At 67.7% G+C, this 56,367-nt stretch carries 52 protein-coding genes (2 of these 52 only partly in view); 18 read left to right on the forward strand and 34 right to left on the reverse strand.

Annotation, left to right across the window (positions count from 1 at the left end):
- Positions 1-994, reverse strand: partial view of an HD domain-containing phosphohydrolase gene (locus EA796_RS17070; RefSeq protein ID WP_122109472.1) — the 5' portion only. The gene continues 437 nt to the left of window position 1, outside the view; only the first 994 of its 1,431 coding nucleotides appear in the window; its start codon is at positions 992-994; its stop codon lies beyond the left edge, outside the window.
- Between the two features lie 116 nt (positions 995-1,110).
- Between EA796_RS17070 and EA796_RS17075 the strand changes: the two genes are divergently transcribed.
- Entirely contained in the window at positions 1,111-1,887 is a 777-nt protein-coding gene (locus tag EA796_RS17075) for an alpha/beta fold hydrolase (RefSeq protein WP_122109473.1), read from the forward strand.
- A gap of 93 nt (positions 1,888-1,980) precedes the next feature.
- On the opposite strand, the gene EA796_RS17080 is transcribed toward EA796_RS17075, so the two are convergent.
- From EA796_RS17080 to glcC, 3 genes are all read right to left on the reverse strand, one after another.
- A complete protein-coding gene (locus EA796_RS17080; protein WP_122109474.1) occupies positions 1,981-2,586 on the reverse strand; it encodes a glutathione S-transferase in 606 nt (201 codons plus the stop codon).
- Between the two features lie 44 nt (positions 2,587-2,630).
- Positions 2,631-3,605 carry a sensor domain-containing diguanylate cyclase gene (locus EA796_RS17085; protein ID WP_122109475.1) on the reverse strand — a complete coding sequence of 325 codons (975 nt, stop codon included), beginning with the start codon at positions 3,603-3,605 and terminating at the stop codon, positions 2,631-2,633.
- Between the two features lie 109 nt (positions 3,606-3,714).
- The gene (gene glcC / locus EA796_RS17090) at positions 3,715-4,488 is read right to left on the reverse strand and encodes a transcriptional regulator GlcC (protein WP_021443330.1); all 774 of its coding nucleotides are present in this window, start codon (positions 4,486-4,488) and stop codon (positions 3,715-3,717) included.
- 240 nt (positions 4,489-4,728) lie between these two features.
- Between glcC and glcD the strand changes: the two genes are divergently transcribed.
- From glcD to EA796_RS17125, 7 genes are all read left to right on the forward strand, one after another.
- Positions 4,729-6,228, forward strand: coding sequence for a glycolate oxidase subunit GlcD (glcD, locus tag EA796_RS17095; protein ID WP_122109476.1), 1,500 nt, complete (start codon positions 4,729-4,731; stop codon positions 6,226-6,228).
- Positions 6,228-7,283: a glycolate oxidase subunit GlcE gene (glcE, locus tag EA796_RS17100; RefSeq protein ID WP_122109477.1), complete on the forward strand. Its 1,056-nt coding sequence runs from the start codon at positions 6,228-6,230 to the stop codon at positions 7,281-7,283. Before glcD ends, glcE begins: the two co-directional genes overlap by 1 nt.
- Before the next feature lie 3 nt (positions 7,284-7,286).
- The gene (gene glcF, locus EA796_RS17105) at positions 7,287-8,504 is read left to right on the forward strand and encodes a glycolate oxidase subunit GlcF (RefSeq protein WP_122109478.1); all 1,218 of its coding nucleotides are present in this window, start codon (positions 7,287-7,289) and stop codon (positions 8,502-8,504) included.
- 89 nt (positions 8,505-8,593) lie between these two features.
- Entirely contained in the window at positions 8,594-8,992 is a 399-nt protein-coding gene (locus tag EA796_RS17110; RefSeq protein WP_122109479.1) for a heme-binding protein, read from the forward strand.
- 78 nt (positions 8,993-9,070) lie between these two features.
- A complete protein-coding gene (locus EA796_RS17115) occupies positions 9,071-11,248 on the forward strand; it encodes a malate synthase G (RefSeq protein WP_122109480.1) in 2,178 nt (725 codons plus the stop codon).
- Positions 11,249-11,553: 305 nt separating this feature from the next.
- The gene (locus EA796_RS17120) at positions 11,554-13,254 is read left to right on the forward strand and encodes an L-lactate permease (protein ID WP_122109481.1); all 1,701 of its coding nucleotides are present in this window, start codon (positions 11,554-11,556) and stop codon (positions 13,252-13,254) included.
- A 111-nt stretch (positions 13,255-13,365) separates the two neighbouring features.
- On the forward strand, positions 13,366-13,533 hold the full coding sequence (locus EA796_RS17125) for a rubredoxin (protein ID WP_021442321.1): 168 nt from the start codon (positions 13,366-13,368) through the stop codon (positions 13,531-13,533).
- A 59-nt stretch (positions 13,534-13,592) separates the two neighbouring features.
- Here the strand turns inward: EA796_RS17125 and EA796_RS17130 are convergent, their stop codons facing one another.
- From EA796_RS17130 to EA796_RS17170, 9 genes are all read right to left on the reverse strand, one after another.
- The gene (locus EA796_RS17130; protein WP_122109482.1) at positions 13,593-14,489 is read right to left on the reverse strand and encodes a peptidoglycan DD-metalloendopeptidase family protein; all 897 of its coding nucleotides are present in this window, start codon (positions 14,487-14,489) and stop codon (positions 13,593-13,595) included.
- A 186-nt stretch (positions 14,490-14,675) separates the two neighbouring features.
- Positions 14,676-15,578: a response regulator gene (locus tag EA796_RS17135; RefSeq protein WP_122109483.1), complete on the reverse strand. Its 903-nt coding sequence runs from the start codon at positions 15,576-15,578 to the stop codon at positions 14,676-14,678.
- Positions 15,579-15,704: 126 nt separating this feature from the next.
- Positions 15,705-16,433 carry a phosphate signaling complex protein PhoU gene (gene phoU, locus EA796_RS17140; RefSeq protein WP_021443569.1) on the reverse strand — a complete coding sequence of 243 codons (729 nt, stop codon included), beginning with the start codon at positions 16,431-16,433 and terminating at the stop codon, positions 15,705-15,707.
- A gap of 169 nt (positions 16,434-16,602) precedes the next feature.
- Entirely contained in the window at positions 16,603-17,436 is an 834-nt protein-coding gene (pstB, locus tag EA796_RS17145) for a phosphate ABC transporter ATP-binding protein PstB (protein ID WP_021443568.1), read from the reverse strand.
- Between the two features lie 89 nt (positions 17,437-17,525).
- A complete protein-coding gene (pstA, locus tag EA796_RS17150; protein WP_178082573.1) occupies positions 17,526-19,202 on the reverse strand; it encodes a phosphate ABC transporter permease PstA in 1,677 nt (558 codons plus the stop codon).
- Between the two features lie 15 nt (positions 19,203-19,217).
- Positions 19,218-21,518, reverse strand: a complete 2,301-nt coding sequence (locus EA796_RS17155) for an ABC transporter permease subunit (RefSeq protein WP_122109484.1) — start codon at positions 21,516-21,518, stop codon at positions 19,218-19,220.
- 166 nt (positions 21,519-21,684) lie between these two features.
- The gene (locus tag EA796_RS17160; protein WP_021444184.1) at positions 21,685-22,653 is read right to left on the reverse strand and encodes a PstS family phosphate ABC transporter substrate-binding protein; all 969 of its coding nucleotides are present in this window, start codon (positions 22,651-22,653) and stop codon (positions 21,685-21,687) included.
- Positions 22,654-22,828: 175 nt separating this feature from the next.
- Positions 22,829-23,263 (reverse strand): PA2169 family four-helix-bundle protein, encoded by a 435-nt coding sequence (locus EA796_RS17165; RefSeq protein ID WP_021444183.1) that lies wholly within the window; start codon positions 23,261-23,263, stop codon positions 22,829-22,831.
- Positions 23,264-23,309: 46 nt separating this feature from the next.
- Positions 23,310-24,140 carry a BON domain-containing protein gene (locus EA796_RS17170; RefSeq protein WP_122109485.1) on the reverse strand — a complete coding sequence of 277 codons (831 nt, stop codon included), beginning with the start codon at positions 24,138-24,140 and terminating at the stop codon, positions 23,310-23,312.
- Between the two features lie 213 nt (positions 24,141-24,353).
- Here EA796_RS17170 and algB point away from each other — a divergent pair, with 213 nt between their 5' ends.
- Both algB and EA796_RS17180 read left to right on the forward strand, forming a co-directional pair.
- Entirely contained in the window at positions 24,354-25,697 is a 1,344-nt protein-coding gene (gene algB / locus EA796_RS17175) for a sigma-54-dependent response regulator transcription factor AlgB (protein WP_122109486.1), read from the forward strand.
- Entirely contained in the window at positions 25,694-27,469 is a 1,776-nt protein-coding gene (locus EA796_RS17180) for an ATP-binding protein (protein ID WP_122109487.1), read from the forward strand. Before algB ends, EA796_RS17180 begins: the two co-directional genes overlap by 4 nt.
- A gap of 55 nt (positions 27,470-27,524) precedes the next feature.
- On the opposite strand, the gene EA796_RS17185 is transcribed toward EA796_RS17180, so the two are convergent.
- Both EA796_RS17185 and EA796_RS17190 read right to left on the reverse strand, forming a co-directional pair.
- Positions 27,525-28,307 (reverse strand): N-acetylmuramoyl-L-alanine amidase, encoded by a 783-nt coding sequence (locus tag EA796_RS17185; RefSeq protein ID WP_122109488.1) that lies wholly within the window; start codon positions 28,305-28,307, stop codon positions 27,525-27,527.
- Positions 28,304-28,894 carry a MarC family protein gene (locus EA796_RS17190; RefSeq protein WP_122109489.1) on the reverse strand — a complete coding sequence of 197 codons (591 nt, stop codon included), beginning with the start codon at positions 28,892-28,894 and terminating at the stop codon, positions 28,304-28,306. Before EA796_RS17190 ends, EA796_RS17185 begins: the two co-directional genes overlap by 4 nt.
- 229 nt (positions 28,895-29,123) lie before the next feature.
- On the opposite strand from EA796_RS17190, the gene EA796_RS17195 reads away from it, so the two are divergent.
- The gene (locus EA796_RS17195) at positions 29,124-30,650 is read left to right on the forward strand and encodes a nucleobase:cation symporter-2 family protein (protein WP_122109490.1); all 1,527 of its coding nucleotides are present in this window, start codon (positions 29,124-29,126) and stop codon (positions 30,648-30,650) included.
- Between the two features lie 13 nt (positions 30,651-30,663).
- Here EA796_RS17195 and EA796_RS17200 read toward each other — a convergent pair whose 3' ends face one another.
- The 5 genes from EA796_RS17200 to EA796_RS17220 form a co-directional block, all read right to left on the reverse strand.
- On the reverse strand, positions 30,664-32,409 hold the full coding sequence (locus tag EA796_RS17200; RefSeq protein WP_122109491.1) for a GGDEF domain-containing protein: 1,746 nt from the start codon (positions 32,407-32,409) through the stop codon (positions 30,664-30,666).
- 9 nt (positions 32,410-32,418) lie between these two features.
- Positions 32,419-33,291, reverse strand: coding sequence for an endonuclease/exonuclease/phosphatase family protein (locus tag EA796_RS17205; RefSeq protein ID WP_021443643.1), 873 nt, complete (start codon positions 33,289-33,291; stop codon positions 32,419-32,421).
- Between the two features lie 19 nt (positions 33,292-33,310).
- Positions 33,311-33,937 (reverse strand): thiol:disulfide interchange protein DsbA/DsbL, encoded by a 627-nt coding sequence (locus tag EA796_RS17210; RefSeq protein ID WP_122109492.1) that lies wholly within the window; start codon positions 33,935-33,937, stop codon positions 33,311-33,313.
- 151 nt (positions 33,938-34,088) lie between these two features.
- Positions 34,089-34,694 (reverse strand): cytochrome c, encoded by a 606-nt coding sequence (locus EA796_RS17215; protein ID WP_021443641.1) that lies wholly within the window; start codon positions 34,692-34,694, stop codon positions 34,089-34,091.
- Between the two features lie 51 nt (positions 34,695-34,745).
- On the reverse strand, positions 34,746-35,036 hold the full coding sequence (locus tag EA796_RS17220) for a cytochrome c5 family protein (RefSeq protein WP_021443640.1): 291 nt from the start codon (positions 35,034-35,036) through the stop codon (positions 34,746-34,748).
- Positions 35,037-35,281: 245 nt separating this feature from the next.
- Between EA796_RS17220 and yihA the strand changes: the two genes are divergently transcribed.
- The gene (gene yihA / locus EA796_RS17225; protein WP_021443639.1) at positions 35,282-35,932 is read left to right on the forward strand and encodes a ribosome biogenesis GTP-binding protein YihA/YsxC; all 651 of its coding nucleotides are present in this window, start codon (positions 35,282-35,284) and stop codon (positions 35,930-35,932) included.
- Between the two features lie 459 nt (positions 35,933-36,391).
- Here yihA and polA read toward each other — a convergent pair whose 3' ends face one another.
- The gene (gene polA / locus EA796_RS17230; RefSeq protein WP_122109493.1) at positions 36,392-39,187 is read right to left on the reverse strand and encodes a DNA polymerase I; all 2,796 of its coding nucleotides are present in this window, start codon (positions 39,185-39,187) and stop codon (positions 36,392-36,394) included.
- Positions 39,188-39,260: 73 nt separating this feature from the next.
- On the opposite strand from polA, the gene EA796_RS17235 reads away from it, so the two are divergent.
- Together EA796_RS17235 and EA796_RS17240 are read left to right on the forward strand one after the other, a co-directional pair.
- Positions 39,261-39,545: a DUF2782 domain-containing protein gene (locus EA796_RS17235; protein ID WP_122109494.1), complete on the forward strand. Its 285-nt coding sequence runs from the start codon at positions 39,261-39,263 to the stop codon at positions 39,543-39,545.
- Positions 39,546-39,562: 17 nt separating this feature from the next.
- Positions 39,563-40,513 carry a homoserine kinase gene (locus EA796_RS17240; protein ID WP_122109495.1) on the forward strand — a complete coding sequence of 317 codons (951 nt, stop codon included), beginning with the start codon at positions 39,563-39,565 and terminating at the stop codon, positions 40,511-40,513.
- A 111-nt stretch (positions 40,514-40,624) separates the two neighbouring features.
- On the opposite strand, the gene EA796_RS17245 is transcribed toward EA796_RS17240, so the two are convergent.
- The 5 genes from EA796_RS17245 to EA796_RS17265 are packed head-to-tail and all read right to left on the reverse strand — an operon-like array spanning position 40,625 to position 44,563.
- Positions 40,625-41,257 (reverse strand): SCO family protein, encoded by a 633-nt coding sequence (locus EA796_RS17245; protein ID WP_122109496.1) that lies wholly within the window; start codon positions 41,255-41,257, stop codon positions 40,625-40,627.
- A gap of 8 nt (positions 41,258-41,265) precedes the next feature.
- On the reverse strand, positions 41,266-42,165 hold the full coding sequence (gene cyoE / locus EA796_RS17250) for a heme o synthase (RefSeq protein ID WP_122109497.1): 900 nt from the start codon (positions 42,163-42,165) through the stop codon (positions 41,266-41,268).
- 20 nt (positions 42,166-42,185) lie between these two features.
- Complete coding sequence (locus tag EA796_RS17255; RefSeq protein ID WP_122109498.1) at positions 42,186-43,241, reverse strand: heme A synthase; 1,056 nt, start codon at positions 43,239-43,241, stop codon at positions 42,186-42,188.
- Between the two features lie 37 nt (positions 43,242-43,278).
- On the reverse strand, positions 43,279-43,857 hold the full coding sequence (locus tag EA796_RS17260; RefSeq protein WP_122109499.1) for a hypothetical protein: 579 nt from the start codon (positions 43,855-43,857) through the stop codon (positions 43,279-43,281).
- Positions 43,832-44,563, reverse strand: a complete 732-nt coding sequence (locus EA796_RS17265; protein ID WP_122109500.1) for an SURF1 family protein — start codon at positions 44,561-44,563, stop codon at positions 43,832-43,834. Before EA796_RS17265 ends, EA796_RS17260 begins: the two co-directional genes overlap by 26 nt.
- 70 nt (positions 44,564-44,633) lie before the next feature.
- Between EA796_RS17265 and EA796_RS17270 the strand changes: the two genes are divergently transcribed.
- Positions 44,634-44,837, forward strand: coding sequence for a twin transmembrane helix small protein (locus EA796_RS17270; protein WP_021443181.1), 204 nt, complete (start codon positions 44,634-44,636; stop codon positions 44,835-44,837).
- Positions 44,838-44,882: 45 nt separating this feature from the next.
- On the opposite strand, the gene EA796_RS17275 is transcribed toward EA796_RS17270, so the two are convergent.
- From EA796_RS17275 to coxB, 4 genes are read right to left on the reverse strand one after another with little or no spacing between them, the layout of a single operon-like run.
- A complete protein-coding gene (locus EA796_RS17275; protein WP_021443182.1) occupies positions 44,883-45,779 on the reverse strand; it encodes a cytochrome c oxidase subunit 3 in 897 nt (298 codons plus the stop codon).
- 11 nt (positions 45,780-45,790) lie between these two features.
- Positions 45,791-46,339, reverse strand: coding sequence for a cytochrome c oxidase assembly protein (locus EA796_RS17280; protein ID WP_122109501.1), 549 nt, complete (start codon positions 46,337-46,339; stop codon positions 45,791-45,793).
- A gap of 10 nt (positions 46,340-46,349) precedes the next feature.
- Positions 46,350-47,942 carry a cytochrome c oxidase subunit I gene (ctaD, locus tag EA796_RS17285; protein WP_021443184.1) on the reverse strand — a complete coding sequence of 531 codons (1,593 nt, stop codon included), beginning with the start codon at positions 47,940-47,942 and terminating at the stop codon, positions 46,350-46,352.
- 4 nt (positions 47,943-47,946) lie between these two features.
- On the reverse strand, positions 47,947-49,071 hold the full coding sequence (gene coxB / locus EA796_RS17290) for a cytochrome c oxidase subunit II (protein ID WP_031302908.1): 1,125 nt from the start codon (positions 49,069-49,071) through the stop codon (positions 47,947-47,949).
- Between the two features lie 408 nt (positions 49,072-49,479).
- Here coxB and EA796_RS17295 point away from each other — a divergent pair, with 408 nt between their 5' ends.
- A complete protein-coding gene (locus tag EA796_RS17295; RefSeq protein ID WP_122109502.1) occupies positions 49,480-50,127 on the forward strand; it encodes a hypothetical protein in 648 nt (215 codons plus the stop codon).
- A gap of 79 nt (positions 50,128-50,206) precedes the next feature.
- Positions 50,207-51,115, forward strand: coding sequence for a glutaminase B (glsB, locus tag EA796_RS17300; protein ID WP_021443187.1), 909 nt, complete (start codon positions 50,207-50,209; stop codon positions 51,113-51,115).
- 66 nt (positions 51,116-51,181) lie between these two features.
- On the opposite strand, the gene EA796_RS17305 is transcribed toward glsB, so the two are convergent.
- From EA796_RS17305 to EA796_RS17315, 3 genes are all read right to left on the reverse strand, one after another.
- The gene (locus tag EA796_RS17305; RefSeq protein ID WP_021443188.1) at positions 51,182-51,625 is read right to left on the reverse strand and encodes a GNAT family N-acetyltransferase; all 444 of its coding nucleotides are present in this window, start codon (positions 51,623-51,625) and stop codon (positions 51,182-51,184) included.
- 27 nt (positions 51,626-51,652) lie between these two features.
- On the reverse strand, positions 51,653-52,642 hold the full coding sequence (locus tag EA796_RS17310) for an asparaginase (RefSeq protein WP_122109503.1): 990 nt from the start codon (positions 52,640-52,642) through the stop codon (positions 51,653-51,655).
- Positions 52,643-52,711: 69 nt separating this feature from the next.
- A complete protein-coding gene (locus EA796_RS17315; protein WP_122109504.1) occupies positions 52,712-54,160 on the reverse strand; it encodes a sodium:alanine symporter family protein in 1,449 nt (482 codons plus the stop codon).
- A gap of 161 nt (positions 54,161-54,321) precedes the next feature.
- Here EA796_RS17315 and EA796_RS17320 point away from each other — a divergent pair, with 161 nt between their 5' ends.
- Positions 54,322-55,140, forward strand: coding sequence for a helix-turn-helix transcriptional regulator (locus EA796_RS17320; protein ID WP_021442070.1), 819 nt, complete (start codon positions 54,322-54,324; stop codon positions 55,138-55,140).
- 163 nt (positions 55,141-55,303) lie between these two features.
- Here EA796_RS17320 and EA796_RS17325 read toward each other — a convergent pair whose 3' ends face one another.
- Positions 55,304-56,367, reverse strand: the 3' portion of a protein-coding gene (locus tag EA796_RS17325; protein WP_122109505.1) for a dicarboxylate/amino acid:cation symporter. The gene runs 190 nt beyond the window's last position; the window shows 1,064 of its 1,254 coding nt (coding positions 191-1,254); the start codon falls outside the window, past its right edge; the stop codon is at positions 55,304-55,306.

Below are 56,367 nucleotides of genomic sequence, written 5' to 3' on the forward strand. Positions count from 1 at the left end.
CATCGAGCCGCTCGTAGGCATGCGCGGCCAACTGGCCCGCTTCGCCCAGGCCGCCAGTCTGGGCGCAGGCGCGCTGGGTCCAGTAGGGCACCAGGCGTACCTGCTCCAGGTCACCGGCGAGCAGCGGCCCCGGCAGGTTCCAGATGCGGTTGGCCACCGAGGCGCGGCCGATGCCGTGGAGCAGCGCCGCCCGGCCCAGGCGCTCGACGCCCGCCTCCGCCAGCCCCCAGAGCCGCGCCGCCGCACGCGCCAGTTCGGCGGCCTGGCGCGAGTAGCCGGCCAGCCAGGGCAACTTGAGGTCGATCACGTCGCCCACCAGGGTCAGCGAGACCTGCGGCCCGCTGTCGGGCGCCACGGCCTCGGGCTCGCGCAGCGCCTCAAGCCAGTCCCGCGCATGACGCGTGAGTTCGCCGGCCAGCGCGGCCGGGTAGAGGCGATCACCCTGGCCGTCGATCCACTCAAGCGCGGCGTCCAGTCCGTGCACGCGGGAGAGGATCTCCAGGTCGCCGGCCAACACCACCTGATAGACCACCTCCGGCACCTCGGGATGGCGCAAGCCGGCGGGGCGGCCCTGGCCGTCGAACTGTTCGAACACGTGGCGCAGGCCCTGCTCCACGGCCGTGTCGAGGCCGAGGGTGCGGGCGATATCGCCGGCGACCTCGCAGTGCACCTGGGCCAGCGGCGTGGTGCGCAGCATGGCGCGTTGCCCCGCCGCATCCAGGGTTTGCGCGAGCATGGCGCGGCGCCCGCCAACGTCGTCGCCGAGCAAATGCATGAAGCCCTCGGCGTTGGCCGTGCAGCCCGACCAGCGCAGCAATGCCACCTGGCGGGCGGCATCCGCCTGCGCCCGATCGCCACCGCAGGCCTGCACCAGCCATTGCGCCAGGCGTGCGGTGCGGCGCGACTGGTCGATGGGCTGGCCCATGCTCAGATCGCCGACCATGGCCAGCGCCAGCATGGCGTCCTGCAGCGCGACGCCCTCAGTCTCCTGCATCTTGGTTCCCCACTCCCGCTCTGCTCATTTTCGCGCCGCCCTCGGATAAACGACCGATACCGGGGCCGACGAGCCCGCCCGACACTGGCGTCTCCCACTACTCAGGAGAATCCGCCATGCACCTACCCAAGCCCCTCGCCCTGGCCCTGGCCCTATCCGCCACGCTGCTGAGCGCCGCCAGCCAGGCCGCCACCGCCCAGCCCGCGGTGGTCATCGTCCACGGCGCCTTCGCCGACGGCTCCGACTGGGCCAAGGTCGTGCCGCTGCTGCAGAACCGGGGGATCGCCGTCACCGTGGTGCAGAACCCGCTGACCTCGCTGGCCGACGACGTCGCCGCCACCCAACGCGTGCTGAACAATCAGGACGGCGACGTGGTGCTGGTCGGCCACTCCTGGGGCGGCACGGTAATCAGCCAGGCCGGCACCGACGACAAGGTGCGCGGGCTGGTCTACGTCGCCGCCTTCGCACCCAATCCCGGCCAGTCCAGCGGAGAGCTCTATGGTGGCTATCCCACCGCGCCGGGTTCCAGCCAGATCGCCGCCGACAAGAACGGCTATCTGTACCTGACCGCGCAGGGCATGGCCAACGATTTCGCCCAGGATCTGCCACGCGAACAGACCGCGGTGATGAGCGCCACCCAGGGCCCGATCCGCGCCGCCGCCTTCGAGGAGCGCACCAGCGTCGCCGCCTGGCAGCAGAAGCCGTCCTGGTACATCGTCGCCAGCGACGACCGCATGATCGTGCCGCAGATGCAGCGCGACTTCGCCAAAAAGATCGGCGCTCAGACCACCGAGCTCGCCGCCAGCCACGTACCGCAGCAATCGCGCCCCGAGGACGTGGCCAAGGTGATACTCCAGGCGGTGCAGGAGAGCCAGGCGCGAGCCGGCAAGTAACACCTGCCGCAACGGGCAGGACGCGCGCCAGCGATGGCGCGCGCCTTGCCCATGCCTGGGGGCGACTAGCCTCCGCGCAGCGGCGTATCTCGATCAGGCCGGCGCGCTGGCCAGCATCGAGGGACGTTGGGCAAAGGCCTGCTGGAACCGGCTCAGCGCCGGATGCGCGGCGCGCCAGTCGAGATCGGCGAAACGGAAATCCAGATAGCCCAGGGCGCAGGCCACGCCGATCTGCGCCAGATCGACGGGGCCCTGCAGCCGGTCGGCCTGGCGCTCCAGCTCGGCCAGGGCGCGCTGCACCTTGCCCAGTTGCCCCTCCAGCCAGGCCTGCGACTGCTGCTCGGCTTGGCGCACGGCCTTTTCGTAACGCGCCAGCAGCGCGGCGTCCATCAGCCCGTCGGCCAGCGCCGCCAGGCGCAGCACTGGCCAGCGCGTATCGTCCTGCGGCAGCAGCCGGGCGCCGCCGTGCAGGGTGTCGAGGTACTCGCAGATCACCCGGCTGTCGTACAACGCCTCGCCGTCGTCGCTCAGCAGCACCGGGATCTTGCCCAGCGGGTTGAGCGCGTTGACCCGCTCGTTGAGGGTGGTCGGCAGCACGGCGGTGTCGAGCAGCTCGATGCGCGCCAGCAGCCCGGTCTCGAAGGCCAGCACGCGAACCTTGCGGGCGAAGGGGGAGGCGGCGGCATAGATCAGTTGCATGTTTCTACTCTCCTCATGGGACTCGGCACATCTGACGGCGAGCTCTAGCCGGAACCAGGCACCTGCTCGGGCAACGATTGGCCCTGCACCGGCGCCATTTCCAGGCGATCGCGGCCGCGCTGCTTGGCGCGGTAGAGCAGCTTGTCCACCGCGTTGAGGAAGTCCACCGCGCGGTCCTGGGCCTCGGGCACCGTGGTGCCGACGCCGAGGCTGATGGTCAGCAGCGGCGCCACCGTGGATTTCTCGTGGGGGATGCGCCGCTGGCGCACCAGCTGGCGGCAGCGTTCGGCGATATGACGGGCGGCGGCGGCGTCGGTTTCCGGCAGCACCAGGACGAATTCCTCGCCGCCGAAACGCCCGACGAAATCCCGCGGCCGGCTGGCGGCGCCGCTCAGCGCCTGGCCGACGCTCTTCAGGCAGTCGTCGCCCTGGATATGCCCGTAGTGGTCGTTGTACTGCTTGAAGTGGTCGATATCCAGCAGGATCAGCGACAGCGGCTGGCGGGTACGCTGGGCATTGGCCCATTCGCTGGCCAGCACCGAGTCGAACATGCGCCGGTTGGCCACGCCGGTCAGGCCGTCCTTGTAGGAGAGCTCTTCGAGCTGCTGCTGCAGGCTGAGCAGCTGCTGCTCGGTCTGCTTGCGCTCGCTGATGTCGAACATGAAGCCGATCAGCGAATCCACCTCGCCCTTGTCGTCGCGCACCACGTGCACCACGTCGCGGATCCACACGTAATCGCCTGCGGCGGTCAGCGCACGGTAGTCGGCCTCGTGGTCGACGCCGTTCTGCGACTGCGACACGCAGAAGGCCACCACCTGCTCGCGGTCCTCCGGGTGCATGCGCGCCGCCCAGTCCTCGGCGCTGACCCAGCTGGACTGCGCCCAGCCCAGCAGGCTTTCGATCTGCGGGCCGATGTAGGCGAAGGTCATGGTCTTCCAGTCGATCTTCCAGGGGATCGCCTTGGTCGATTCGAGCAGGGCCTTGTAGACCGCACTGTCGGTCTCGATGGCTTGGTTCACGGGCAATCCTCCAGCGGCGGATACGGCTGCCCGTTCCTTATACACCAGGCGACGTTACTCACGACAAGCGCCAGGGTCCAGCCGCTGCGCCAGGTCGCGCAGAACCGAGCTAGCCCCACCCCTCCAGGCGCATGGTGGCGCGCACCAGGCGCTGCTCTTCCTGCTCGATCTCCTGCAGGTTGTCGCGGATGCTGTGGATATGGTCGCGCGCGGCGCGCTGCGCCTGTTCCGGCAGGCGCTCGATCACCGCGTGATACAGCCGCGAGTGCTGGCGGTCGATCTGCCGTTTCTGCGCCGGGCGGTGGTAGAGGTTGTTCACCGAGGCGAACACCGTGCTGAGCATCAGGTCGGTCAACGACTGCAGGGTGTGCACCAGCACCGGGTTGTGCGAGGCCTCGCAGATGGCCAGGTGGAAGGCGTGGTCGAGGCGCGCGTGCTCGCGCGGATCGACCGGGCTGTCCTGGGTATGGGCGGCGAGCATTTCCTCGTAACGCCGGGTCAGCAACACGAAATCCGCCTCGGTGCCGCGCAGCGCCGCCAGGCGCGCCGACTCGCCCTCGAGCAGGCCGCGCACTTCCAGCAGATCGTAGAGGGTGCGCGGCTGCGAGTTGAACAGGTGCATCAGCGGGCTGGCGTCGCGCTCGCCGCTGAGCTTGGCCACCCGCGAGTCGCGGCCCTGGGCGGTGTCGATGATGCCGCGCCCGCGCAGCACCTTGAGCCCCTCGCGCAGCGCCGAACGGGAGATGCCCAGCTTCTCGCACAGGCGCCGCTCCGACGGCAGCGGCTGGCCCACCTTGAGCACGCCGTCGACGATCAGCCGCTCGATGCGCTCGGCCACCACGTCGCTGACCTGGCGCCGCGCCGCGCCCTGTTGCCCGTCCATTCGCCACCTCCACCACACTGGTCGTACCAATTTCTAAGGGCCACCTTAGATCGCGCGCCCGCCCAGAGGCAAGCCGCGATGGATAAGACCTTAGGCCAATCCAGGGCAAAGGCCTGGCGCAAGAAACTGGTCCTACCAGCGCCCAAGAAGATGGACGCAGGGACAAGGCCGACCTAAACATGCGGCCCATGGTCGCAGCCTGACCCTTGATAACAATTACGTTCCCGAATCGAGCCTGCCATGAGCATTCTGTACGACGAGCGCATCGACGGCGCGCTGCCCAAGGTCGACAAGGCCGCCCTGCTGGCGGAATTGCGCCAGCGCCTGCCCGACCTCGACATCCTGCACACCACCGAAGACCTCACGCCCTACGAGTGCGACGGCCTGTCCGCCTACCGCACCACGCCCATGCTGGTGGTGCTGCCCGAACGCATCGAGCAGGTGCAGCAGCTGCTGCAGCTCTGCCACGCCCGCGGCGTGCCGGTGGTGGCACGCGGCGCCGGCACCGGCCTGTCCGGCGGCGCGCTGCCGCTGGAGCAGGGCATCCTGCTGGTGATGGCGCGCTTCAACCAGATTCTCGAGATCAACCGCGAAGGCCGCTTCGCCCGCGTGCAGCCGGGCGTGCGTAACCTGGCGATCTCCCAGGCGGCGGCGCCCTTCGATCTGTACTACGCGCCGGACCCCTCGTCGCAGATCGCCTGCTCCATCGGCGGCAACGTCGCCGAGAACGCCGGCGGCGTGCACTGCCTGAAGTACGGCCTGACCGTGCACAACCTGCTCAAGGTCGAGATTCTCACCGTCGAGGGCGAGTTCATGACCCTCGGCAGCGACGCCCTGGACGCCCCCGGTTTCGACCTGCTGGCGCTGTTCACCGGCTCCGAGGGCATGCTCGGCATCGTCACCGAAGTCACCGTCAAGCTGCTGCCCAAGCCGCAGGTGGCCAAGGTGCTGCTGGCGGCCTTCGACTCGGTGGAAAAGGCCGGCCGCGCAGTGGGCGACATCATCGCCGCCGGCATCATTCCCGGCGGCCTGGAGATGATGGACAACCTGGCGATCCGCGCCGCGGAAGACTTTATCCACGCCGGCTACCCGGTGGAGGCCGAGGCCATCCTGCTGTGCGAGCTGGATGGCGTCGAAGCCGACGTGGCCGACGACTGCGAGCGGGTGCGCGCGGTGCTGACGAAGGCCGGCGCCACCGAAGTGCGCCAGGCCCGCGACGAGGCCGAGCGGGTGAAGTTCTGGGCCGGGCGCAAGAACGCCTTCCCCGCGGTCGGGCGCATCTCGCCGGACTACTACTGCATGGACGGCACCATCCCGCGCCGCGAGCTGCCCGGGGTGCTGCGCGGCATCGCCGAACTGTCCGAAGAGTACGGCCTGCGCGTGGCCAACGTGTTCCACGCCGGCGACGGCAACATGCACCCCCTGATCCTCTTCGATGCCAACGTGCCCGGCGAGCTGGAGCGGGCCGAGGCCATCGGCGGCAAGATCCTCGAACTCTGCGTCAAGGTCGGCGGCAGCATCACCGGTGAGCACGGTGTCGGCCGCGAGAAGATCAACCAGATGTGCGCGCAGTTCAACAGCGACGAAATCACCCTGTTCCATGCGGTGAAGGCGGCGTTCGACCCGGCCGGCCTGCTCAACCCGGGCAAGAACATTCCCACCCTGCACCGCTGCGCCGAGTTCGGCGCCATGCACGTGCACCACGGCCAACTGCCCTTCCCGGAACTGGAGCGTTTCTGATGTCGCATGATTTCGACGCCAGCGCCGCGCTGCTGGAACAGGTCAACCACGCGCTGAACAGCGCCACCGTGCTGCGCATCCAGGGCAGCGCCAGCAAGGCCCATCTCGGCCGCGCCACCGCCGGCGAGGTGCTGGATACCCGCAGCCATCGCGGCATCGTCAGCTACGACCCGACCGAGCTGGTGCTCACCGCCCGCGCCGGCACCCCGCTCGCCGAGATCGAGGCGGCGCTGGAGGCCAACAACCAGATGCTGCCGTGCGAACCGCCGCACCTGGGCGATGGCGCCACCCTGGGCGGCATGGTCGCCGCCGGGCTGTCCGGCCCGCGCCGGCCCTGGGCCGGTTCGGTGCGCGACCAGGTGCTCGGCACCCGGGTGATCACCGGTCAGGGCAAGCTGCTGCGCTTCGGCGGCGAGGTGATGAAGAACGTCGCCGGCTACGACCTGTCGCGCCTGCTGGCCGGCAGCTTCGGCTGCCTCGGCCTGCTCACCGAGGTGTCGCTCAAGGTGCTGCCCAAGCCGCGCCAGGCGCTCAGCCTGCGCCTGGAAGTGGACGCCCTGCACGCGCTGAACAAGCTCGCCGAATGGGGCCAGCAGCCGCTGCCGATCAGCGCCGCCAGCCACGACGGTGCGGCGCTGCACCTGCGCCTGGAAGGCGGCGAGGGCTCGGTGCAGGCTGCGCGCCAGCGCCTCGGCGGCGAGGAAATCGACAACGGCTACTGGCAGCAGCTGCGCGAACAGCGCCTGCCGTTCTTCGCCGGCGAAGGCACCCTGTGGCGCCTGTCGCTGCCGGCCAACAGCGGCCTGCTCGACCTGCCCGGGCGCCAGCTGATCGACTGGGGCGGCGCCCAGCGCTGGCTCAAGTCCGACGCCGATGGCGCGCTGATCCAGCGCGTGCTGGCCAAGCTCGGCGGCCACGCCACCTGCTTCGCCGCAGGAGCCGAACAACCCTTCCAGCCGCTGGCCGCGCCGCTGCTGCGCTACCAGCGTCAGCTCAAGCAACAGCTCGACCCCCAGGGCATCTTCAACCCTGGCCGCATGTACGCCGAGGTATAAGCCGTGCAGACCAACCTGAGTGAACAAGCCAAGCGTCTGCCGCGCGCCGAGGAAGCCGAGCGGGTGCTGCGCTCCTGCGTGCATTGCGGTTTCTGCAACGCCACCTGCCCGACCTACCAGCTGCTCGGCGACGAGCTGGACGGCCCGCGCGGGCGTATCTACCTGATCAAGCAGATGCTCGAAGGCGGCGAAGTGACCGCCAAGACCCAGCAGCATCTGGACCGCTGCCTGACCTGCCGCAACTGCGAAACCACCTGCCCGTCCGGCGTGCAGTACCACAACCTGCTGGATATCGGCCGCGAACTGGTCGAACAGGCGGTGCCGCGCCCGCTGAGCGAGCGCCTGCTGCGCCAGGGCCTGCGCGCCGTGGTGCCGCGCCCGACGCTGTTCAAGGCGCTGACCCAGACCGGCCTGGCCCTGCGCCCGCTGCTGCCGACCACGCTCAAGGCCAAGCTGCCACGCCAGATTCGCCCGGCCAAGCCACGGCCGACCGTGCAGCATGCGCGCCGCGTACTGATGCTCGAAGGCTGCGTGCAACCGGGGCTGTCGCCCAACACCAACGCCGCCACCGCGCGCGTGCTCGATCGCCTCGGCATCAGCGTCACGCCGATCCGCGAGGCCGGCTGCTGCGGCGCCGTGGACTACCACCTCAACGCCCAGGAGGCGGGCCTGCAGCGCGCGCGGCAGAACATCGACGCCTGGTGGCCGGCCATCGAAGCCGGCGCCGAAGCCATAGTACAGACCGCCAGCGGCTGCGGCGCCTTCGTCAAGGACTACGGCCATCTGCTCGCCGGCGATCCGGCCTATGCGACCAAGGCGGCGCGGGTCAGCGCCCTGGCCAAGGATCTGGTCGAGGTGCTGCAGGGCGAAGCACTGGAAAAGCTGCAGGTACGCGCGCAGCAGCGCCTGGCCTTCCACTGCCCCTGCACCCTGCAGCATGCGCAGAAGCTCGGCGGCGCCGTGGAAGGTGTGCTGAGCCGCCTCGGCTTCGGCCTCACCGCCGTGCCGGACGGCCACCTGTGCTGCGGCTCGGCCGGCACCTATTCGCTGACCCAGCCGGAGCTGTCGCGGCAGCTGCGCGACAACAAGCTCAACGCCCTGGAGAGCGGTCAGCCCGATGCCATCGTCACCGCCAATATAGGCTGCCAGACCCACCTGGACGGCGCCGGGCGCACGCCAGTGCGGCACTGGATCGAGCTGGTCGAAGAGGCCATGCACTGATCGCCGTAGCCCGGATGCAATCCGGGACAACGAACGCCGCAAATCCCGGATTGCCTCCGGGCTACGAAACCACGAATACGAGGTATGCCATGCAACACAAAGCCGTACTCAGCCAGAACGAAGTCGCCCTGATCATCCAGGCGGCCCGCAGCGAAGCGCAGCAACAGGGCTGGGCCGTGGCCATCGCCGTGGTCGACGACGGCGGCCACCCGCTGGCGCTGGAACGCCTCGACGGCTGCGCGCCGATCGGCGCCTACATCGCCACCGAAAAGGCGCGCAGCGCCGCCCTCGGCCGCCGCGAAACCAAGGGCTACGAGGACATGGTCAACGGCGGCCGCAGCGCCTTCCTCAGCGCACCGCTGATCACCTCGCTGGAAGGCGGCGTGCCGGTGCTGGTGGACGGCCAGGTAGTCGGCGCCGTCGGCGTGTCGGGGGTCAAGGCCGAACAGGACGCGCAGGTGGCCAAGGCGGGTATCGCGGCGCTGTAAGCCGCGCGCCGTTTCTTCCCGCCAGACGAATTTCACAGGCATCCCAGACAACCCGGATGCAGACAGGAGAACAGCAAAATGACCGAACGCGTGCAATGTCAGCGCCTGCAGGTGGCCGCCGAACTCAAGCAGTTCATCGAAAGCGAAGTGCTGCCCGGCAGCGGTATCGAAGCAGCGGCCTTCTGGAGCGGCTTCGACGCCCTGGTGCACGACCTGGCGCCGCGTAACCGCGCGCTGCTGGCCGAACGCGACCGCCTGCAGACCGAGCTGGATACCTGGCATCGCGCCAACCCCGGCCCGATCCGCGACATGGCCGCCTACCGCGCCTTCCTCGAGTCCATCGGCTACCTGCTGCCGCAGCCGGAGAAGGTCAAGGTCAGTACCGCCAAGGTCGACAGCGAGATCGCCAGCCAGGCCGGCCCGCAGCTGGTGGTGCCGGTGATGAACGCGCGCTACGCGCTGAATGCCGCCAACGCCCGCTGGGGCTCGCTGTACGACGCGCTGTACGGCACCGATGCGATCAGTGAAGCGGGTGGCGCCAGCAAGGGCCCGGGCTACAACGAAGTGCGCGGCGCCAAGGTGATCGCCTTCGCCCGCGCCTTCCTCGACCAGGCGGCGCCGCTGGCCAAGGGCTCGCACGCCGACGCCCGCGCCTATGCCGTGGTTGCCGGCCAGTTGCAGGTGACCCTCGGCAGCGGCGCGCAGAGCGCCCTGGCCCAGCCGGAGAAGTTCGTCGGCTACCAGGGCGAGGCGGCCACGCCGAGCGCCGTGCTGCTGAAGAATCACGGCCTGCATTTCGAGATCCAGATCGACGCCAGCAGCCCCATCGGCCGCAGCGACGCCGCCGGGGTCAAGGACGTGCTGATGGAAGCGGCGCTGTCGACCATCATGGACTGCGAGGACTCGGTGGCCGCCGTCGACGCCGCCGACAAGGTGCTGGTCTACCGCAACTGGCTGGGCCTGATGAAGGGCGACCTGGCCGAGGAGCTGGACAAGGGCGGCAAGCGCATCGTCCGTCGCCTCAACCCGGATCGGGTCTATACCGCCGCCGACGGCAGCGAGCTGTGCCTGCACGGCCGCTCGCTGCTGTTCGTGCGCAACGTCGGCCACCTGATGAGCAACCCGGCGATCCTCGATGGCGAAGGCCAGGAGATCCCCGAGGGCATTCTCGACGCGGTGGTCACCAGCCTGATCGCCCTGCACGACCTGCAGCGCCGCGGCAACTCGCGCAGCGGCAGCGTCTATATCGTCAAGCCGAAGATGCACGGCCCGTTCGAGGTGGCCTTCGCCAACGAGCTGTTCGGCCGCGTCGAGCAGTTGCTGGGCATGCCGGTCGATACCCTGAAGATGGGCATCATGGACGAGGAGCGGCGTACCAGCGTCAACCTCAAGGCCTGCATCGAAGCCGCCAGCGCACGGGTGGCCTTTATCAACACCGGCTTCCTCGACCGCACCGGCGACGAGATGCATACGGCGATGGAGGCCGGCGCCATGCTGCGCAAGGGCGACATGAAATCCAGCGCCTGGATCGCCGCCTACGAGCGCAACAACGTGCTGGTCGGCCTGGCCTGCGGGCTGCGCGGCAAGGCGCAGATCGGCAAGGGCATGTGGGCCATGCCGGACCTGATGGCGGCCATGCTCGAGCAGAAGATCGGCCACCCCAAGGCCGGCGCCAACACCGCCTGGGTGCCGTCGCCGACCGCCGCCGTGCTGCACGCCCTGCACTACCACCAGGTGGACGTGCAGGCGGTGCAACGCGAGCTGGAGCTGATCGACCTGGCCGAGCAGCGCGACGGCCTGCTGAACGACCTGCTCAGCGTGCCGGTCAGCGCCGAGCGGCCGTGGAGCGCCAGCGACATCCAGCAGGAACTGGACAACAACTGCCAGGGCATCCTCGGTTACGTGGTGCGCTGGGTCGAGCAGGGCGTCGGCTGCTCCAAGGTGCCGGATATCCACAACGTCGGCCTGATGGAAGACCGCGCCACCCTGCGCATCTCGGCTCAGCACATCGCCAACTGGCTACACCACGGCGTGGTCGGCGAAGCCCAGGTGCGCGAGGCGCTGCAGCGCATGGCCCAGGTGGTCGACGGGCAGAACGCCGGCGACGCCGCCTACCGGCCGATGGCGCCGAACTTCGACCGCTCCCACGCCTTCCGCGCCGCCTGCGACCTGGTGTTCAAGGGCCGCGAGCAGCCGTCCGGCTACACCGAGCCGCTGCTGCATGCCTGGCGCCTGCGCTTTAAAGAGGAGGTTTGAGCATCTCATCGATCATGTAGGAGCGGCGCCCCGCCGCGAAGCTGGAGAAAAGCTTCGCCCCCGGGGCGGGGCTCCTACACAAGCGGGTTAACAACCGTGGATGGCTCTTGACGCCTCCACGGAGCAGTAGCAAGCCCTGACGGCTCCTGGCCGTCGGGGCTTTCGAGCATGAGCGCGGCGGCGGGCGATCCCCCTCGCCGCAGCTCCCGGAAGGGTCGGTGCCGTGGCGCCCGGCCGTTCCAGATGCGTGGCGCCGGGTCATCCCCGGAAAACTGTGGTTCACAAGAAAAAGAAGGAACCAACCCATGAGTCAAACGCTGCTGTCCATCCTGGCATTCGTGCCGCTGGTGCTGGCGGGGGTACTGCTGATCGGCTTTCGCTGGCCGGCCAAGTACGCGATGCCGCTGGTGTTCGTCCTCACCGCCCTGATCGGCCTGACGGCCTGGGACATGTCCCTCAACCGGGTCGTCGCCTCCAGCCTGCAGGGGCTGATCCTCACCGCCTCGATCCTGTGGATCATCTTCGGCGCCATCCTGCTGCTCAACACCCTCAAGCATTCGGGGGGCATCAGCGCGATCCGCCGCGGCTTCTCCAACATCACCCCGGATCGCCGGGTGCAGGCGCTGATCGTCGCCTGGCTGTTCGGCTGCTTCATCGAGGGCGCCTCCGGCTTCGGCACCCCGGCCGCGGTGGCCGCGCCGCTGCTGGTGGCGCTGGGCTTCCCGGCGCTGGCCGCGGTGGTGCTGGGGATGATGGTGCAGTCCACCCCGGTGTCCTTCGGTGCAGTGGGTACGCCGATCCTGGTGGGCGTCGGCGCCGGCCTGGACAAGACCGGCATCAGCGCCCAGCTGGTGGCCAACGGCAGCGACTGGGAGACCTTCTTCCACCTGATCTACTCGCGGGTGGCGATCACCCACGGCCTGATCGGCCTGCTGATGCCGCTGGTCATGGTGATGATCATGACCCGCTTCTTCGGCAAGAATCAGAGCTGGAAGGAAGGCCTGGCGGTAGCGCCGTTCGCCATCTTCACCGCCTTCGCCTTCTCCCTGCCGTATATGGCCGCCGGGGTGTTCCTCGGCCCCGAGTTCCCGTCGATGATCGGCGCCCTGGTCGGCCTGGCCATTGTGGTGCCGGCGGCCAAGGCCGGCTTCCTGCTGCCCAAGGAGCAGTGGGACTTCGCCGACCCCAAGGACTGGCCGAGCGAGTGGATGGGCAAGATCGAGATGAAGCTGGACGACATCGCCGGCAAGACGCCGATCTCGGTGCCCATGGCCTGGGCGCCCTACCTGCTGCTGGCGGTGTTCCTGGTGATCTCGCGTACTTTCCCTGAAGTGAAGGCGGCCATGATGAGCCTGAGCTTCGGCTGGAAGGACATCCTCGGCGAGACCGGCGTGTCCGGCACCATCGAGCCGCTGTACCTGCCCGGCGGCATCCTGTGCATGGTGGTGCTGGCCACCTTCTTGCTCCATCGCATGCGTTTCGCCGAGCTCAGGGCGGCGGTGGGCGAATCGAGCAAGACCCTGCTCGGCGCCGGCTTCGTGCTGATCTTCACCATCCCCATGGTGCGCATCCTGATCAACTCGGGGGTCAATGGCAGCGACCTGATGTCGATGCCGGTGGCCATGGCGCAACTGGTGGCCGATAGCGTCGGCGGCGTCTATCCCTTCTTCGCCCCGGCCGTGGGCGCGCTGGGCGCCTTCATCGCCGGCTCCAACACGGTGTCGAACCTGATGCTGGCGCAGTTCCAGTTCAACACCGCTGGGCTGATCGGGGTATCCGGGGCGATGATGGTGGCGCTGCAGTCGGTGGGCGCGGCGGCCGGCAACATGATCGCCATCCACAACGTGGTGGCGGCCTCGGCCACCGTCGGCCTGCTCGGGCGCGAGGGCATCACCCTGCGCAAGACCATCCTGCCGACCCTCTACTACCTGCTGGCCGCCGGGTCCATCGCGCTGATCGCCATGTACCTCATGCTGATCAGCGACCCGCTGCATCTGGCCGGCTGAGACCCGACTTTGGTTGGCCCGCGCGGGGCGGCATTCGTCGCCCCGCCGCTTGGCGCCTGTCGGCAATTGCGGTAGCGTGCCTCGCGCAACTGAGATTCGCCTGAGGTTTATATGAAGAAGTGGCAATGCGTGGTCTGTGGACTGGTATACGACGAGAGCCAGGGCTGGCCTGACGAGGGCATCGCCGCCGGCACCCGCTGGGAAGACGTGCCGGAAGACTGGCTGTGCCCCGACTGCGGCGTCGGCAAGATGGATTTCGAGATGATCGAGATCGGCTGAGCGCGCTTCGTTTTCACCGCAACGGCGACCCTCGGGTCGCCGTTTTTATTGGCTCGGCGCTATTCGCCGCCGACGGCGAAGTTGGGCAGGCTGTCCACCGGCTGGCGGAAGCTGAAGGGAATCGACTCCACCGCTAGGCCGACGTTGCGCTGCACCACGAAGTGCAGGTGCGGGCCGGTGCTGTTGCCGGTGTTGCCGGAGCGCGCCAGCAGGCTGCCGGTCTCCACCCGCTGGCCCTCGCGCACGGCCACCGAGCCCTTCATCAGGTGCAGGTAGACGCCCATGGTGCCGTCGTCGTGGAGGATGCGCACGAAGTTGCCGGCCGGGTTGTTGCCGCGCCCGCTCTGCTGGTTCTCGGTCTTGACCACCACGCCGCCGCGCGCGGCGACGATCGGCGTGCCTTCGGGCATGGCGATGTCCATGGCGTAGCGGCCCTTGGGGGTGAAATGGCTGTACTTGCCGCCGGCGCCCTGGGTCAGGCGGAACGGGCCGCCGCGCCAGGGCAGCGGGTAGCGGTGGATGCTCGGTTGCAGGCGCGGGTCGCCGAGGGCATAGCGCAGCCTGGGCTTATAGCGCAGCGGCAGGCCGGCCTCGCGCGGCGCCAGGGTGGCCAGGCGGATCTTGCTGCGCGGCGGCAGCACCCAGCGGATCGGCTTGTCCGGCGCACCGACGGCGTTCTCCACCTGTTCCAGGCGCAGCTCGATCTCCACCGGGGCGTACAGGTCGTTGCGCACCAGCAGGGTCTCGCCGGCCTCGTGCTGCTGGGTCTCCAGCTTCACCTGGTTGTCCAGGCGCTCGACCATGCGGTCGCGGAACACGAACACCTGGGCGCCTGGCGCCGCCTGGTCGCTATAGGTCACCACGCCGTTCTGGTCGACGTACTTGTAGATGGTCAGGGCAGCGGCCTGGCCGCTGAGGACCAGCAGGCTGCAGAGGAAAATCAGACGCCCTAGCATAACGACTCGGGTCTTATGGCTTTTCGATATCTGGGTTAGCAAGGCTAGCAGCGCCTGCGCGGCCGTGCCAGGCGCCGAGCCTCAGGCTGTGAACCGGCTCACCGCCGTCGGTCGGCCGGGGGCGGGGCGTTTCGGGGCAAGCGCTGCATCTTTCCCCGGATCGCATCCGGGCTAGGGGCGGCGGGTTCAGGCGCCGGGGACGAAATGCTTCTGCGCGGTGCCGCGGGCGATCAGGCGCGACAGGTAGTCGAGTTTCTGCGGGTCGCGGTCGACGAAGCGGAAGCTCAGCTGCAGCCACTCGCTGGCAGGCGAAGGCTCCAGCGCCGCCACGGCGTGCAGGTAGCCGTTGAGCCGCGCGGTCTCGGCCGCCTCGCCCTGCTCCAGGTCGAGCACCGCGCTCTCCAGCACCTGCGGCAGCTGTTCGGTGCGCTTGACCACCAGCAGCGCCTCCTTGAGGCTCAGCGCCTTGATCACGCAGGCCATGCTGCCGCCCGGCAGGCGCAGCTGGCCCTGGCCGCGGCCGGCCGGCGCCTTGCTCGCGGCCACAGGCGAGGCGGCCGGGGCAGCCGCCGCAAGCGGTGCGGCAGCCGGCGCGCTGGGCTTGACCACCTCGGCCTTGCCGCCGGTCAGGGCGGCCAGCGAGTCGTTGGCGAAGGCGCCGCTGCTGAGCATCTTCGGCGGGGCGCTGGCGGCGAGGGCCTGCAGCTTGCCGGCGCGGCTCAGCGCCTTCTTCACCTTGGTCACCAGCTGCTCGTTGGAGAAGGGCTTGCCGATGTAGTCGGAGACGCCGGCCTGGATCGCCTGCACCACGTTCTCCTTGTCGCCGCGGCTGGTGACCATGATGAAGGGGGTGGTCTTCAGGCTGTCCTGCTCGCGGCACCAGGTCAGCAGCTCGAGGCCGGACATCTCCGGCATCTCCCAGTCGCAGAGGATCAGGTCGACCGTCTGGCGGCCCAGCAGCTGCTGGGCCTTGCGCCCGTTGACCGCCTCTTCGATCTGTACGCCGGGGAAGTGATCGCGCAGCCCTTTCTTGACCAGATCACGGATAAAGGTCGCGTCGTCCACCACCAGCACACTGACTTTGCTCATCGGCCTCTCCTGTACGAATGGCGTTAAGCATAGTCATGGCCAGTGGCCAAAGGCCAACGGAAAAGCGCATAACCCCCGGCGCTAGGGCGCACCGCGACGCCATGCCGTGCGACAACCAGCGCCGGCTCAGGCGCCGGGCTTGCCCTCGACCTCTTCGCGCATGCGCGTCAGGCCGATATGCCGTACGTCGGTGCCGCGCACCAGGTAGATCACCAGTTCGGCGATGTTGCGCGCGTGGTCGCCGATGCGCTCCAGCGAACGCAGCGCCCAGATCACGTTGAGCACGCGGGAGATCGAGCGCGGGTCTTCCATCATGTAGGTGACCAGTTCGCGCAGCGCGGTCTTGTACTCGCGGTCGACGGTCTTGTCGTACTGCGCCACCGACAGCGCCAGGTCGGCATCGAAGCGGGCGAAGGCGTCGAGGGCCTCCTGCACCATGCGTCGCACCTGGTCGCCGATATGCCGCACCTCGACGTAGCCCTTGGGCGACTCGCCTTCCTCGCACAGCTGGATGGCGCGCTTGGCGATCTTGGTCGACTCGTCGCCGATGCGCTCGAGGTCGATCACCGACTTGGAGATGCTGATGATCAGGCGCAGGTCGGAGGCCGCCGGCTGGCGCCGGGCGAGGATGCGCACGCACTCCTCGTCGATGTTGCGCTCCATCTGGTTGATCTGGTCGTCGATGTCGCGCACCTGCTGGGCCAGGCCGGAGTCGGCCTCGATCAGCGCGGTGACGGCGTCGTTGACCTGCTTCTCCACCAGGCCGCCCATGGCCAGCAGGTGGCTGCGCACTTCTTCCAGTTCGGCGTTGAACTGCTGGGAGATGTGCTGGGTGAGGTTGTCTTTGTTGATCATGTTTCGCTCCGCGAAAGCTGCCGGCTTGGGTGACCATGGTGCGCGCGGCGCACCCTGCATTAAGTATCAAGGCCCTTGGAAAATGCTCTCTGGCCCGAAGGGCGTGCGCTGACAGTACGATGAGTACGGCAAGCGCGCCCGACAAAGCCAGGGAGTATTTGCCATGGCCTTAGCCGTAACGACCGGTGATGTAGTCCTCGGTCTGCTTCTTGGCCGGGTTGGTGAACAGGGTGTCGGTGTCGCCGAACTCGATCAGCTTGCCCATGTACATGAACGCCGTGTAATCGGACACCCGCGCCGCCTGCTGCATGTTGTGGGTGACGATGACGATGGTGTACTTGCTCTTGAGTTCGTAGATCAGCTCTTCGACCTTGAGCGTGGAAATCGGGTCGAGCGCCGAGCAGGGTTCGTCGAGCAGCAGCACTTCCGGCTGTACCGCCACGGTGCGGGCGATCACCAGGCGCTGCTGCTGACCGCCGGACAGGCCGAGGGCCGATTCGTGCAGGCGATCCTTGACCTCGTCCCACAGCGCCGCGCTCTTCAGCGCCCACTCCACCGCCTCGTCGAGCACGCGCTTCTGGTTGATGCCCTGGATGCGCAGGCCGTACACCACGTTCTCGTAGATGCTCTTGGGGAAGGGGTTGGGCTTCTGGAACACCATGCCGACGCGGCGACGCAGCTCGGCGACGTCCTCGCCCTTGCGGTAGATGTTGCGCCCGTCGAGGTTGATCTCGCCTTCCACGCGGCAGCCGTCGACCAGGTCGTTCATCCGGTTGAAGGTGCGCAGCAGGGTCGACTTGCCGCAACCCGACGGGCCGATGAAGGCGGTGACGCGCTGGCGCGGGATCTCCATCTTGACGTCGAACAGTGCCTGCTTCTCGCCGTAGTAGAGGTTCAGCCCCGGCACGGCGATGGCCGTGGTCTCGCTGGCCAGGTTGAGGCTCTGCTTGTCGCGGCCGAGGGCGGCCAGGTCGATACCGTGGGTATGGGCTTCGTGTTGCATAACAGTCTCCTTCGGAGGCTATAGGCTTCAAGCTACAGGCCGCAGGCCGGCTCTCGCCCGGTGCCTGCAGCTTGCCGCCTGCCGCAGAATTAGTGATCCAGCGCCTTGTACTTCTCGCGCAGGTGGTTGCGGATATACACCGCACTGAAGTTCAGCAGGATGATGACCAGCACCAGCAGCAACGCGGTGGCGTACACCAGCGGCCGCGCGGCCTCGACGTTGGGGCTCTGGAAGCCGACGTCGTAGATGTGGAAGCCCAGGTGCATGATCTTCTGGTCCAGGTGCAGGTAGGGGTAGTTGCCGTCTACCGGCAGCGAAGGCGCCAGCTTGACCACGCCCACCAGCATCAGCGGCGCCACCTCGCCGGCGGCGCGGGCCACGGCGAGAATCAGGCCGGTCATCATCGCCGGGCTGGCCATCGGCAGCACCACGCGCCAGAGGGTCTCCACCTTGGTCGCGCCGAGGGCCAGGGAGCCTTCGCGCACCGCCCGCGGAATCCGTGCCAGGCCTTCCTCGGTGGCGACGATGACCACCGGCAGGGTGAGGATCGCCAGGGTCAGCGAGGCCCACAGCAGGCCCGGGGTGCCGAAGGTCGGCGCCGGGGCGGCTTCCGGGAAGAACAGGCGGTCCAGCGAGCCGCCCAGCACGTAGACGAAGAAGCCCAGGCCGAACACGCCGTAGACGATCGCCGGTACGCCGGCCAGGTTGTTCACCGCGATGCGGATCACCCGGGTCAGCGGGCCCTGCTTGGCGTACTCGCGCAGGTAGATGGCCGCCACCACGCCGAACGGGGTGACGATCACGGCCATGATCAGGGTCATCATGATGGTGCCGAAGATCGCCGGGAAGATGCCGCCTTCGGTGTTGGCCTCGCGCGGGTCGTCGCTGACGAATTCCCACAGCTTGGCCAAGTAGAAGGCGATTTTCTCGCCCAGGCCCATGGCATTGGGCTGGAAGGCCCGCACCACCTTGCCCAGGCTGATGGTGACTTCGCGGCCATCGACGGTCTTGAGCGTGACGCTGTCGCGGTTGAACGCCTGGTTGAGGGCGATCAGCTCGGTTTCCAGCACCTTGTACTCGGCATCCCACTGCGCCCGCTCGGCGTCCAGCTCGGCGCGGGCGACGTCATCCAGCCGGCCTTGCAACTCCAGCTTGCGGGTTTGCAGCCGCACGCGTTCGAGCCCGGCGTTGATCCGTCCGATGTCCTTCTTCTCCAGGCGCACCAGCTGCTTGTGCAGCTTCTCGACGCGGGCGATGCGTTCCTGCAGCGCGGGCCAGCTGGCATCGCCTTCGGCCACCAGCTCGCCAGCTTCCTTGACGTTGACCAGGTAGCCGTAGAAGTTGCCCCACTCGCGGCGCTCCAGCGCCGTGAGGTTTTCCGGGGTGCGCGGATTGCTCAGCCATTCGCCGACCACCCAGGTGAAGTCCGCGCCATACACGTCGCGGTTACCCACCTTGAACAGCTCGCGGGTCATGAACTCGCCGCCCTCGACATCCACCGGCAAGCCGGAGGCGGCCAGACGCGCGCGCGGCACTTCCTCGATCTGGGTGATTTCGCCGGCCATCACCCGGGCTTCCTGACCCGGCACCTGGTAGTCGGCTTCGACGATATTCGCCGGCCAGAAGTGGCCGAGGCCGCGTACGGCGATCACCAGCAGCAGGCCGAGGGTCATGATCACCGCGATCGATACCGCGCCGGCATTCATCCAGATCCACGGCGTACCGCTCTTGAACCAGGTTTTCAGGTTGTTCTGTTTCACGGCCATATACCTTCCCAAACCTTAGAGCGAGGCGTACTTGACGCGCAGACGCTGGCGCACCAGCTCCGCCAGGGTGTTCATGACAAAGGTGAAGCCGAGCAGCACCAACGCCGAGAGGAACAGCACGCGGTAGTGGGTACCGCCGACTTCCGACTCGGGCATTTCCACCGCCACGTTGGCGGCCAGGGTGCGCAGGCCTTCGAAGATGTTCATGTCCATGATCGCGGTGTTGCCGGTGGCCATCAGCACGATCATGGTCTCGCCGACGGCGCGGCCCATGCCGATCATCACCGCCGAGAAGATGCCCGGGCTGGCGGTGAGGATCACCACCCGGGTCAGGGTCTGCCAGGGCGTGGCGCCCAGGGCCAGGGAGCCGAAGGTCAGGCTCTTGGGCACGCTGAACACGGCGTCTTCGGCGATCGAGTAGATGTTCGGGATCACCGCGAAGCCCATGGCCAGGCCGACCACCAGGGCGTTGCGCTGGTCGAACGGGATGCCCAGGTCATTGCTCAGCCACATGCGCATGTCGCCGTCGAACAGCCAGTTCTCCAGGTGCCCGCTCATGGCCAGCGAGACGTAGCCCACCAGCAGGATCACCGGGATCAGCAGCGCCGATTCCCAGCCATCTGGCACGCTCAGGCGAATCGACTCCGGCAGGCGGCTCCACAGGTAGCCGGCCAGCAGAATGCCTATCGGGGTAAAGATCAGCAGGCTGAAGATGCCCGGCAGATGGCCTTCCACGTAGGGCGCGAGGAACAGGCCGGCGAAGAAGCCGAGAATCACCGTCGGCAGCGCCTCCATCAGCTCGATCACCGGCTTGACCTTGCGGCGCATGGCCGGGGCCATGAAGTAGGCGGTGTAGATCGCGGCGGCAATCGCCAGCGGCGCAGCCAGGAGCATGGCGTAGAACGCCGCCTTGAGCGTACCGAAGGCCAGCGGTGCGAGGCTCAGCTTGGGTTCGGCGTCGGTGCTGGCGGAGGTCGATTGCCAGACGTAGCCGGGCGCGTCGTAGTTCTCGTACCACACCTTGCCCCACAGCGAACTCCAGGAAATCTCCGGGTGCGGGTTGTCGATGATCCAACGTTGCAGCTGGCCCTCGCGCTCCACCAGCACGCGGTTGGCGCGCGGCGACAGGGCGGCCAGCACCTGACCTTCGGCGACCTGGTCGACCAGCAGGGTCCGGTGCGCGGTGCTGTGGAAGATGCCCAGGTTGCCCTGCTCGTCCAGCGCCAGGAAGCCCTTGCGGCGCTCTTCCGGGAGAATCTGCACGATCGGGCTGTCGCCCAGCTGGAAGCTGCGGATCGACTTCAACACGGCCTTGCCGTCTGCTTCGCGCACCATGAACCACTGGGCGATAGCGCCGCTGCTGTCGCCGATCAGCAGCGAGATGCCGCCGAGCAGCGAGGTGGCCTGACTGACCTCCAGCTTGCCGTTCTCCAGCAGCTTGTAGCGGCCGTTGAGGCTGTTGCTGCGCAGGTCGAAGACATCGGCGGTGGCGCGCCCGTTGACCACGTACAGCCACAGGTGGCGCGGGTCGATGATCAGTGCCTTGATCGGCTCGGCGATCTGCGGCAGGGCGACGCGCTCCTCACTGAGGGTGACCTCGCCGGTCATCAGGTTCTCTTCGCGGCCCAGGTTCAGCACGTGCAGTTCGGTACCGGTGGAACCGGCCAGCATCAGGGTGCCGCCGTTCAGGCTCAGGCCGACGTGATCCAGCTCGCGGCCCTGGGCATCGAGCTCGATCGGCGCGGCGCCGAAGGGGTATTCGATGCTCGGCGTGATGGTCTGCACATCGTTGGGGTAGCTGAGCTTGTAGACATGCCGGAACACCAGCACCTGGCCGTTGGACAGGCCCAGGGCCACGCGGTTGCTGCCCGGCTGGTCCTGGCCGACCGACACGATGCGCGCATCCGCCGGAATCGGCAGCTGCACGCGGCTCAGCGGCTGCATCTGCTTGGCATCGAAGAACTGCACCTGACCGCTCTGGTCCAGGCGCATGGCCATCTGGTTCTGCTCTTCCAGGGTCAGCAGCAGCGGCGCGCCGGCTTCGCCCAGCCAGGCGGCCTGCACCGGCTTGCGGCTGTCCAGGTCGGCGCCCTGGAACATCGGCAGCACCACATAGGCCAGGTAGAAGAAGATCAGGGTGATGGCACCGAGCACCGCCATGCCGCCGACGGAAACCGCCCAGCGGGCGAAGCGATCCTTCAGCGCGCGCAGGCGGCGCTTGCGCTGCAGGGAGGGGGTATTGAAGTCGATCCCCAGGGGATTCTCGACCCCCTGATTCGGTGAGCGGTTCACGGTGTCGTTTGCCAAGTCATTCATGCGAGAAATCTCTGCGCGAGCTTGTTTGCAGCGCATGCGGCTGCCCAGGCTTGCCAATCTAGCGGGCTTGTATGACAGAAAGGTTACAGCCAGCTGACATGACGAAGCCCGCCACTCCGAAGAGTGGCGGGCCGCGCCGCTTACAGCGCCTAGCGCGAGGCCAGGATTACAGACCCAGTTCCTTCATGGTCTTCTCGACCACCTTGGCCGGCAGCGGGATGTAGCCGTCCTTGACCACGACTTCCTGGCCCTGCTTGGACAGCACCAGCTTGACGAACTCGGCATCCAGCGGGCTCAGCGGCTTGTTCGGCGCCTTGTTGACATAGACGTAGAAGAAGCGGGCCAGCGGGAACTTGCCAGCCAGGGCGTTTTCTTCGTTGGCGTCAAAGGCCTCGCCGCCTTTCTTCGACAGCGGTACGGTCTTCACGCTGGAAGTCTTGTAGCCGATGCCCGAGTAACCGATGGCGTTGAGGGTGCTGGAGATCGACTGCACCACCGAGGCCGAACCCGGCTGCTCGTTGACGTTGGCCTTGAAGTCGCCTTTGCACAGGGCTTCTTCCTTGAAGTAGCCGTAGGTGCCGGAGACCGAGTTACGGCCGAACAGCTGGATCGGCTTGGTCGCCCACTCGCCGGTCAGGCCGACGTCGCCCCAGGTTTTGATATCGGTCGCACCACCGCACAGGCGGGTGCTGGAGAAGATCGCGTCGACCTGAGCGATGTCCAGGCTCTTGATCGGGTTGTCCTTGTGCACGAACACGGCCAGGGCGTCGATGGCCACCGGCACGGCGGTCGGCTTGTAGCCGTACTTCTCTTCGAACGCCTGGATCTCGGCATCCTTCATCGCACGGCTCATCGGGCCCATGCTGGCGGTGCCTTCGGTCAGAGCGGGCGGCGCGGTGGAGGAACCGGCGGCCTGGATCTGGATGTTGACGTTGGGGTACTGCTTCTTGAACTCTTCGGCCCACAGGGTCATCAGGTTGGCCAGCGAGTCGGAACCGACGCTGGACAGGTTGCCCGATACGCCGGAAGTCTTTTCGTAGGTCGGCAGAGCCGGGTCGACGGCGGCTACAGCAGATACGGCGCTTACGCCAGCGGCGGCGAAAGTCAGGGCCGCCATCAAACGCTTCAGTTTCATGCCTTGCTCCTAGCAGGATTAGTGTTGGATGGAACGGGCCCAAGTATCTGCAGGCCACGTGAACACTCTATGAAGCGAATATGACAGTTGCGTGAACGTCGCCGAATTTGTGCGCGCCACCGCCCAGGCCCCCGCACGCAGCGCGCACGGGGCCTGGCAGGACGTAGCGACGCGCCTACTGCAGGCTGTGCTTGAGTGCGCGCATGCGCTCGTGACAGGCGCGCACCTTGGGCATCTCCATCGCCAGCAGTACGCGCAGATCCTGGTCCGCGCCCTCCAGGGCGTCCTCGAAGGCTTGCAGGATGCGGTCCTCGCTCTCCTCCAGCTGCGCCACGTAGGTGGCGTCCTCATCCTTGGCCAGGGTGGCGCGGGTATCGGCGTAGAGCTGGCGCAGCTTGCCCAGCAGGGTGCCGCCGCTGGCCGGCTGGCTGTGGTTGGCCGCCACGCTGCGCGCCAAGGCGTCGATCACCTCGGTCTTGGCCCGCGCCATGTCGCGAAACAGCGCCTGCAGACGGATGTCCTTGACCTCGTCGTGGGCGTGCTCGTAGAAGCGCTGGCCGTCGCGGGTGATCTCGATCAGTTCGTTGAGTTGTGCGGTCTTGCTGCTCATGGCGGTTCTCCTCGGCTATGGGACTGGCGAATGCGGCGTCCGGCGTTCAGCCGTCGATGCGCAGGGCATCGGCATCGACGCCGCGCACGCCGCGGATATTGCGGGCGATGTCCACCGCCAGGCGCTTCTCGGCGCTGCTCAGCACGCTGCCGCGCAGGCTGACGAAACCGTCCTCGGTGCTCACCGCGATGTTCAGCGCATCCAGGTTGCGGCTGTAGACGAAGCTGGCCATGACCTTGCTGGTAATCCAGCCGTCGCTGATCGCCTCGCGCGCCTCCTCGGCGGCCACTTCGATCTCGCTGGCGCTGCTGTCGGCGGTGCTGATGCTGAGGTGGTTGAACACCTCGCGCACGCCGTCGGTATTGCCCGCCAGCTGGCCGGCCAGCTCCTTGGCCGCCGGGGCCTGCGCGTGGCCGCTGAGGGTGATCGCGCCGTTCTGGCTCTTGACCTGGATGTCCAGGCCGCGGGTATTGCTGTTCCACAACAGCTTGGACTTCACCGTGGCCGCCAGGCTAGCGTCCTCCAGGCGCTGCACCAGGCCCGGCGGCTCGCCCTCGGCGGTAGCGGCGTCGACCTCGATGCGGTTGTCCACCGCCTCGATTCCCTCGACGCTCAGCGCCACCTGCTCGGCCAGTTCCTTCTGCACCGCGCTCTCCACCCGACCCTCGAGGCGGGCCCGACCGTCTTCCACGGCGATGTCGAGGCGGAACGGGTTGAGGTGACGATTGAGGGCGAAGGCGGTCCAGATCGAGCCTTCCTGACGCGCCGCCGCGAGCTGCTGGCTCAGCTCGGTCTCGGCGGCATGGCTGGCCAGCGGGGTCAGGCTCAGCAGCAGGGCGGTACTGCCGGCCAGCATCAGAGTCTTGAACGGGGGCATGGCGGGGGTCCTCGGCAAGTCGATAGTTACCTAGACTTTCGCAAGCGCTATGCCAGCGTTCTCACCCCAAATAAAATCAATAAAAACAAATACTTATGCCATATCGAAAAATCTCCTCGGCATGCAGGCTGCAGGGTCGCGGCGAAATCGCCGTGCAACTTGCATGATATTTCCCTGACTAATGCCACACACCCAGTCAGATGGAGCACGACGATGGCAGATTCAGGACACAGCGGGCGCATCCTCCTGGTCGACGACGAGGCGGCGATCCTGCGCACCTTCCGCTACTGCCTGGAGGACCAGGGTTACGAGGTCGCCGGCGCCAGCAGCGCGGCGCAGGCCGAGGCGCTGCTGCAGCGTCAGGTGTTCGACCTGTGCTTCCTCGACCTGCGCCTGGGCGACGACAACGGCCTCGACCTGCTGGCGCAGATGCGCGTGCAGGCGCCCTGGATGCGCGTGGTGATAGTCACCGCGCACTCGGCGGTGGACACCGCGGTGGATGCCATGCAGGCCGGCGCCGCCGATTACCTGGTCAAGCCGTGCAGCCCGGAACAGCTGCGCCTGGCTGCCGCCAAGCAGCTGGAGGTGCACCAGCTGGCGGCGCGCCTGGAAGCCCTGGAAGACCAGGTGCGCCAACCCGGCGCCCACTTGGACAGCCGCAGCCCCGCGCTGATGGCGGTGCTGGAAACCGCGCGGCAGGTGGCCGGCACCGACGCCAATATCCTCATCCTCGGCGAATCCGGCACCGGCAAGGGCGAGCTGGCGCGCGCCATCCACGGCTGGAGCAAGCGGGCGAAGAAGGCCTGCGTGACCATCAACTGCCCCTCGCTGACCGCCGAGCTGATGGAAAGCGAGCTGTTCGGCCACAGCCGCGGCGCCTTCACCGGCGCCAGCGAGAGCACCCTGGGCCGGGTCAACCAGGCCGACGGCGGCAGCCTGTTTCTCGACGAGATCGGCGACTTCCCGCTGCCCCTGCAACCCAAGCTGCTGCGCTTCATCCAGGACAAGGAGTACGAGCGGGTCGGCGACCCGGTGACGCGCCGCGCCGACGTGCGCATCCTCGCCGCGACCAACCTCGACCTCGAACAGATGGTGGGCGAGGGGCGCTTTCGCGAAGACCTGCTGTATCGCCTCAACGTCATCACCCTGACCCTGCCGCCGCTGCGCGAGCGCAGCGAGGACGTGCTGCAGCTGGCCGAAGGCTTCCTCGCCCGCTTCGTCAGGGAATACGCCCGCCCCGTGCACGGCTTCAGCGACGCCGCGCGCGAAGCGCTGCAGGGCTACGCCTGGCCCGGCAACATCCGCGAGCTGCGCAACGTCATCGAACGCGCCAGCATCATCTGCAACGCCGAGCTGATCGAACCCGAGCACCTCGGCCTGGGCGAGCCGGTCGAGAACGGCGCGCCGCGCATCGGCGCCGCGCTGAGCCTGGAACAGCTGGAGAAGGCCCATATCACCGCGGTGCTGGCGACCAGCGAGACCCTCGACCAGGCCGCGCGCACCCTCGGCATCGACGCCTCGACGCTGTACCGCAAGCGCAAGCAGTTCGGCCTGTGAAGCTGCGCACCCGGCTGTTCCTCAGCGGCAGCGCGCTGCTCACCGTGGCCCTGCTCGGCCTGCTGCTGGGCATGTTCAGCGTGCTGCAGCTGACCCAGCAGCAGAGCCAGGCGATGACCCGCAACCTGCAGATCATCGACGCCAGCCTGGGCATGCGTCAGGAGCTGGGCAAGCAGGTCGGCCTGCTGCTCGCCGAGCAGCTCGACCGCGAGGCGCTGCAGGCCGCCGACGCGCGTTTGCGCCAATGGCTGCAGCAGGCCAACGCCAACGCCCGCGCCGCCGGCGACCACCAGGCCCTGGCCGAGGTGGAGCGCGCCTACGCGCGCTTCGACGCGCTGCTGGCCAAGCCGCTGACGGTGCGCCGCGAGCTGCTCAAGAGCGACGCCCTCGGCCAGGCCGAGGAGGCCCTGCGCGAACGCATCAACGCCCTGCAGAACCGCTACGTCGCCGCCGTCGACGAGGCCGAGGCGAGCACCCGCCAGCGCGCCTGGCTGATCGCCGGCCTGCTCGGCCTGATCGGCCTGGCCGTGCTGCTGATCGGCTTCGTCACCGCGCACAGCCTGGCGCAGCGCTTCGGCCGGCCGATCGAGGCGCTGGCGCGCGCCGCCGACCAGATCGGCCAGGGCGACTTCCAGGTCACCCTGCCGCTCTCGCCGCTGCCGGAAATGGCCGCCCTGAGCCGCCGCTTCGGCCTGATGGCCGAGGCGCTGCGCCAGTTCCAGGCGACCAACGTCGAGGCCCTGGTGGGCCAGCAGCGGCGCCTGCAGGCGGTGCTCGACAGCATCGATGACGGCCTGCTGATCCTCGACCGCCAGGGCCGCCTGGAGCACGGCAACCCGGTGGCGCAGCGTCAGCTGGGCTGGGACGCGGTGCCCAGGGGCCAGTCGCTCGGCCAGGCGCTGCAACGGGCGGACCTGGACGAGCAGCTGCAGCTGGTGCTGGACGGGGTCAGCCCGCAGCGGGCGCCGGACGACCTGGCCATCGAGGCCGCCGGCGAGACCCGCCTGCTGGCCTACAGCCTGACCCCGGTGTGCCACGAGCAGGGGCCGCTGCTCGGTGCGGTGATGGTGCTGCGCGACGTCACCGAGCAGCGCGCCTTCGAGCGCGTGCGCCGCGAGTTCGTCCTGCGCGCCTCGCACGAGCTGCGCACCCCGGTCACCGGCATGCACATGGCCTTCGCCCTGCTGCAGGAACGCCTGCACTTCGCCGCAGGCAGCCGCGAGGCCGACCTGCTGCGCACCGTCGACGAGGAGATGCAGCGCCTGCTGCGCCTGATCAACGACCTGCTGAATTTCTCCCGCTACCGGAACGGCCTGCAGCAGCTGGAACTGGCGCCCTGCGACGCCGCCGAACTGCTGCGCCAGGCGCAGCAGCGCTTCGCCGCCCAGGCCGCCGAACGCGAGATCGACCTGGGCCTGGAGCTGCACGAGCCGCTGCCGCGCCTGCGCGCCGACCGCCTGCAGCTGGAGCGGGTGCTGGACAACCTGCTCGGCAACGCCCTGCGCCACAGCCACCCGGGCGGGCAGATCCGCCTGCAGGCGCGGCGCCGGGACGAACGCCTGATTCTCGGCGTCGAGGACGACGGCGAAGGCATCGCCTACGGCCAGCAGACGCGCATCTTCGAGCCCTTCGTCCAGGTCGGCCGGCGCAAGGGCGGCGCCGGCCTGGGCCTGGCGCTGTGCAAGGAGATCGTCCAGCTGCACGGCGGGCAGATCGCCGTGCAGTCGCAACCGGGGCGCGGCAGCCGCTTCTACCTGGCCCTGCCGCTGTAGCCGCCCTCGCCGCAGGGGGCGCCGCGCACACCGGCAGCGCCGTGCATGGCGCCCGCTACCCGGCCGTCTGCTGGTTGAGCACCAGCAGGCGCGCGGCGGTTTCCGCATCCGGCTGGCCGGCGTAGTCGGCCGGGCGGTACTTCATCTGGAAGGCGGCGATGACGTTGCGCGTGGCCTGGTCCAGCTCGCCGTGCTGCGGCACCGCGTAGCCCTGGCGCGCCAGCTGCTCCTGGAACCACTGCACGCTGGGCGGGCTGGCGGCGAACAGCGCCTGCTGGCGCGCCACCGCCGCTTCGTCCGGCCAGGGCAGCAGGCCCTCGTCGGCCAGGCGCTTCCAGGGGAACAGCGGGCCCGGGTCGACCTTGCGCTGCGGCGCCACGTCGCTGTGGGCGATGATCGCGCCCGGCGGCAGCTGGTGACGCTGCACGATGTCCTTGAGCAGCACGATCAGCCTGTCGATCTGCTGCGGGGCGAAGGGCTGCCAATAGCGACCGGCCGGGGTCTCGTAGTAGCCCTGGTTGACCAGCTCGATGCCGATGGTCGAGGCGTTGAGCCAGGTCCGCCCCTGCCACTCGCTGACGCCGACGTGCCAGGCCCGGCGATTCTCATCCACCAGACGGTAGATGGTCGGCGGCGCGTCGCCGATCAGGTAATGGCTGCTCACCTCGGTCTCGGTGAGCAGCTTGAGCGAGCGCGCCAGATCGGTGGAGGTGTAGTGCAGCACCACGTACTGCACGCGGCTGTTCTGCCCCGTTGCAGTGTGGCTGTCGTCGATGCGCAGCCCAGCGCTGCAACCGGCGAGCAAGGCAAGAACGAGACTAAGGCAGAGAGACTTCATGCGTGACCGAATACGCTTTGCAGGTTGTCCAGCAACATGTCGACGCTGAGCATGATCAGCAGCATGCCCATCAGTCGTTCCACCGCCGTCAACCCGCGGGTTCCGAGAAACCGCTGCAGGAACGAGGCCTGCAGCAGAATGAATGCCGTCGCCGCCCAGGCCAGAAGCAGCGCCAGGTAGAGCTCCCAGAGCGGCCCAGTATGGGTGTTGCGCAGGGTCATCAGCACCGCCAGGGCCGAGGGCCCGGCCACCGCCGGGGTGGCCAGCGGCACCAGCATCGGCTCGCCGTCCGGCACGTCGCCGAGCAGGCCCTGCGGACTGGGGAAGATCAGGCGCATGGCGATGACGAACAGGATGATACCGCCGGCGATGGCGGTTGCCTCGCGCGACAGGCCCAGGCTGCTGAGGACTTTGTCACCAAAGGTGAGAAACAGCAGCAGCAGGGCCAGGGCGAACAGCAGCTCGCGCGCGGCGATCCAGATCCGGCGGCGCGGCTCGACGTTCTTCAGCGCGGCGATGTAGATGGCGATATTGCCGAAGGGGTCGGTGACCAGAAAGATCAGCACGGCGATGCTGAAGATATCCATGGGCGTCTCCAGTGAGTCAGGCAGATAGTCTAGGGCCTGGCTGGGCTTCGCCGCGAGCCGGCGCGGCAGTCAGATTGCAGCTAAGCGGACGCAGGCGATGCCTTTGTGACCGGAACTATCGAAATCGTATCGAGAAACACCACTCGTAAGAATGTATACAAAGTAGTAGCCAAAATAATAAAAATTTGTCTACATTGACCGGACAAGAACAACAGCGAGTAGCCTCACCATGACGTCCACCCCCACCAGCGCTCCTGCCCCGCGTCCCGAGGACGAGAATCTCGGCATCGGCGCCAATCTCCTCTATGGCTTGCAACACGTGCTGACCATGTATGGCGGCATCGTCGCGGTGCCGCTGATCGTCGGCCAAGCGGCCGGGCTGTCGCCCGCCGACATCGGCCTGCTGATCGCCGCCTCACTGTTCGTCGGCGGCGCCGCCACCCTGCTGCAGACCCTCGGCCTGCCGTTCTTCGGCTGTCAGCTGCCGCTGGTGCAGGGCGTGTCCTTCGCCAGCGTCGCCACCATAGTCGCCATAGTCGGCGCCAATGGCGGCGAAGGCGGCCTGCCGGTGGTGTTCGGCGCGGTGATAGGCGCGGCGCTGATCGGCCTGCTGATCACGCCGATCTTCTCCAAGATCACCAAGTTCTTCCCGCCACTGGTGACCGGCATCGTCATCACCACCATCGGCCTGACCCTGATGCCGGTGGCCGCGCGCTGGGCCATGGGCGGCAACAGCCAGGCCGCGGACTTCGGCAGCATGGCCAATATCGGCCTGGCTGCCTTCACCCTGGCCACCGTGCTGCTGCTGAGCAAGGTCGGCAGCGCCACCATCTCGCGCCTGTCGATCCTGCTGGCCATGGTGATCGGCACCCTGGTGGCCCTGGCCTTCGGCATGGCCGACTTCTCCAAGGTCGGCGCCGGCCCTGTACTGGCCTTCCCCACGCCGCTGCATTTCGGCATGCCGGTGTTCGAGCTGGCGGCGATCATTTCGATGTTGATCGTGGTGATGGTGATCCTGGTGGAAACCTCGGCCGACATCCTCGCCGTCGGCGACATCATCGACACCAAGGTCGACTCCAAGCGCCTCGGCAACGGCCTGCGTGCGGACATGATCGCCAGCGCGGTGGCGCCGCTGTTCGGCTCCTTCACCCAGAGCGCCTTCGCCCAGAACGTCGGCCTGGTCGCCGTCACCGGGGTCAAGAGCCGCTACGTGGTGGCCACCGGCGGGCTGATCCTGGTCACCCTCGGCCTGCTGCCGATCATGGGCCGAATCATCGCCGCAGTGCCCACCTCGGTGCTCGGCGGCGCCGGCGTGGTGCTGTTCGGCACCGTGGCTGCCAGCGGCATCCGCACCCTGGCCAAGGTCGACTACCGCAACAACATGAACCTGGTGATAGTCGCCACCTCGATCGGCTTCGGCATGATCCCGATCGCCATGCCGAGCTTCTACCACCACTTCCCGGCCTGGTTCGAGACCATCTTCCACTCCGGCATCAGCTCCGCGGCGATCATGGCGATCCTGCTCAACCTGCTGTTCAACCACTTCACCGTCGGCAACTCGGACCAGCAGTCGGTGTTCGTCGCCGGCACCGAGCGCAGCCTGCGCTACCGCGACATCGCCGCCCTGCACGACGGCGACCATTTCGTCGGTGGCAAGCTGTACGACGCGCAGGGCCAGGAAGTGCCGCTGCTGGAAGAAGAGGACGCGCACGGCCAGCCGCAGCCCCGGCGCCAGGCGGCGTTGGCGGAGCACTGAGGGGCAACGCGGCTCAGCCCAGTTCGATGCGGTTGCGCCCGCCGGCCTTGGCTCGATACAGGGCCTGGTCGGCGCGCTCGAACGCCGCCTCGGCGGTTTCCTCGCCACGGAATTCGGCGAGCCCGGCGGAGAGGGTGATGGTCACCGGCTCGCCCTTGAAGTGAAAGGGGCAGGCCTCAATGGCCGTGCGCAGGGTCTCCAGCAGCTGCACGCCGCCGTCCAGCGGCGTCGCCGGGATCAGCAGGACGAACTCCTCACCGCCGTAACGGGCGATGAAGTCGGTCTTGCGCAGGCGCTTGTGCAGTTCGCCGGCGATGATCTTCAGCACCCGGTCGCCGGCCAGGTGACCGTAGCTGTCGTTGATCCGCTTGAAATGGTCGACGTCGAGCACCGCCAGCAGCAGCTCGCCGCCGTAGCGCAGGCGGCGCGCCGTCTCCAGCTCCAGGCGCTCGCTCCAGGCGGCGCGGTTGGGCAGGCCGGTCAGCGGGTCGAGCAGGGACTTCTGCCGCTGCTCCTCGATGTGCTCGCGAAACTGCTGGGCCTCGCGCTCCATCTCGGCGACCCGCTGCACCAGGCTCTGCAGGCGTTGAGCCACCTCGGCCTCGCGGCCGTCGCGCTGGCGCTGGTGGCTGCTGACGGTCTGCAGCAGACCGTCCAGACGCTGCTCCAGGGCCTGCTTGAGCGCATCCAGATCCGCCGCGCTCTGCACGCTGTGCTGCAGGCCGCTGACCTGCTCGCGCAATTGCCGGTCGAAGTCGCGCGCGCTCTCGACCGATTCGCTGTAGCCCTCGTGCGCCTCGCTCAGGGTGCCGATAAAGGCCGCCAGGCGCTCGTTGAGCTGCTTGAGGTAACCGGCGAATTCGCGCTGGCCGCTGTCGCTCACCGCCAACACCAGCACCGCCAGGTCGTCCAGCACCGGCACCAGCTCGTACCAGTTGAGCCCACCCTGCACCCGTTGGCGCAGTGCCTCGCCCTGCGGCTGGTGACGCGCCGGCAGCTCCAGCTCGGCGAGCAGGCCCAGCAGGCTCTCGGCGATATGCGGCGCCACCGCGCTGTAGCCGGGCTCGCTGCCGGGCAGGGCGAAACGCTGCGTCTCGTCCTCGCCCTGCGCCAGCAACCCCGGCGGCAGCGGCAGGCTGTCCAGCGCCGGCAGCGGCGCCGCGGTCGGCGGCGCAGAAGGCGCGCTGGCGCCAGGTGCGTGCGCCGGCTCGGCCGCTGCGCCGACACCAACCGCCTCGCCGCGGCTGCCGAACAGCCGCTGCAGCAGGCCGGGCTGCTCGGCCGCCGGCGTGCGCAGCACCTCCAGCGCCTGCCCCTGCAGGCTGCTCAGCTGGCTGAGCAGCGCCGGCAGCTGATGCGTCTGGCCGCTGGCCTCGTGCAACTGCTTGGCCAGCGTCTTCAGTGCCTTGCGTACCTCGCGCGGCGGTTGCAGCTGCTGCAACTGTTCGACCAGTCGGGTCAGCGCCGCGGTGGCCTCGCCGGCGCGCTGCTGGCGACGCAGCTCGGAATCCAGCACGGCCTTCTCCAGGCGCGGGATCAGGCCGCCGAGCGCCGCGTCCATGTCGTCGCGGCGGAGGATGTCGCGCATCTCCTGCATGCACTGGTCGACCGCCTTGTCCGCCCCCTCGGCGGCCAGGCTGCTGCGCACCAGGCCGCGGCGCAGCAGGTCGAGGCGCAACTCCCAGCGCCGTTCGAGCCTTTCCTGTTGCTCCAGGCTGCTCAGGTACTTGTCTTTCCAGCGTTGCGCGTCATCGCTCATACGGCCTGCTTATCCACGGGAGGGCGCCTTCAGCATAGGCGTTTGGCCACTACTCTGAGCGCGCGGCAAACGGATTTCCACGGCCACCGGCAGGTGGTCGGAGATCGGCTGGCTGAGCACGTCGACCCGCCCCAGTTCGAGCCCCGGGCTGAGCAGGATATGGTCGAGGCAGCGCTGCGGCCGCCAGCTGGGGAAGGTCGCCTGAACCTGCGGCGCGATCAGGCCGAGGTCGCGCAGTGGCGAGTTCTCCAGCAGGTCGCTGGCGTGGGTGTTCATGTCACCCATCAGCACCAGATGGCGGAACTCGCCGACCCGCTCGCGGATGTAGGCGAGCTGGCGGGTACGGGTACGCGGGCCGAGGGCCAGGTGCATCATCACCACCCCCAGCGCCTGCTCGCCCTCGCCCAGGCGCAGGAAGATCGCCCCGCGCCCCGGTGGGCCGGGCAGCGGATGATCCTCCAGCAGGGTCGGACGCAGACGGCTGAGCACGCCGTTGCTGTGCTGGGCGAGACGCCCGAGGTTGCGGTTGAGCTGCTGGTACCAGTAGGGAAACGCGCCCTGCTGGGCCAGGTACTCGACCTGATTGACGTAGCCGGAACGCAGGCTGCCGCCGTCGACCTCCTGCAATGCCACCAGGTCGAAATCGGCGAGCAGGTCGCCGATGCGCTGCAGGTTGCCGCTGCGCCCGGCATGCGGCAGCAGGTGCTGCCAACTGCGGGTCAGGTAGTGATGGTAACGCTGGGTGTTGATGCCGACCTGGACGTTGAAGCTGAGCAGGCGCAGCAGGCCGTCGGCGGGCCATTGGGCATCAGCGGCGCAATGCGGGTTGACCTGTGGATCGCACAGGCCAACCGCGCGGGTCTGTCGCCAGCGGCGCAGCATGGTCGGCGCCAGCGGCCGCTCAGAGCGCGGCGCGCTCCTTGGCGATCAGGTGGTCGGCCAGCTTCAGGGCCTGCTGCGGACCGCCGGCGGAGGTGATGTCGAAGCGGTACTTGCCGTTGACTATCATCACCGGCACGCCGGTGACCTGATAGGCCATGGCCAGCTTCTTGGCCTTTTCCATCTGGCCTTTGACGGCGAAGGACTTGTAGGTCTTGAGGAAGGCGTCCTGGTCCACACCCTGGGTAGCGAGGAACTCGGCCATTTCCTCGGGGCTGGCCAGCTTCTTCCTGTCCTGGTGGATGGCGGCGAACACGGCGTCGTGCACCTTCTGCTCCACCTTCATGCTTTCCAGGGTGATGAACATCTGCCCGTGCTTGTCCCACACGCCGCCGAACAGGGCCGGGATACGCACGAAGTTGACGTCGTCGGGCAGCTGCTCGACCCAGGGATTGAGGGTCGGCTCGAACTGGTAGCAGTGCGGGCAGCCGTACCAGAACAGCTCCACCACCTCAATCTGGCCGGGGTTGGACACCGGCACCGGGCTCTTCAGCTCGACATAGTGCTGGCCGGCGACGGGCTCGGCATGGGCGGCGACGCCGAACAGGCTGCTGAGGGCCAGAGCGGCGCCGAAAATCAGATTACGCATGGAGTACTCCTTGGAGGTAGGCATCGCCTCGTGGCGAATAGCTACTAAGACCGACCGCCACCGGGCAGGTTCCGGCCATTGTAGCCGCGGCGCAGACGAAAAAGGGTGGCCGCAGCCACCCTTTGTCTTATCAACTACGACGGTAGTCGGCTTAGTGTAGACCCTGGATAAAGCTGGAAACCGCCTCGATATCCTTGTTGCTCAGCTTGGCCGCGATGGCGCGCATGATCATCGCGTCGCCGTCGTTGGTGCGGTTGCCTTCGCGGAAGTCGGTCAGCTGCTTGGCCACGTAGGTGGCATGCTGGCCGCCCAGCTGCGGGAAGCCCGCGGCATCCAGGCCGGCGCCGTTCGGCGAGTGGCAACCGGTGCAGGCCGGCATGCCTTCTTCCAGCTTGCCGCCGCGGAACAGCGCTTCGCCGCGCTCGACCAGCTTAGGATCGGCGGCGCCGACGCTCATCTGCTGGCTGGCGAAGTAGGCGGCGATGTCGGCCATGTCCTGGTCGCTGAGGTTATCCAGCATGCCGGTCATCTCGACCACCTGGCGGTTGCCGGACTTGATGTCGTGCAGCTGCTTGAGCAAGTAGCGCTCGCCCTGACCGGCCAGCTTGGGGAAGTTTGGCGCGGGGCTGTTGCCATCGGCGCCATGGCAGGCGCCACAGACGGCGACTTTGCCCTGACCGGCTGCGGCATCGCCGGCAGCCTGTGCCAGGCCGGTGAGGCCCAGGGTCAACAGCAGACTCACGAGTACTTTGTTCATCAGCTAATCCAACTACGGCTAAGAGAGATAAGGGTTATCGGCCGGGCCCACTCATTCGGTCATCAGCTTGATGACCGCCTGGTAGTCCTCCGCCGTGCAGTCCATGCACAACCCGCGGGGCGGCATGGCATTCAAACCATTGGTGACGCTCTGTACCAGTGCGTCCATGCCCTTGGCCAGACGCGGCTCCCAGGCGGCCTTGTCGCCTTTCTGCGGGGCCGTGGGAATCTGGCCGTTATGGCAAACGCCACAGGCACGGTCGTATACAGCTTGCGGATCTTGGGCAGCGTAGCCGTTGAAGGACAGCAGAGTTACGGCAGCCGCGAGCAGCATTTTCTTCATCAGATCTACCTCATCAGGGAGGGGAACGTTCTGCTTTCTAGCGAGCAGCCTGGTTAATCGTTCCCGGCAATCGGGTTCCTGCGGGTGGGACAAAGCGCACACAAAATCTGCGGCATTATATACTGGCAACGCTGAAACGGAAACGACGCCGCTTGCCGCGCCACCTGGCGTGCCGCAGGTGCGCGGAAATGTCGCAAGTCCCCGAACGCCAGCTGGCGAGTGCGGGGCGCCCACCGGATACCCCCATGCTCCCGAAGAACCCCATCATCGGTCTGTGCCAGCAGGCCAGCTTCCTCATCAGTGCCGCCAAGGTCGACCAGTGCCCCGAGGACAGCGGCCTGGAAGTGGCCTTCGCCGGCCGCTCCAACGCCGGCAAGTCGAGCGCGCTGAACACCCTGACCCACGCCAGCCTGGCGCGCACCTCGAAGACCCCGGGGCGCACCCAGCTGCTCAACTTCTTCCGCCTGGACGACGAGCGCCGCCTGGTCGACCTGCCCGGCTACGGCTACGCCAAGGTGCCGATCCCGCTCAAGCAGCACTGGCAGAAGCACCTGGAGGCCTACCTGGGCAGCCGCGAGAGCCTCTGCGGCCTGGTGCTGATGATGGACATCCGCCACCCGCTGACCGAATTCGACCGCATGATGCTGGACTGGTCGGTGGCAAGCGGCATGCCCCTGCACATCCTGCTGACCAAGGCCGACAAGCTGGCCTTCGGCGCGGCGAAGAACGCCCTGCTCAAGGTGCAGCAGGAAATCCGCAAGCAGTGGGGCGATGGCATCGGCATCCAGCTGTTCTCGGCGCCCAAGCGCATGGGCGTGGAAGAGGCGCAGCTGGTGCTGGCCGGCTGGCTGGATCTGCTGCCGGAAGAGGACGAGGAAGGCGCCGAGGAGGCCTGACGCTTAGGGTGCGCCAGGCGCACCGAGAGACGAGTCGTCATGAGCGCGCAAGCTCCCTCTTCCGTCCTTCGGGCACCCTCGACTTGGGCATCCTGCGTCGCTCCAACTCCTGCCTCCCTGCAGTCGTCTCCCGGAGAGCAGGCCGCAAGCGCGCACTTTTCTACAGGCAAAAAAAACCCCGAGCTTCGTATGGGGAGGGAGAAGTTCGGGGTTTAAGGTCTGAACCGCTAGGGCGGGGTTCAGATGTCTGCCAACACTTAACACAACATAGGAGCATTGAAAGGCTTAACGGCCATTCAAGAACTCTGACCGGGCGTCTTCGCGGAAAGTTCATCCCTATTTTAAAAACCATTCGCAATAACCAGCGGCCTGCTGATTCCCTGAAGCCTTATTCGTGGGGGCGCCGACCGCCCCTCGCCGGTACGCAGCGCCCCACCCACGCCCGGTCGGAGGCGCCCCTCAGTGCGCCTCGTCCCAGTTGGCGCCGACGCCCACTTCCACCAGCAGCGGCACGTCCAGTTCCGCCGCGCCGCCCATCAGCGCCTTGATCTGCGCGCCGACCTCCTCGACCAGTTCCTCGCGCACTTCCAGCACCAGCTCGTCGTGCACCTGGAGGATGATCCGCGCGTCGATGCGACTATCCTGCAGCCAGGCGTCCACGGCGATCATCGCGCGCTTGATGATGTCCGCCGCGGTGCCCTGCATCGGCGCGTTGATCGCCGCGCGCTCGGCACCCTTGCGCATGGCCTGGTTCTGCGCGTGGATTTCCGGCAGGTACAGGCGGCGGCCGAAGACGGTTTCCACATAACCCTGCTCGGCGGCCTGCGCGCGGGTGCGTTCCATATAGCTCAGCACGCCGGGATAGCGGGCGAAGTAACGGTCGATATAGGCCTGCGCCTGCTTGCGGTCGACGTCGATCTGCTTGGCCAGACCGAAGGCGCTCATGCCGTAGATCAGGCCGAAGTTGATCGCCTTGGCCTTGCGCCGCTGATCGCTGCTCACCTCCTCCAGCGCCACGCCGAACACTTCGGCGGCAGTGGCCTTGTGCACGTCGCGGTCGTGGCGGAAGGCATCCAGCAGGCCTTCGTCCTTGGCCAGGTGGGCCATGATGCGCAGCTCGATCTGCGAGTAGTCGGCCGCCAGCAGCCGGTAGCCCTTGGGCGCGACGAAGGCCTGGCGGATACGCCGCCCTTCGGCGGTGCGGATCGGGATGTTCTGCAGGTTCGGATCGCTCGACGACAGCCGACCGGTGGCCGCCACCGCCTGGTGGTAGCTGGTGTGGATGCGCCCGGTGCGCGGGTTGATCTGGTCCGGCAGCTTGTCGGTGTAGGTGCTCTTGAGCTTGCTTAAGCTACGGTACTGCATCAGCACCTTGGGCAACTCGAAATCCTGTTCGGCCAGTTCCGCGAGCACCGCCTCGGCGGTGGACGGCTGGCCCTTGGCGGTCTTGCTGAGCACCGGGTAGCCGAGCTTTTCATAGAGGATCACGCCGAGCTGCTTGGGCGAGGCCAGGTTGAATTCCTCGCCGGCGATGGCGAACGCCTCGCGCTCCAGTTCCACCAGCTTGTCGCCCAGCTCGACGCTCTGCTCGCCGAGCAGCTTGGCGTCGACCAGTGCGCCGTTGCGCTCGATGCGCGCCAGCACCGGCACCAGCGGCATCTCGATTTCGCGCAGCACCTTGGCCAAGGACGGCACGGCTTCGAGCCGGCGCCACAGTTCCTGGTGCAGGCGCAGGGTGACGTCGGCATCCTCGGCGGCGTAGGGGCCGGCCTGTTCCAAGGCGATCTGGTCGAAGGTCAGCTGCTTGGCGCCCTTGCCGGCGATGTCCTCGAAACGGATGGTGCTGTGATTGAGGTACTTCAGCGCCAGGCTGTCCATGTCGTGGCGGGTGGCGGTGGAATCCAGCACGTAGGATTCGAGCATGGTGTCGAAGGCCACGCCCTGAACGGCAATCGGCGGCGTCGCGTTGGCCAGGACATTGATGTCGTACTTGGCGTGCTGGCCGACCTTGGCCTTGGCCGGGTCTTCGAGGATCGGCTTGAGCGCGTTCAAGACCTGGTCGCGGTCGAGCTGCTGCGGCACGCCCATATAGCTGTGCGCCAGCGGGATATAGGCGGCCTCGCCGGCCTTGACCGCGAAGGACAGGCCGACCAGTTGCGCCTGCTGAGCGTCGACGCTGGTGGTCTCGCTGTCGAAGGCGATCAGCTCGGCCTGCTCGAGCTTCTGCAGCCAGGCGTCGAACTGCGCCTGTTCCAGCACCAGCTGGTAGTCGCCGGCACTCGGCGGCAGCGCTTCGGCGACGTCCTCGGCGCCGTCGCTGGCCGGCTCGGCGAACAGGTCGCCGGCCGGGGCCGCGGCCTTGACCGCCAGGTGCTTGTTCTGCCGCAGCAGCTCGTCGAGCCAGCTCTTGAATTCCAGCTCGCCGTACAGCTCGACCAGCGCCGCCTGATCCGGCTCGCCCGGGTGCAGGTCGTCGATGGCGATGTTCAGTTCGACGTCGGTCTTGATGGTGGCCAGCTGGTAGGACAGATAGGCCATATCGCGGTGTTCCTCGAGCTTGGCCGGCAGGCTCTTGGCACCGCGAATCGGCAGCTCGGGCACCTTGTCGAGGTTGGCGTAGAGCACGTCGAGGCCGCCACCAACGCCGACCAGCAGGCCGAGGGCAGTCTTCTCGCCGACCCCGGGCACGCCGGGGATGTTGTCGACCTTGTCGCCCATCAGCGCCAGGTAGTCGATGATCAGCTCGGGACCGACACCGAATTTCTCTTTCACGCCATCGGCATCGTAGACGCTTCCGGTCATGGTATTGACCAGCGTAACGTGCGGGCAGACCAGCTGGGCCATGTCCTTGTCGCCGGTGGAGATCACCACGTCGCGTTTCTCGCCGGCGGCCTGACGGGCCAGGGTGCCGATCACGTCGTCGGCCTCCACCCCTTCCACGCACAGCAGCGGCAGGCCGAGGGCGCGCACGCTGGCGTGCAGCGGCTCGACCTGCACACGCAGCTCGTCCGGCATGGACGGGCGGTTGGCCTTGTATTCGGCGAACAGCTCGTCGCGGAAGGTGCCGCCCTTGGCGTCGAAGACCACGGCGAAGGGGCTGTTCGGATACTGCTTGCGCAGGCTCTTGAGCATGTTCAGCACGCCCTTGACCGCCCCGGTGGGCAGGCCCTTGGAGGTGGTCAGCGGCGGCAGGGCGTGGAAGGCGCGGTACAGGTAGGAGGAACCGTCGACCAGGATCAGCGGGGCTTGGCTCATGAGCGGGATCAACCTTTTCGGCGGGTGCGGCGCTAGAATGACCGCATCATTGAAATCAAGGAGCAAGGTTACCATGGGTACAGTCAAACGCCTTTTGCTGGTCGGCCTGCTGGCTTGCGCCCCCCTCGCCGCGCATGCCGAAGATCCGGTTTCCGGCGACCCGGATGTGACCATCCGCCAGGACGGCGACCGCACCATCCAGGAATACCGGGTCAACGGTTTTCTCTACGCGATCAAGGTCATTCCGAAAAACGGCAAACCCTACTTCCTGGTTCGCGCCGACGGCAGCGACGGCAACTTCATACGTTCGGACGATCCGGACATGCTGATCCCTTCCTGGGAAATCTTTAGCTGGTAAGGCAATTAAGGTCTGATATGTCGGTATTCACCCCCCTGGAGCGTCACGAGCTCGAAGTCTTCCTGGCGCCCTACGGGCTCGGCCGGTTGCGCGACTTCCAGGGCATCGCCGCGGGTAGCGAAAACAGCAACTTCTTCGTCAGCCTGGAGCAGGGCGAGTACGTCCTGACCCTGGTCGAGCGCGGCCCGGCGGCCGACCTGCCGTTCTTCATCGAACTGCTCGACGTGCTCCACGACGCCGGTCTGCCGGTGCCCTACGCCCTGCGCACGGAAGATGGCCAGGCGCTGCGCAGCCTGGCGGAAAAACCCGCGCTGCTGCAGCCGCGCCTGGCCGGCAAGCACGTGCACGCGGCCAACGCCCACCATTGCCAGGAGGTCGGCAGCCTGCTGGCGCGTATCCACCTGGCCACCCGCGAGCGGCCGCTGGAGCGGCGCAGCGACCGCGGCCTGGACTGGATGCTGGCCGAGGGCCCGAGCCTGGCGCTCAGGCTGCCGGAAGCCGAGCTGCCGCTGCTGCGCGACGCGCTGGCCGAGATCGCCGCGCTGAAAGCCCGCATCCTCGCCCTGCCGCGGGCCAACCTGCATGCCGACCTGTTCCGCGACAATGTGCTGTTCGACGGCAACCACCTGGCCGGGGTGATCGACTTCTACAACGCCTGCTCGGGGCCGATGCTCTACGACCTGGCGATCTGCCTGAACGACTGGTGCTCGCACGAGGACGGCAGCCTGGACGGCGCCCGTGCCCGCGCCCTGCTCGGCGCCTATGCCACGCTGCGGCCTTTCACGGCTGCCGAGGCCGAGCTGTGGCCGGCCATGCTGCGCATCGCCTGCGTACGCTTCTGGCTGTCGCGGCTGATCGCCGCCGAGTCCTTCGCCGGGCAGGAGGTGTTGATCCACGATCCGGGCGAGTTCCGGCGCCGCCTGGCGCAGCGCCAGCGGGTCGAGCTGGCGCTGCCGTTCGCCTTGTAGAGTGGATCACGCTTCACCGATCCACCAGAACGTTATCGGCTATAGCCCCCTCTGGCGCCGAAGTGGTGGATGCAAAAGCCTCATCCACCCTACGCAGACACGGGCGTACCGTTAACTGCCGGACACCAGCCCCGGCAGCTGCTCGGCCAGCTTGGCGTTGTTGATCGGCGCGCGGACAAAGCCGCGCTGGGTGCCGTCCGGGCCGATGATCACCAGGTTGCCGCTGTGATCGACGGTGTAGTTGTCCTTGCTGGTGTCGGCGGGGATATAGGGGATGCTCACCGCGTTGGCGAACTTCTGCAACGTCGCTTCCTCGCCGGTCAGGCCGACGAAGCCGGCATCGAAATAGGCCAGGTACTTCTTCAGCTGCTCCGGGGTGTCGCGCTTGGGGTCGACGCTGACCAGCACCAGGCGCAGCCGCGCGCGGGTTTCCTCGGGCAACTGACCCTGCAGCTGGCGCAGCTGGGCGAGGGTGGCCGGGCAGATGTCCGGGCAGAAGGTGTAGCCGAAGAACAGCAGGCTCCACTGCTCCTTGAGCTGATCCACCGCCACCTCGGCGCCGTCCTGGTCGGTCAGGGTCAGCGTCGGCAGGCTGCGGCTCTGCGGCAGCAGCACGATGCCGGCGTCGAGCAGCGCGGTGGGGTCGCCCTGACCCTTGGCGGTCAGCACCTTGTTGACGGTGAGCCCCAGCACCAGGGCGACGATGGCGACGAGGACGAAGACGGTGATCTGGGTGCGGGTCATGACAGCCTTTAGATGTTCAGCAGCAGGTAGTGGTCCGCCAGCAGGGCGATGAACAGCAGGAACAGGTACCAGATACTGTACTTGAAGGTGTTGATCGCCGCGTGCGGTTTGCTGTCACGGTACAGCACCCAGGCCCAGTGCAGGAAGCGCCCGCCCAGCAGCAGCGCGCAGACCAGGTAGAGCGGCCCGCTCATGTGGATGGCGTAGGGCAGCAGGGTCACCGCGAACATCACCAGGGTGTAGAGCAGGATATGCACCTTGGTGTAGTGCTCGCCGTGGGTCACCGGCAGCATGGGGATATCCGCCTTGGCATATTCGGCCTTGCGGTGGATGGCCAGGGCCCAGAAGTGCGGCGGGGTCCAGGCGAAGATGATCAGCACCAGCAGCAGCGGCTCGGCGGACATATGCCCGGTCACCGCCACCCAGCCCAGCAGCGGCGGCGCGGCGCCGGCCAGGCCGCCGATGACGATGTTCTGCGGCGTGGCGCGCTTGAGAAAGCCGGTGTAGATCACCGCGTAGCCGAGCAGGGAGGCCAGGGTCAGCCAGGCCGCCAGGGCGTTGGTGAACAGCAGCAGCAGGGCCATGCCGGCCACGGCCAGGAGCAGGGCGAAGCTCAGCGCCGCCACCGGCGAGACCCGCCCGGCGGTGACCGGGCGCTTGTGCGTACGCGCCATGATCGAGTCGATGCGCCGGTCCACCACATGGTTGACCGCCGCCGCGGCCCCGGCGCACAGGCCGATGCCGAGGTTGCCGAACACCAGCACGGTCCAGGGCACGCCGGCGCGGGTGGCGAGGAACATGCCGACCAGCGAGGTGATCAGCATCAGCAGCACCACCTTGGGCTTGGTCAGCTCCAGGTAGTCGCGCCAGCTGGCGTGTTCGGAGTGGGCTCGCAGCGCAGTAGCCATGGCGTTTCTCCTCTTTGTCGTTATTTGCCGAACGTGGGCGCCAGCTCGCTGCGCGCCGCCGCCGTCGCGCAAGACTCGCCAGCGCGCTGGCTGCCACGGGCACTCGCCCGCAGGCGGTAGTTGACCAGCACCAGGCTCAGCAGCAGGGCCGCACCGCCGGCGTTGTGCGCCACGGCCACCAGCAGCGGCAGGTGGAAGATCACGTTGCTGATGCCCAGGCCGACCTGCAGCGCCAGCGCCAGCAGCAGCAGCCCGGCCAGGCGCGGCAGGCCGGCGGCCTTGAGCCGCCAGGCCAGCAGCAGCAGGGCCAGGCTGACGATCAGTGCGCCAATGCGGTGGCTCATATGGATGGCGGTGCGCGCGTCGCTGTCGAGCTGCCCGCCCAGGTAGTTGGGGCCGATATGCTGGGTCAGGTGAAAACCGTTGGCAAAATCCATCGCCGGCCACCACTCGCCGTGGCAGGTGGGCAGGTCGACGCAGGCCACCGCCGCATAGTTGGAGCTGACCCAGCCGCCCAGGGCGATCTGCCCGATCACCAGCAGCAGGCAGGCCGCCGCCAGGGCCCGCAGACGCGCCGGTAGCTGCAGCGGGGCGAAGCGCCCGGACAGGTGCAGGCACAGCAGCGCCAGCAGACTGAGGGTGGCGAAACCGCCGAGCAGGTGCGCGGTGACCACCTGCGGCCAGAGCTTGAGGGTCACCGTCCACATGCCGAAGGCGCCCTGCAGTATCACCAGCGCCAGCAGCGCCAGCGGCAGCTTCAGCGGCTGGCCCGGCTCGCCGCGGCGGCGCAGCGCCTGCACCGCCAGGCCGAGGATGACCAGGCCGAGGGCGCCGGCGAAGTAGCGGTGGATCATCTCGTACCAGCCCTTGGCCACCTCCACCGGCGCCTCGGGGAACCGCGCCTCGGCCAGGGCCAGCTTGTGCTCGCTCATCGGCACGCCGAGGAAGCCGTAGCAGCCGGGCCAGTCCGGGCAGCCCAGGCCGGCGTGGGTCAGCCGGGTATAGGCGCCGAGCAGCACCACCACGGCGGCCAGCAGGGTGGCGCACAGGGCGAGGCGGTAACCGGGTTTGCGCATCGTCGATCCTTAGCAGGCAGCCGCCTGCGGGTCAGCCTCAACCGATTTGGGAAATCTTCAGCAGGTAGCGCAGGTCGTCGAGAATCGCCTTGCCGTCGCTGCCGGCCGGGTAACGCAGGACCAGGTTGCCGTGCGGGTCGACCAGCCACAGCCAGGCGCCTGGCAGGGCCTCGGTGGCCCGCTGGTAGGCCTGGCGATCCAGGCCGTAGCGGCCCAGTTGCGGGTACTCGCGGTCGAGCAGCGCGACGTAGTCGGCCGTCAGCGCTTCGCCCGCCGCCAGACCATGGCTGGCGCGGAGGGTTTCGCGGTTGAGGCCGATCTGGATCTGCCGCGCCAGGTAGACCAGTTGCTGGCAGTCGGCGGCGCAGGCATCGGGGGCGGTGACCAGGATCTGCCAGCGCGGCGCCAGCTCGCCCTGCACGCCGAGGTCGGCGAGGGTCTGCCCGGTGCCGACCAGCACGCCATGGTAGCTGCGCGTCTCCGGCACCCAGAAGCGCCACTGGTACATGGCACTGGCCAGCAGCATGGGGCCGATGGCGATGGCCAGCAGCAACAGCAGTTGCCAGCGGCCGCGCCCCTTGCGCGGCGTCTCAGGCAGGGCGATGGCTGGGTTCATGACGACTCTCCCGTGCATTGTGTAATCCAAGATAGATGAACAGGCCGAGCAACGCCGCGGCCAGGGCGAACCATTGCACGGCGTAGCCGGTGTGCTTGTCCGGGCTCATGGCCACCACCGGCCAGTCCACCCGGTAGCTGGCCGGGCCCGGTTCCAGGCGTGCCTCGAAGGGCAGGCCGCCGCGACCGAGCTGGCGCCACAGCGCATCGACCTCGACCGCGCCGATCAGCCGCGGCCAGCCTTGCGCCGGCGCCGCGTCCGCCAGCTGCAGGCCGCCGCCCGGTGGCAGGTAGACCCAGGCGGTCAGGGCCAAGGCATCCTCGGGGGTGGCGAACTGCGGCGGCCGGCGCCGATCCGGCCAGGGCAGCCAGCCGCGGTTGAGCAGCACCCAGAGGCCGCTGGCTTGGTCGTAGAAGGGTTGCAGCAGCTCCACGCCGACGCGGCCGTCGCGCATGCGGTTGTCCAGCAGCAGGCTGTGCGCGGCGTCGAACTGGCCGTACAGGCGCACGCGCCGGTAGGCCGGGTCGCGGCTGCGCTCGAGCCGATCGAGGCCGAGCGGCGTGGCCTGGCGGCGGTCCTCGAAGCTGGCCAGCAGGGCGCGCTTGTCCTCGGCGCGCTGCAACTGCCAGGTGCCCAGGCCGAGCAACCCGGGTAGCAGCAGGGCCACCAGCAGGCTGGGCAGCCAGCCGGGACGGAAGGCGCTCATGCGGCCTCCCCACGGACAAGATGCTGGCTGGCTATACTGCAATACATCGCCCACTCCCCCGGAGTCTCGCATGCTCAAGGCCGCGATCGTCCTCATGCTGCTGGCCACCCTGGTCAGCCTGTTCAGCGGCCTGGTCTTCCTGGTCAAGGACGAGGGCCGTGGTTCCCGCGTAGTCAACGCCCTGACCGTCCGTGTCGGGCTGACCGCCATCACCGTCGCCCTGGTCGCCTGGGGCTTCTACTCGGGGCAACTGGTGTCTCATGTCAGCTGGTAGCGGCAGCCTCTAGCTGCCGCTTGAAACCTGTGGCGTGCTGCTGCCTCAAAGCACATAGACGAAGACGAACAGCCCCAGCCAGACCACATCGACGAAGTGCCAGTACCAGGCGGCGGCCTCGAAGCCGAAGTGCTGGTCGGCGTCGAAGTGCCCGCGCAGGATGCGCACCAGCATCACCGTGAGGATGATCGCGCCGAGGGTCACATGGGCGCCGTGGAAGCCGGTGAGCATGAAGAAGGTGGCGCCGTAGATGCCCGAGCCGAGGGTCAGGCCCAACTCGGTGTAGGCCTCGATGTATTCCTCGATCTGGAAGAACAGGAACACCGCGCCGAGCAGAATGGTGGCCGCCAGCCAGGCCTTGAGCGGGCCGCGCCGGTTCTTCTTCAGCGCGTGGTGGGCGAAGGTCACGGTGAAGCTGGAGCTCACCAGCAAGATGGTGTTGATCAGCGGCAGGTGCCAGGGGTCGATCACCGCCGTCGGCGGCGGGAACAGCTTGGAGTCGGGGTTCTGCAGCAGCGGCCAGCTGTACTCGAAGCCTTCCCAGAGCATGTTGGTCACGCCCTTGTCGCCCTCGCCGCCGAGCCAGGGCCCGGCGAAGGTGCGGATATAGAACAGGGCGCCGAAGAAGGCGGCGAAGAACATCACCTCGGAGAAGATGAACCAGCTCATGCCCCAGCGGAACGAGCGATCCATCTGCGCGCTGTACAGGCCGCCGCGGCTCTCCTTGATCACGTTGCCGAACCAGCCGAACAGCATCCAGGCCAGGATCAGGCCGCCGACGAAGAAGATCAGCGGGCCATTGGAGCCGTCGCGGCCGGCGCTCATGTCGTTGAACCAGGTGCCCACGCCGTAGACGCTGACCAGCATGCCGAGGGTGGCGATGATCGGCCACTTGCTCTGCGCGGGGACGTAGTAGTTTTCGTGATTCTCGTGACTCGACATTGTTGTTCTCCTTATGGAGCCTGCGCCACGGGCGGCTTGCGCGCGGTGATATCGAACAGGGTGTAGCCCAGGGTCAGGTGCTTGACGTCCTGCGGCAAATCTCTATCGACGATAAAGCGCACCGGCATCTCGATGCGCTCGCCCGGCTGCAGCACCTGCTGGGTGAAGCAGAAGCATTCGGTCTTGTGGAAGAAGGCCGCCGCCTTGGACGGCGACACGCTGGGAATGGCCTGCGCGGTCATCGGCTCGCTGCTCGGGTTGTAGGCGACGAACAGCATGTCGCGCGGCTCGCCGGGGTGCACCAGGATCTCATCGGCCTGCGGGCCGAACTCCCAGACCATGCCGGCGGCGTTGGTGGCGAGGAACTGCACGCGCACCTGGCGCGCCGCGTCCACCCGCTGCTCGCCCTGGTAGGCGCCGGCGGTCTTGCCGTTGATGCCGAACACCTTGCACATGGCGTCGTAGAACGGCGGCAGGACGAACACGCCGAAGCAGAACATCGCCACCACCACCAGCAGCAGGCGTACGACCAGACGACGGGTGCCGATCACTTCGCTCACGGCCGGCCTCCTACTTCACGTCGGGCGGCGTGCTGAAGGTGTGATAGGGCGCCGGCGAGGGCACCGTCCACTCCAGCCCCTCGGCGCCGTCCCAGGGCTTGGCCGGGGCCGGTTTGCCGCCGCGGATGCACTTGATGACAATGAACAGGAACAGCAACTGGGTGGCGCCGAACATGAAGGCACCGATGGACGAGACCATGTTGAAGTTGGCGAACATCATGTTGTAGTCAGGAATGCGCCGCGGCATGCCGGCCAGGCCGACGAAGTGCATGGGGAAAAACGCCAGGTTCATGCCGACGAAGCTCATCCAGAAATGCAGCTTGGCCAGGGTCTCGTCGTACATGTGCCCGGTCCACTTCGGCAGCCAGTAGTAGGCCGAGGCGAAGATGCCGAAGATCGCCCCGGGCACCAGCACGTAGTGGAAGTGCGCCACCACGAAGTAGGTGTCGTGGTACTGGAAGTCCGCCGGGGCGATGGCCAGCATCAGCCCGGAGAAGCCGCCGATGGTGAACAGGATGACGAAGGCCACCGAGAACAGCATCGGCGCTTCGAAGGTCATCGAGCCCTGCCACATGGTGCTGGCCCAGTTGAACACCTTCACCCCGGTGGGCACGGCGATCAGCATGGTGGCGTACATGAAGAACAGTTCGCCGGTCAGCGGGATGCCGACGGTGAACATATGGTGGGCCCAGACGATGAACGACAGGAAGGCGATGGAGGCGGTGGCGTAGACCATCGAGGTGTAGCCGAACAGCGGCTTGCGGGCGAAGGCCGGGATGATCGAGCTGACCGCGCCGAACGCCGGCAGGATCATGATGTACACCTCGGGGTGGCCGAAGAACCAGAACACGTGCTGGAACAGCACCGGGTCGCCGCCGCCGGCGGCGTTGAAGAAGCTGGTGCCGAAGTGCACGTCCATCAGCATCATGGTCACGCAGCCGGCCAGTACCGGCATCACCGCGATCAGCAGGAAGGCGGTGATCAGCCAGGTCCAGACGAACAGCGGCATCTTCATCAGGGTCATGCCGGGGGCGCGCAGGTTGAGGATGGTGGCGATCACGTTGATCGCGCCCATGATCGAGCTGATGCCCATCAGGTGCACGGCGAAGATGAAGAAAGTCACCGACTCCGGCGCGTAGGTGGTCGACAGCGGCGCGTAGAAGGTCCAGCCGAAGTTGGGCCCGCCGCCCTCCATGAACAGCGTGCTGATCAGCAGGCCGAAGGCCGCCGGCAGCAGCCAGAAGCTGAAGTTGTTCATCCTTGGCAGGGCCATATCCGGGGCGCCGACCATCAGCGGGATCATCCAGTTGGCCAGGCCGACGAAGGCCGGCATCACCGCACCGAACACCATGATCAGGCCGTGCATGGTGGTCATCTGGTTGAAGAATTCCGGCTGCACGATCTGCAGGCCGGGCTGGAACAGCTCGGCGCGGATCACCATGGCCATGGTCCCGCCGAGCAGGAACATGGCGAAGCTGAACCACAGGTACATGGTGCCGATGTCCTTGTGGTTGGTGGTCAGCACCCAGCGCATCAGGCCCTTGGCCGGACCGTGGTGATGGTCATGCGCGGCATGGCCATGGGAATCGATCACTGCACTCATGTCCTTACTCCTGAGCCTTCTTGAAGTCGAGGATGTCCTTGGGCGTGACCATGTCGCCGACCTTGTTGCCCCAGGCGTTGCGCTCGTAAGTGATGATGGCGGCCAGATCGACCTCCGATAGTTGCTTGCCGAAGGCGGCCATGGAGGTGCCCGGCTTGCCGTTGACCACTATGTCGATATGGCCTGCGGCCGGCCCGGTGGCGATGGCCGAGCCCTTGAGCGCCGGGAACATCGGCGGCAGGCCCTCGCCACCGGCCTGGTGGCAGGCGGCGCAGGCGGTGCCGTAGGCCTTCTCGCCGCGCGCCATCAGCTCGTCCAGGGTCCATTCCTTGCTGGTCAGCTCGCGTTCAGCGGCAGCCGCCGCCTTGCGCTCGGCCAGCCAGGCGGCGAAGTCCTCCTTGGACTTGGCCTCGACCACCACCGGCATGAAGCCGTGATCCTTGCCGCACAGCTCGGTGCACTGGCCGCGGTAGATGCCGGGCTCGTCGATGCGCGTCCAGGATTCGTTGATGAAGCCGGGGATGGCGTCCTTCTTCACCGCCAGCGCCGGCACCCACCAGGAGTGGATGACGTCGGCGGCGGTGATCAGGAAGCGCACCTTGGTGCCCACCGGCACCACCAGCGGCTCGTCCACCTCCAGCAGGTAGTGCTCGCCCTTGGCCGCGCGGTTGTCGATCTGCGCCTTGGGCGTGGCCAGGTTGCTGAAGAACTCGACGTCCTGGCCCAGGTACTTGTAGTGCCACTTCCACTGGTAGCCGGTGACCTGGATATCCAGTTCCGACTCGGAGGTGTCGTAGATCTCGATCAGGGTCTTGGTCGCCGGAATCGCCATCAGCACCAGGATCGCCAGCGGCACCACGGTCCAGAGGATCTCGACCGTGGTGCTTTCGTGGAAGTGCGCGGGCTCCTGGCCGGTGGCGCGGCGGTGGACGATCATCGACCAGAACATGGCGCCGAACACCACCACGCCGATCACGACGCAGATCCAGAAGATGGTCATGTGCAGGTCGAAGACCGAGCGGCTGACCTCGGTGACACCGGGCGCCATGTTGACCGCCCACTCGGCGTGCGCCGAGCCCAATGCCAGCCACAGCAGGAGGCCCATCCAGACTCGTGGATGTCGCATCATTGCGGGTTCCCCTTATGATTCTTGTTATCCCGCCGGCGGAGCCTGCGGCTAAGGGATCGACTGCCGTACGGGGCGACCATGCCGGCGCTCACTGCCCGCGCTGGTGCCCCTGACTGCTGGCGACTGCTGTCGAAACCTCTCCGTGCCTAAGCCCGTCCGGTTCCATCAGGTACTGCCTTTCGAACTCGAGTATAGACGGCGACTTTCAGCTCGCAACGTCACCGCGAAAATGGCCGAAGCCACGCAAGCCTTGTCCTAAACGCCCCGGCCGGAGCGGGCTGGAGAAAGATCGGCGAGCCCCATATAGCGCGCTCGCATAAGTATTAAAAAATTATGACAATCGCGTCTTAGCCAGCCACACGCGCCGGCTAAGGTTCACGTCCATGTCCTCAAATCGTAGGAGCAGTCATGAACACCGCCGCCATCCGCCAACTGATCGACCGGGCCCGCCAGCACGAGGCCGGCACCCAGGCCCTCGCGCAGTTCCTGCAGACCCAGCTGGAGCGCCTGCACCCAGCCATCCGCCTGCCCGCCGAGAACGCCGGCGCCACTCTGAATGCCTTTGTCGTCGCCTATATCGAGCAGGTGCCGGACGTGCTCGACGCCGCCGCCACGGTGGCCAGCGAAGCCGGTATCGAGCGCGTGATCCAGCCGGTGCTGCAGGTGGCCGAGCAGTTCTTCCTGCAGCCGCCGGCGCTGATGGCCGGGCACAACGGCCTCGAAGGTCTGCTCGACGAGGCCTACCTGGCCCACCGCCTGGTCGAGGAGGTCAACGACCGCTACATCGGCCACCTCGGCCAGCCGCTGATCCCGCTGGACACCACCCGCGCCAACCTGATCGCCCATCAGTTGATCGGCGAGCCCTTCGCCAACCAGCTGGACGAGGCGGTGCACCACGCCCTGGCCGGCCTGCTCGACGACGCCAGCTTCGCCCAGCCCTCGGTGCAGGCCTACCGCGAGCGCCTCGCCGCGCCGGGTACGGTCGCCGCCTGGCAACGCTGGCCCTGCCTGTCGCAGCGACTGGGCGTCGAGTTGCGGCTGCCGCAGGAGCGCTGAGCGCCTGTGATTCCCGGCCGCCGGCGGGCGTCTAGCTGCGGTACGCCGGGCCTCGCCCGGCCCTGCCGCGAGCCCGAGCATGCAAGCGCTGTTGAACGAGATACTCGATGAAGTCCGCCCGCTGATCGGCCAGGGCAAAGTGGCCGACTACATTCCCGCCCTGGCCGGGGTGCCGGCCAACCAGCTGGGCATCGCCGTGTACGGCAACGACGGTCAGCTGCACGTGGCCGGCGAGGCGCGCACGCCGTTCTCGATCCAGAGCATCTCCAAGGTGTTCAGCCTGGTGCAGGCCATCGGCCACAGCGGCGAAGCCATCTGGCAGCGCCTCGGCCACGAGCCGTCCGGGCAGCCGTTCAACTCGCTGGTGCAGCTCGAGTTCGAGCGCGGCAAGCCGCGCAACCCCTTTATCAACGCCGGCGCGCTGGTGATCTGCGACATCAACCAGTCGCGCTTCGCCGCGCCGGCGCTGTCGATGCGCGACTTCGTCCGGCGCCTGTCGGGCAACCCCGAGGTGACGGTGGACAACCAGGTCGCCGAGTCGGAATACCAGCACCGCGCGCGCAATGCCGCGGCGGCCTACCTGATGCAGTCGTTCGGCAATTTCCACAACGAGGTGGAGGCGGTGCTGCGCAGCTATTTCAGCTGCTGCGCGCTGCGCATGAGCTGCGTCGACCTGGCCCGCGCCTTCGGCTTCCTGGCCAACCAGGGCTTCTGCCGGCACAGTGGCGAGCAGGTGCTGTCGCCGCGGCAGAGCAAGCAGATCAACGCCATCATGGCCACCAGCGGGCTGTACGACGAGGCCGGCAACTTCGCCTACCGGGTCGGCCTGCCGGGCAAGAGCGGGGTCGGCGGCGGCATAGTCGCGGTGGTGCCGGGGCGTTTCAGCGTCTGCGTGTGGTCGCCGGAACTCAACGCCGCCGGCAACTCGCTGGCCGGGATGAAAGCCCTGGAGCTGCTCAGCCAGCGCATCGGCTGGTCGGTGTTCTAAGCCTTACTGCACCAAGGCGCCCTGGTGCGCGCGGCGCACCCTGCGGCCGCGCGTCGCCACGGCGCGCTACAGCAGCTTGCGGTACTGGACGAAACCGGAGCGCTCGCCGATGCGTTCGTAGAGCAGCATGGCCTGGCTGTTGCTCTCGTGGGTCAGCCAGTGCACCCGCGAGCAGCCGGCTTCGCGCGCCTGCTGGTAGACGTGCTGGATCAGCTGGCGGCCGATGCCGCCGCTGCGCTGGCCCTTGGCGACGAACAGGTCCTGCAGGTAGCAGTAGTCACCGACCGTCCAGGTCGAACGGTGGATCACCCAGTGCACCAGGCCGACCGCCTCATCGCCCTGCCAGGCCAGCGCCGCGCCCATCGGCTCGGCCGGATCGAGAAAGCGCTGCCAGGTCACGGCGCTGGTCTCGGCGGCGATCTCGGTCATGTAGAAACGCTGGTAGCCCTGCCACAGCGGCAGCCAGGCGGCGTGGTCGGCGGCGCTGACGGGACGGATCTCGAGGCTCATGGCTTCCCTCCTGGTTGGCGTGAGGCGTCAGTCGCTCATCTCACCACAGAGATCGCGCGCCAGCCAGTGCTCCACCTCGGCCGGCGCCAGCCCGGCGCCGAGCAGGGCGAACAGCTTGCCCAGCGCCGCCTCGCGGGTCATGCCGCCGCAGGACACCAGACCGGCCTCGGCCAGGCGGCTGCCGGCGGCGTACACGCCGAACTCGACATGCCCCTGCGGGCACTGGCTGATCGCCGCCAGCACCACGCCGCGGGCGTGCGCCTCGTCCAGGACCGCCAGCAGCTCGGCGTCGCCGGCCGGGCCGGTGCCGCTGCCGTAGCATTCCAGCAGCAGCCCCTGCACACCGCTGCCCAACAGGGCGCGCAGATGGGCGGCCTGCAGCGCCGGGTGCAGCGGCAGCACGGCCAGATTGGTCGCCCACCGCGGCTGGCGATAGTCGATGCGTGCGTCGATGGCGGCGCGCTCGGCCTGGCGCCGACGCGGCAGCACCTGGAAGGCGTCGAAGGCGTCGCTGCGCAGCTTGGAGCAGCGCGCGCCGTGCAGCAGCTGGCCGTTGAAGTACAGGTGCACGCCCGGCGCCACACCGCGCCGCAACGCGCGCATGGCACCGAACAGGTTGGGCCAGGCGTCGCCACCGGCCACGCCGGCCGGCTGCATGGCGCCGGTCAGCAGCACCGGCACGCCCAGGCCGAGCAGCAAGAAGCTCAGCGCCGCGGCGCTGTAGGCCAGGGTGTCGGTGCCGTGCAGCACCAGCACGGCATCATGGCCGTCGACCTCGACGGCGGCGACTATGGCGTCGCGCAGGGCCAGCCAGTGGCCCGGGTTCATGTTGGCGCTGTCGATCAGCGGCAGCAGCTCGCGAAACTGCCACTGCGGCAGCTCGCCCTGCGCCTCCTCGGCCTGCTGCGCACGCATCCGCGCCTCGAAGCCGGAGGCCGGCGCCAGGCCCGCTTCGCTCATCTGCATGCCAATGGTGCCGCCGGTGTACAGCACCAGCAGTTTCTCAGGGGTCGCCATGGACTCTCCTCGCAAATCACGGGCAAAAGAAAGGGGGCCTTGGCCCCCTCCTTCCTTGCTTGGGTCAACTCAACGCTGGTGCACCCGGTCGCCGATCTCGGCCGGGTCCGCGGCGACGACGGGCTTGGCCGCCTGGCCGGTCCACACCGCCGGGTCGAGGTCCAGGTCGGCGAACTGCTTGGCGTCGAATACCGGCGACTCTACACCAGCCTTGATCTGGCTGTCGTAGTCGCGCATCAGGCGCAGGCCGACCTTGAACAGCAGCGCCAGGGCCACCAGGTTGCAGATGGCCAGCAGGCCCATGGTGACGTCGGCGAAGGCGAACACGGTGCCCAGGTCCTGCACCGAGCCCCACAGCACCAGGCACACCACCAGCACGCGGTAGACGATGACCGGCGTGCGCTTCTGGCTGAAGAAGCCGAGGGCGTTCTCGCCGAGGTAGTAGTTGTAGATCAGAGTGGTGAAGACGAACAGCAGCAGCGCCAGGCTGACGAACACCCGGCCCCACTCGCCGACCACGGCCGCCAGGGCGGTCTGGGTCAGGACCACGCCGGCCATTTCGCCGCCCGGCTGATAGACGCCGGAGAGCAGGATGATCAGCGCGGTGCTGGTGCACACCAGCAGGGTGTCGATGAACACGCTGAGCGACTGCACGATGCCCTGCGCGGCCGGGTGCTTGACCTCGGCCACCGCGGCCACGTTCGGCGCGCTGCCGAGGCCCGCTTCGTTGGAGAACAGGCCGCGCTTGACGCCCATCATGATCGCCGCGCCGATGCCGCCGGCGAAGGCCGGCTCCAGGCCGAAGGCGCTCTTGACGATCAGGGCGAATACCGCCGGCACCTCGGGCAGGTTCAGGCCGATCACCACCAGCGCCATGCCGATGTAGGAGAAGGCCATCACCGGCACCAGCACGTCGGCCATGCTGGCGATGCGCTTGATGCCGCCGAAGATGATCAGGCCGATCACCGCGGTCAGGATCAGGCCGCTGACGATGGTGGGCAGGCCGAAGGTGTCGTGCAGCGAGCTGGCCACGGTGAAGGACTGCACGGCGTTGAAGCCGAAGCCGAAGGTCACCAGCAACAGGATCGACACCACGATGCCCAGCCAGCGCTGGCCGAGGCCGTGCTGGATGTAGAAGGCCGGGCCGCCGCGGTAGCTGCCGTCGGCTTCGCGGCGCTTGTACAGCTGCGCCAGGGAGCACTCGAAGTAGCTGGTGGCCATGCCGACCAGGGCCACGACCCACATCCAGAAGATCGCGCCGGGGCCGCCGAGCATGATCGCCACCGACACGCCGGCGATGTTGCCGGCGCCGACGCGGCCGGCCACCGAGAGCATCAGTGCCTGGAACGAGCTGAGCTGGCCGGGCTGACGCTGGAAGGCCTCGGCGAAGATGCGGAACATGCTGCTGAAGTAGCGGAACTGGACGAAACGCGAGGCGACGGTGAAGTACAGGCCGAGACCGATCAGCATCACGATCAGCAGCTTGCTCCAGATAAGGTCGTTGAGAAGATCGAGCATGGGAGGCTTTCTCTCTTGTTGTTCTGAATGGGAATGCAGCCCCGCCGGGCGGCTGGCGAATGGTTGGCGATAGGGGCCTTGCCAGACAATTTCGCGGGTCGCGGCAACCTGACGCGAGTTGATGCTAGAATCGCGTCACTTGCATCAGCCGGTACGCCCCCATGTCCGATGCCCTCGGCGCCAACCTGAAACTGCTGTGCAGCCACTACCGCTCGATCGCCGAGGTGTGCCGCAAACTGTCGCTCAACCGCGCCCAGTTCAACCGCTACCTGGCCGGGCAGAGCCGGCCGACCGCGCACAACCTCAAGCGCATCTGCGACTTCTTCGGCGTCGAACCCTTCGAGCTGGCCATGCCGAGCGAGCAGTTCGCCCGCCTGGTCGGTGCACGCAGCCCCGACGCTCAGGCGCAGGCCGGCAGCGACCCGCTGCTGGAACTGTTCGAGCCGCTGCGCCAGCAGGCCAGCCCGATGGGCCGCTACTGCGGCTACTACTTCGAGTACTCCAACTGCATGTCGGTGCCGGGCCAGGTGCTGCTGTCGCTGGTGCACCTGCGCGAGGAGCGCGGCAACTACCTGTTCGAGCGCCAGGAACGCCAGGAGCGTCAGGAACGCACCCGCGGCGGCGCCGAGGACTGGGTGCGCTGCCGCTACCTGGGCGCGGCCTTCTACCTGCAGGACCGGCTGTTCCTCATCGACTACGAGTCGCTGACCGGCAACGAGATCAGCCAGACCATCCTCATCCCCAGCTTCAAGAGCCGCATCACCCGCCTCAACGGCATCAAGACCGGGGTGTCCAGCGGCGACCGGCGCACCCCGGCCTGCACCCGGGTGGTCTGGCAATACCTGGGCAACGAGATCAACCGGGTCAACGCCTACCGCCAGCTGATGCTCTACGCCCCGGACGACGCGCGGATCGACGATGATATCCGCCAGCGCCTGTCCGGCACCCAGCTGCACGACGGCCTGTTCGTGCTGGAATAACACGGCGCCATGCGGTGATGGCCAGGATCAGCCAGGGCAGTGGCCAGCTGGCGTGGATAAGGGGTGCGCACGCCACACCCTGCAATGCGCCGGCAAAAAAAAGGGATGGCCGAGGCCATCCCTGAGGAGCGAGGCTGGTGAGGCCTCCTATGAAAATCGTCGTTCAGGCCGCGTTGTCGCTGTTGTAGACGTCGCGATCCAGCTCCTGCTCGCTGCTGCCCACCAGGGTGGTGGTCATCAGGTCGCCGGCGACGTTGACCGTGGTGCGCGCCATGTCGAGGATGCGGTCGATGCCGGCGATCAGCGCCACGCCTTCCAGCGGCAGGCCGACCGAGGTCAGCACCAGGCCGAGCATGATCAGGCCCGCGCCGGGCACGCCGGCGGTGCCGATCGAGGCCAGGGTGGCGGTGAGGATGATCATCAGGTACTGACCGGCATTCAGGTCGACGCCGAAGGCCTGGGCGATGAACAGCGCCAGCACGCCCTGGTAGATGGCGGTGCCGTCCATGTTGATGGTGGCACCCACCGGCAGCACGAAGCCGGCCACGCCCTGCGACACACCGAGGTTCTTGCGCGCGCATTCGATGGACACCGGCAGGGTGCCGGCGCTGCTCGAGGTGCTGAAGGCCACCGCCAGCGCCGGGGCGATGCCCTGGAAGAAGCGCAGCGGGCTGAGGCGCGCCAGGCCGCCGATCAGGCCTCCGTAGACCAGCAGCATATGGGCGATGCTGGCCAGGTAGATCACCCCGATCACGCTCGCCAGCGGCAGCAGCACCTCGATGCCGTGGGCGGCGACCACGCCGGCGATCAGCGCGAACACGCCGATGGGCGCCAGGCGCATCACCAGGTCGGTGAGCTTGTAGAACACCTCGGCCAGGCTGTCGAACAGCTTGACCGCCGGCGCCGCCTTGTCGCCGATCAGGTTCATGCTCACGCCCAGGGCGATGGCGAACACGATGATCTGCAGGATGTTGCCCTCGGCGAAGGCGGTGACCGGGTTGGTCGGCACCAGGCCCACCAGGATCTGCACCAGCGAGGGCGCCTGCTTGGCCTCTTCGCTGCCGCTGGCGACCATGTGCATGCCCTCGCCGGGGCTGAACAGGGCGCCGAACGCCAGGCCGATGCTCACCGCGAAGGCGGTGGTGATCAGGTAGATGGCGATGGTCTTGACGCTGATGCGGCCGAGCTTGGCGCTGTCGCTCATGGCGGTGATGCCCGCCACCAGGG

Source organism: Pseudomonas sp. AOB-7, assembly GCF_003696305.1.
Taxonomy (GTDB): Bacteria; Pseudomonadota; Gammaproteobacteria; order Pseudomonadales; family Pseudomonadaceae; genus Aquipseudomonas.

Coding starts and splice junctions, on each gene's coding strand:
- EA796_RS17075 (WP_122109473.1), top strand. CDS start 1,111: ATGCACCTACCCAAGCCCCTCGCCCTGGCCCTGGCCCTATCCGCCACG.
- EA796_RS17080 (WP_122109474.1), bottom strand. CDS start 2,586: ATGCAACTGATCTATGCCGCCGCCTCCCCCTTCGCCCGCAAGGTTCGC.
- glcC (WP_021443330.1), bottom strand. CDS start 4,488: ATGGACGGGCAACAGGGCGCGGCGCGGCGCCAGGTCAGCGACGTGGTG.
- glcD (WP_122109476.1), top strand. CDS start 4,729: ATGAGCATTCTGTACGACGAGCGCATCGACGGCGCGCTGCCCAAGGTC.
- glcE (WP_122109477.1), top strand. CDS start 6,228: ATGTCGCATGATTTCGACGCCAGCGCCGCGCTGCTGGAACAGGTCAAC.
- EA796_RS17110 (WP_122109479.1), top strand. CDS start 8,594: ATGCAACACAAAGCCGTACTCAGCCAGAACGAAGTCGCCCTGATCATC.
- EA796_RS17115 (WP_122109480.1), top strand. CDS start 9,071: ATGACCGAACGCGTGCAATGTCAGCGCCTGCAGGTGGCCGCCGAACTC.
- EA796_RS17120 (WP_122109481.1), top strand. CDS start 11,554: ATGAGTCAAACGCTGCTGTCCATCCTGGCATTCGTGCCGCTGGTGCTG.
- EA796_RS17125 (WP_021442321.1), top strand. CDS start 13,366: ATGAAGAAGTGGCAATGCGTGGTCTGTGGACTGGTATACGACGAGAGC.
- EA796_RS17130 (WP_122109482.1), bottom strand. CDS start 14,489: ATGCTAGGGCGTCTGATTTTCCTCTGCAGCCTGCTGGTCCTCAGCGGC.
- EA796_RS17135 (WP_122109483.1), bottom strand. CDS start 15,578: ATGAGCAAAGTCAGTGTGCTGGTGGTGGACGACGCGACCTTTATCCGT.
- phoU (WP_021443569.1), bottom strand. CDS start 16,433: ATGATCAACAAAGACAACCTCACCCAGCACATCTCCCAGCAGTTCAAC.
- pstB (WP_021443568.1), bottom strand. CDS start 17,436: ATGCAACACGAAGCCCATACCCACGGTATCGACCTGGCCGCCCTCGGC.
- pstA (WP_178082573.1), bottom strand. CDS start 19,202: ATGGCCGTGAAACAGAACAACCTGAAAACCTGGTTCAAGAGCGGTACG.
- EA796_RS17155 (WP_122109484.1), bottom strand. CDS start 21,518: ATGAATGACTTGGCAAACGACACCGTGAACCGCTCACCGAATCAGGGG.
- EA796_RS17160 (WP_021444184.1), bottom strand. CDS start 22,653: ATGAAACTGAAGCGTTTGATGGCGGCCCTGACTTTCGCCGCCGCTGGC.
- EA796_RS17165 (WP_021444183.1), bottom strand. CDS start 23,263: ATGAGCAGCAAGACCGCACAACTCAACGAACTGATCGAGATCACCCGC.
- EA796_RS17170 (WP_122109485.1), bottom strand. CDS start 24,140: ATGCCCCCGTTCAAGACTCTGATGCTGGCCGGCAGTACCGCCCTGCTG.
- algB (WP_122109486.1), top strand. CDS start 24,354: ATGGCAGATTCAGGACACAGCGGGCGCATCCTCCTGGTCGACGACGAG.
- EA796_RS17185 (WP_122109488.1), bottom strand. CDS start 28,307: ATGAAGTCTCTCTGCCTTAGTCTCGTTCTTGCCTTGCTCGCCGGTTGC.
- EA796_RS17190 (WP_122109489.1), bottom strand. CDS start 28,894: ATGGATATCTTCAGCATCGCCGTGCTGATCTTTCTGGTCACCGACCCC.
- EA796_RS17195 (WP_122109490.1), top strand. CDS start 29,124: ATGACGTCCACCCCCACCAGCGCTCCTGCCCCGCGTCCCGAGGACGAG.
- EA796_RS17200 (WP_122109491.1), bottom strand. CDS start 32,409: ATGAGCGATGACGCGCAACGCTGGAAAGACAAGTACCTGAGCAGCCTG.
- EA796_RS17205 (WP_021443643.1), bottom strand. CDS start 33,291: ATGCTGCGCCGCTGGCGACAGACCCGCGCGGTTGGCCTGTGCGATCCA.
- EA796_RS17210 (WP_122109492.1), bottom strand. CDS start 33,937: ATGCGTAATCTGATTTTCGGCGCCGCTCTGGCCCTCAGCAGCCTGTTC.
- EA796_RS17215 (WP_021443641.1), bottom strand. CDS start 34,694: ATGAACAAAGTACTCGTGAGTCTGCTGTTGACCCTGGGCCTCACCGGC.
- EA796_RS17220 (WP_021443640.1), bottom strand. CDS start 35,036: ATGAAGAAAATGCTGCTCGCGGCTGCCGTAACTCTGCTGTCCTTCAAC.
- yihA (WP_021443639.1), top strand. CDS start 35,282: ATGCTCCCGAAGAACCCCATCATCGGTCTGTGCCAGCAGGCCAGCTTC.
- polA (WP_122109493.1), bottom strand. CDS start 39,187: ATGAGCCAAGCCCCGCTGATCCTGGTCGACGGTTCCTCCTACCTGTAC.
- EA796_RS17235 (WP_122109494.1), top strand. CDS start 39,261: ATGGGTACAGTCAAACGCCTTTTGCTGGTCGGCCTGCTGGCTTGCGCC.
- EA796_RS17240 (WP_122109495.1), top strand. CDS start 39,563: ATGTCGGTATTCACCCCCCTGGAGCGTCACGAGCTCGAAGTCTTCCTG.
- EA796_RS17245 (WP_122109496.1), bottom strand. CDS start 41,257: ATGACCCGCACCCAGATCACCGTCTTCGTCCTCGTCGCCATCGTCGCC.
- cyoE (WP_122109497.1), bottom strand. CDS start 42,165: ATGGCTACTGCGCTGCGAGCCCACTCCGAACACGCCAGCTGGCGCGAC.
- EA796_RS17255 (WP_122109498.1), bottom strand. CDS start 43,241: ATGCGCAAACCCGGTTACCGCCTCGCCCTGTGCGCCACCCTGCTGGCC.
- EA796_RS17260 (WP_122109499.1), bottom strand. CDS start 43,857: ATGAACCCAGCCATCGCCCTGCCTGAGACGCCGCGCAAGGGGCGCGGC.
- EA796_RS17265 (WP_122109500.1), bottom strand. CDS start 44,563: ATGAGCGCCTTCCGTCCCGGCTGGCTGCCCAGCCTGCTGGTGGCCCTG.
- EA796_RS17270 (WP_021443181.1), top strand. CDS start 44,634: ATGCTCAAGGCCGCGATCGTCCTCATGCTGCTGGCCACCCTGGTCAGC.
- EA796_RS17275 (WP_021443182.1), bottom strand. CDS start 45,779: ATGTCGAGTCACGAGAATCACGAAAACTACTACGTCCCCGCGCAGAGC.
- ctaD (WP_021443184.1), bottom strand. CDS start 47,942: ATGAGTGCAGTGATCGATTCCCATGGCCATGCCGCGCATGACCATCAC.
- coxB (WP_031302908.1), bottom strand. CDS start 49,071: ATGATGCGACATCCACGAGTCTGGATGGGCCTCCTGCTGTGGCTGGCA.
- EA796_RS17295 (WP_122109502.1), top strand. CDS start 49,480: ATGAACACCGCCGCCATCCGCCAACTGATCGACCGGGCCCGCCAGCAC.
- glsB (WP_021443187.1), top strand. CDS start 50,207: ATGCAAGCGCTGTTGAACGAGATACTCGATGAAGTCCGCCCGCTGATC.
- EA796_RS17305 (WP_021443188.1), bottom strand. CDS start 51,625: ATGAGCCTCGAGATCCGTCCCGTCAGCGCCGCCGACCACGCCGCCTGG.
- EA796_RS17310 (WP_122109503.1), bottom strand. CDS start 52,642: ATGGCGACCCCTGAGAAACTGCTGGTGCTGTACACCGGCGGCACCATT.
- EA796_RS17315 (WP_122109504.1), bottom strand. CDS start 54,160: ATGCTCGATCTTCTCAACGACCTTATCTGGAGCAAGCTGCTGATCGTG.
- EA796_RS17320 (WP_021442070.1), top strand. CDS start 54,322: ATGTCCGATGCCCTCGGCGCCAACCTGAAACTGCTGTGCAGCCACTAC.